At 73.2% G+C, this 57,079-nt stretch carries 48 protein-coding genes and 8 tRNA genes (1 of these 56 cut by a window edge); 40 read left to right on the plus strand and 16 right to left on the minus strand.

From position 1 onward, the window contains the following. The first annotated feature begins 179 nt into the window (after window positions 1-179). The 10 genes from argH to cobA all read left to right on the plus strand — a co-directional run bounded on the left by argH (window position 180) and on the right by cobA (window position 13,966). Complete coding sequence (gene argH / locus ACFY4B_RS06845) at window positions 180-1,604, plus strand: argininosuccinate lyase (RefSeq protein ID WP_387831175.1); 1,425 nt, start codon at window positions 180-182, stop codon at window positions 1,602-1,604. A 164-nt stretch (window positions 1,605-1,768) separates the two neighbouring features. Further along, window positions 1,769-2,026 (plus strand): sigma-70 family RNA polymerase sigma factor, encoded by a 258-nt coding sequence (locus ACFY4B_RS06850; protein WP_053112078.1) that lies wholly within the window; start codon window positions 1,769-1,771, stop codon window positions 2,024-2,026. Window positions 2,027-2,232: 206 nt separating this feature from the next. Further along, a complete protein-coding gene (locus ACFY4B_RS06855; RefSeq protein ID WP_049652066.1) occupies window positions 2,233-2,733 on the plus strand; it encodes a GNAT family N-acetyltransferase in 501 nt (166 codons plus the stop codon). 550 nt (window positions 2,734-3,283) lie between these two features. After that, window positions 3,284-4,309 carry a methionine ABC transporter ATP-binding protein gene (locus tag ACFY4B_RS06860; RefSeq protein WP_049652065.1) on the plus strand — a complete coding sequence of 342 codons (1,026 nt, stop codon included), beginning with the start codon at window positions 3,284-3,286 and terminating at the stop codon, window positions 4,307-4,309. Further along, window positions 4,306-5,034, plus strand: coding sequence for a methionine ABC transporter permease (locus ACFY4B_RS06865; protein ID WP_117487175.1), 729 nt, complete (start codon window positions 4,306-4,308; stop codon window positions 5,032-5,034). Before ACFY4B_RS06860 ends, ACFY4B_RS06865 begins: the two co-directional genes overlap by 4 nt. Window positions 5,035-5,091: 57 nt before the next feature. Further along, complete coding sequence (locus ACFY4B_RS06870) at window positions 5,092-5,922, plus strand: MetQ/NlpA family ABC transporter substrate-binding protein (protein ID WP_387966753.1); 831 nt, start codon at window positions 5,092-5,094, stop codon at window positions 5,920-5,922. Window positions 5,923-6,121: 199 nt separating this feature from the next. Then, on the plus strand, window positions 6,122-6,757 hold the full coding sequence (locus ACFY4B_RS06875; RefSeq protein ID WP_049652062.1) for a GNAT family N-acetyltransferase: 636 nt from the start codon (window positions 6,122-6,124) through the stop codon (window positions 6,755-6,757). A 137-nt stretch (window positions 6,758-6,894) separates the two neighbouring features. After that, window positions 6,895-8,151 carry a precorrin-6y C5,15-methyltransferase (decarboxylating) subunit CbiE gene (gene cbiE / locus ACFY4B_RS06880; RefSeq protein WP_387966755.1) on the plus strand — a complete coding sequence of 419 codons (1,257 nt, stop codon included), beginning with the start codon at window positions 6,895-6,897 and terminating at the stop codon, window positions 8,149-8,151. Between the two features lie 494 nt (window positions 8,152-8,645). Then, on the plus strand, window positions 8,646-12,611 hold the full coding sequence (cobT, locus tag ACFY4B_RS06885) for a nicotinate-nucleotide--dimethylbenzimidazole phosphoribosyltransferase (protein ID WP_387966756.1): 3,966 nt from the start codon (window positions 8,646-8,648) through the stop codon (window positions 12,609-12,611). Window positions 12,612-12,718: 107 nt separating this feature from the next. Further along, the gene (gene cobA / locus ACFY4B_RS06890; protein ID WP_380779124.1) at window positions 12,719-13,966 is read left to right on the plus strand and encodes a uroporphyrinogen-III C-methyltransferase; all 1,248 of its coding nucleotides are present in this window, start codon (window positions 12,719-12,721) and stop codon (window positions 13,964-13,966) included. A 37-nt stretch (window positions 13,967-14,003) separates the two neighbouring features. Here the strand turns inward: cobA and ACFY4B_RS06895 are convergent, their stop codons facing one another. Then, the gene (locus ACFY4B_RS06895) at window positions 14,004-16,745 is read right to left on the minus strand and encodes a SpoIIE family protein phosphatase (RefSeq protein WP_387966757.1); all 2,742 of its coding nucleotides are present in this window, start codon (window positions 16,743-16,745) and stop codon (window positions 14,004-14,006) included. 88 nt (window positions 16,746-16,833) lie between these two features. Here ACFY4B_RS06895 and ACFY4B_RS06900 point away from each other — a divergent pair, with 88 nt between their 5' ends. Next, window positions 16,834-17,640: an RNA methyltransferase gene (locus ACFY4B_RS06900; protein WP_049658657.1), complete on the plus strand. Its 807-nt coding sequence runs from the start codon at window positions 16,834-16,836 to the stop codon at window positions 17,638-17,640. A gap of 502 nt (window positions 17,641-18,142) precedes the next feature. Here the strand turns inward: ACFY4B_RS06900 and ACFY4B_RS06905 are convergent. Next, entirely contained in the window at window positions 18,143-20,098 is a 1,956-nt protein-coding gene (locus tag ACFY4B_RS06905) for a protein kinase (protein ID WP_387966758.1), read from the minus strand. 405 nt (window positions 20,099-20,503) lie between these two features. Between ACFY4B_RS06905 and ACFY4B_RS06910 the strand changes: the two genes are divergently transcribed. Further along, window positions 20,504-20,704 (plus strand): hypothetical protein, encoded by a 201-nt coding sequence (locus tag ACFY4B_RS06910; protein ID WP_049656200.1) that lies wholly within the window; start codon window positions 20,504-20,506, stop codon window positions 20,702-20,704. Window positions 20,705-21,008: 304 nt separating this feature from the next. Here the strand turns inward: ACFY4B_RS06910 and ACFY4B_RS06915 are convergent. The 6 genes from ACFY4B_RS06915 to ACFY4B_RS06940 all read right to left on the minus strand — a co-directional run bounded on the left by ACFY4B_RS06915 (window position 21,009) and on the right by ACFY4B_RS06940 (window position 21,643). Continuing rightward, window positions 21,009-21,080: transfer RNA gene (locus tag ACFY4B_RS06915), tRNA-Val, on the minus strand. 41 nt (window positions 21,081-21,121) lie between these two features. Beyond that, window positions 21,122-21,193: transfer RNA gene (locus ACFY4B_RS06920), tRNA-Val, on the minus strand. 44 nt (window positions 21,194-21,237) lie between these two features. Next, a tRNA-Val gene (locus ACFY4B_RS06925) sits at window positions 21,238-21,309 on the minus strand. 41 nt (window positions 21,310-21,350) lie between these two features. Then, a tRNA-Val gene (locus tag ACFY4B_RS06930) sits at window positions 21,351-21,422 on the minus strand. 34 nt (window positions 21,423-21,456) lie between these two features. Beyond that, a tRNA-Cys gene (locus ACFY4B_RS06935) sits at window positions 21,457-21,530 on the minus strand. 40 nt (window positions 21,531-21,570) lie between these two features. Continuing rightward, window positions 21,571-21,643, minus strand: a tRNA-Gly gene (locus ACFY4B_RS06940). Between the two features lie 321 nt (window positions 21,644-21,964). Here ACFY4B_RS06940 and ACFY4B_RS06945 point away from each other — a divergent pair. From ACFY4B_RS06945 to ACFY4B_RS06955, 3 genes are all read left to right on the plus strand, one after another. Further along, on the plus strand, window positions 21,965-23,050 hold the full coding sequence (locus ACFY4B_RS06945; RefSeq protein WP_375876747.1) for a chorismate-binding protein: 1,086 nt from the start codon (window positions 21,965-21,967) through the stop codon (window positions 23,048-23,050). Window positions 23,051-23,077: 27 nt separating this feature from the next. Next, the gene (locus ACFY4B_RS06950; protein WP_387966759.1) at window positions 23,078-23,908 is read left to right on the plus strand and encodes an aminotransferase class IV; all 831 of its coding nucleotides are present in this window, start codon (window positions 23,078-23,080) and stop codon (window positions 23,906-23,908) included. Between the two features lie 64 nt (window positions 23,909-23,972). Next, window positions 23,973-24,821, plus strand: a complete 849-nt coding sequence (locus tag ACFY4B_RS06955; protein WP_387966760.1) for a GNAT family N-acetyltransferase — start codon at window positions 23,973-23,975, stop codon at window positions 24,819-24,821. A gap of 12 nt (window positions 24,822-24,833) precedes the next feature. On the opposite strand, the gene ACFY4B_RS06960 is transcribed toward ACFY4B_RS06955, so the two are convergent. Further along, window positions 24,834-25,334, minus strand: a complete 501-nt coding sequence (locus tag ACFY4B_RS06960; RefSeq protein WP_387966761.1) for a DsbA family protein — start codon at window positions 25,332-25,334, stop codon at window positions 24,834-24,836. Window positions 25,335-25,444: 110 nt separating this feature from the next. Between ACFY4B_RS06960 and ACFY4B_RS06965 the strand changes: the two genes are divergently transcribed. Beyond that, complete coding sequence (locus tag ACFY4B_RS06965; protein ID WP_117487167.1) at window positions 25,445-25,909, plus strand: hypothetical protein; 465 nt, start codon at window positions 25,445-25,447, stop codon at window positions 25,907-25,909. A gap of 50 nt (window positions 25,910-25,959) precedes the next feature. On the opposite strand, the gene ACFY4B_RS06970 is transcribed toward ACFY4B_RS06965, so the two are convergent. Together ACFY4B_RS06970 and ACFY4B_RS06975 are read right to left on the minus strand one after the other, a co-directional pair. Then, window positions 25,960-26,529 (minus strand): CGNR zinc finger domain-containing protein, encoded by a 570-nt coding sequence (locus ACFY4B_RS06970; RefSeq protein WP_375876751.1) that lies wholly within the window; start codon window positions 26,527-26,529, stop codon window positions 25,960-25,962. A gap of 415 nt (window positions 26,530-26,944) precedes the next feature. Next, window positions 26,945-27,358: an SsgA family sporulation/cell division regulator gene (locus tag ACFY4B_RS06975; RefSeq protein WP_030056266.1), complete on the minus strand. Its 414-nt coding sequence runs from the start codon at window positions 27,356-27,358 to the stop codon at window positions 26,945-26,947. Between the two features lie 614 nt (window positions 27,359-27,972). Here ACFY4B_RS06975 and ACFY4B_RS06980 point away from each other — a divergent pair. Together ACFY4B_RS06980 and ACFY4B_RS06985 are read left to right on the plus strand one after the other, a co-directional pair. Next, window positions 27,973-28,044: transfer RNA gene (locus tag ACFY4B_RS06980), tRNA-Val, on the plus strand. 209 nt (window positions 28,045-28,253) lie between these two features. After that, window positions 28,254-28,325 (plus strand) — tRNA-Val (locus ACFY4B_RS06985). An 81-nt stretch (window positions 28,326-28,406) separates the two neighbouring features. Here the strand turns inward: ACFY4B_RS06985 and ACFY4B_RS06990 are convergent. Further along, window positions 28,407-29,174: an exonuclease domain-containing protein gene (locus ACFY4B_RS06990; RefSeq protein ID WP_074002368.1), complete on the minus strand. Its 768-nt coding sequence runs from the start codon at window positions 29,172-29,174 to the stop codon at window positions 28,407-28,409. Between the two features lie 167 nt (window positions 29,175-29,341). Here ACFY4B_RS06990 and ACFY4B_RS06995 point away from each other — a divergent pair, with 167 nt between their 5' ends. The 4 genes from ACFY4B_RS06995 (at window position 29,342) to ACFY4B_RS07010 (ending at window position 33,867) form a co-directional block, all read left to right on the plus strand. Beyond that, the gene (locus ACFY4B_RS06995; protein ID WP_049651441.1) at window positions 29,342-29,896 is read left to right on the plus strand and encodes a DUF4365 domain-containing protein; all 555 of its coding nucleotides are present in this window, start codon (window positions 29,342-29,344) and stop codon (window positions 29,894-29,896) included. 32 nt (window positions 29,897-29,928) lie between these two features. Further along, window positions 29,929-31,092, plus strand: coding sequence for a hypothetical protein (locus ACFY4B_RS07000; RefSeq protein WP_380737392.1), 1,164 nt, complete (start codon window positions 29,929-29,931; stop codon window positions 31,090-31,092). Between the two features lie 88 nt (window positions 31,093-31,180). Continuing rightward, window positions 31,181-33,160, plus strand: a complete 1,980-nt coding sequence (thrS, locus tag ACFY4B_RS07005; protein ID WP_074002371.1) for a threonine--tRNA ligase — start codon at window positions 31,181-31,183, stop codon at window positions 33,158-33,160. Between the two features lie 146 nt (window positions 33,161-33,306). Beyond that, window positions 33,307-33,867, plus strand: a complete 561-nt coding sequence (locus ACFY4B_RS07010) for an HIT domain-containing protein (RefSeq protein WP_049651438.1) — start codon at window positions 33,307-33,309, stop codon at window positions 33,865-33,867. Window positions 33,868-33,934: 67 nt separating this feature from the next. Here the strand turns inward: ACFY4B_RS07010 and ACFY4B_RS07015 are convergent, their stop codons facing one another. Beyond that, window positions 33,935-35,581 (minus strand): hypothetical protein, encoded by a 1,647-nt coding sequence (locus ACFY4B_RS07015; protein ID WP_079272097.1) that lies wholly within the window; start codon window positions 35,579-35,581, stop codon window positions 33,935-33,937. Between the two features lie 195 nt (window positions 35,582-35,776). Between ACFY4B_RS07015 and ACFY4B_RS07020 the strand changes: the two genes are divergently transcribed. Continuing rightward, entirely contained in the window at window positions 35,777-36,202 is a 426-nt protein-coding gene (locus ACFY4B_RS07020) for a thiol-disulfide oxidoreductase DCC family protein (protein ID WP_387822920.1), read from the plus strand. A 32-nt stretch (window positions 36,203-36,234) separates the two neighbouring features. Here ACFY4B_RS07020 and ACFY4B_RS07025 read toward each other — a convergent pair whose 3' ends face one another. Next, a complete protein-coding gene (locus tag ACFY4B_RS07025) occupies window positions 36,235-38,283 on the minus strand; it encodes an elongation factor G-like protein EF-G2 (RefSeq protein ID WP_387966762.1) in 2,049 nt (682 codons plus the stop codon). A gap of 254 nt (window positions 38,284-38,537) precedes the next feature. Between ACFY4B_RS07025 and pgsA the strand changes: the two genes are divergently transcribed. From pgsA to ACFY4B_RS07105, 16 genes are all read left to right on the plus strand, one after another. Then, window positions 38,538-39,185 (plus strand): phosphatidylinositol phosphate synthase, encoded by a 648-nt coding sequence (gene pgsA, locus ACFY4B_RS07030; RefSeq protein WP_049651434.1) that lies wholly within the window; start codon window positions 38,538-38,540, stop codon window positions 39,183-39,185. Between the two features lie 16 nt (window positions 39,186-39,201). After that, the gene (locus tag ACFY4B_RS07035) at window positions 39,202-40,164 is read left to right on the plus strand and encodes a phosphatidylinositol mannoside acyltransferase (RefSeq protein ID WP_241852867.1); all 963 of its coding nucleotides are present in this window, start codon (window positions 39,202-39,204) and stop codon (window positions 40,162-40,164) included. A gap of 51 nt (window positions 40,165-40,215) precedes the next feature. Next, window positions 40,216-41,400, plus strand: coding sequence for a glycosyltransferase family 4 protein (locus ACFY4B_RS07040; RefSeq protein WP_049651432.1), 1,185 nt, complete (start codon window positions 40,216-40,218; stop codon window positions 41,398-41,400). A gap of 61 nt (window positions 41,401-41,461) precedes the next feature. Next, the gene (locus ACFY4B_RS07045) at window positions 41,462-41,830 is read left to right on the plus strand and encodes a 5-carboxymethyl-2-hydroxymuconate Delta-isomerase (RefSeq protein ID WP_049651431.1); all 369 of its coding nucleotides are present in this window, start codon (window positions 41,462-41,464) and stop codon (window positions 41,828-41,830) included. A gap of 29 nt (window positions 41,831-41,859) precedes the next feature. Then, window positions 41,860-42,405: a membrane protein gene (locus tag ACFY4B_RS07050; protein ID WP_049651430.1), complete on the plus strand. Its 546-nt coding sequence runs from the start codon at window positions 41,860-41,862 to the stop codon at window positions 42,403-42,405. 129 nt (window positions 42,406-42,534) lie between these two features. Continuing rightward, window positions 42,535-43,446 (plus strand): pyridoxal 5'-phosphate synthase lyase subunit PdxS, encoded by a 912-nt coding sequence (pdxS, locus tag ACFY4B_RS07055; protein ID WP_049651429.1) that lies wholly within the window; start codon window positions 42,535-42,537, stop codon window positions 43,444-43,446. Between the two features lie 96 nt (window positions 43,447-43,542). Next, on the plus strand, window positions 43,543-44,160 hold the full coding sequence (gene pdxT, locus ACFY4B_RS07060; protein WP_049651445.1) for a pyridoxal 5'-phosphate synthase glutaminase subunit PdxT: 618 nt from the start codon (window positions 43,543-43,545) through the stop codon (window positions 44,158-44,160). 89 nt (window positions 44,161-44,249) lie between these two features. Then, window positions 44,250-45,008: a YebC/PmpR family DNA-binding transcriptional regulator gene (locus tag ACFY4B_RS07065; protein ID WP_049651428.1), complete on the plus strand. Its 759-nt coding sequence runs from the start codon at window positions 44,250-44,252 to the stop codon at window positions 45,006-45,008. A 152-nt stretch (window positions 45,009-45,160) separates the two neighbouring features. After that, window positions 45,161-45,712 (plus strand): crossover junction endodeoxyribonuclease RuvC, encoded by a 552-nt coding sequence (gene ruvC, locus ACFY4B_RS07070; RefSeq protein ID WP_049651444.1) that lies wholly within the window; start codon window positions 45,161-45,163, stop codon window positions 45,710-45,712. Further along, on the plus strand, window positions 45,709-46,320 hold the full coding sequence (gene ruvA / locus ACFY4B_RS07075) for a Holliday junction branch migration protein RuvA (protein WP_117487159.1): 612 nt from the start codon (window positions 45,709-45,711) through the stop codon (window positions 46,318-46,320). Before ruvC ends, ruvA begins: the two co-directional genes overlap by 4 nt. 53 nt (window positions 46,321-46,373) lie before the next feature. Continuing rightward, on the plus strand, window positions 46,374-47,444 hold the full coding sequence (gene ruvB / locus ACFY4B_RS07080; RefSeq protein WP_259316512.1) for a Holliday junction branch migration DNA helicase RuvB: 1,071 nt from the start codon (window positions 46,374-46,376) through the stop codon (window positions 47,442-47,444). 260 nt (window positions 47,445-47,704) lie between these two features. Then, window positions 47,705-48,112, plus strand: a complete 408-nt coding sequence (gene yajC, locus ACFY4B_RS07085) for a preprotein translocase subunit YajC (RefSeq protein ID WP_053112055.1) — start codon at window positions 47,705-47,707, stop codon at window positions 48,110-48,112. A gap of 147 nt (window positions 48,113-48,259) precedes the next feature. Beyond that, on the plus strand, window positions 48,260-50,047 hold the full coding sequence (gene secD, locus ACFY4B_RS07090; protein WP_259316511.1) for a protein translocase subunit SecD: 1,788 nt from the start codon (window positions 48,260-48,262) through the stop codon (window positions 50,045-50,047). 4 nt (window positions 50,048-50,051) lie between these two features. Then, complete coding sequence (gene secF, locus ACFY4B_RS07095) at window positions 50,052-51,152, plus strand: protein translocase subunit SecF (protein ID WP_049651823.1); 1,101 nt, start codon at window positions 50,052-50,054, stop codon at window positions 51,150-51,152. Window positions 51,153-51,180: 28 nt separating this feature from the next. Then, on the plus strand, window positions 51,181-51,732 hold the full coding sequence (locus tag ACFY4B_RS07100; RefSeq protein WP_049651822.1) for an adenine phosphoribosyltransferase: 552 nt from the start codon (window positions 51,181-51,183) through the stop codon (window positions 51,730-51,732). A 177-nt stretch (window positions 51,733-51,909) separates the two neighbouring features. Further along, window positions 51,910-54,339 (plus strand): bifunctional (p)ppGpp synthetase/guanosine-3',5'-bis(diphosphate) 3'-pyrophosphohydrolase, encoded by a 2,430-nt coding sequence (locus ACFY4B_RS07105; protein WP_181970527.1) that lies wholly within the window; start codon window positions 51,910-51,912, stop codon window positions 54,337-54,339. Window positions 54,340-54,429: 90 nt separating this feature from the next. On the opposite strand, the gene ACFY4B_RS07110 is transcribed toward ACFY4B_RS07105, so the two are convergent. Together ACFY4B_RS07110 and ACFY4B_RS07115 are read right to left on the minus strand one after the other, a co-directional pair. Next, entirely contained in the window at window positions 54,430-55,659 is a 1,230-nt protein-coding gene (locus ACFY4B_RS07110) for a DUF349 domain-containing protein (protein ID WP_049651821.1), read from the minus strand. A gap of 265 nt (window positions 55,660-55,924) precedes the next feature. Then, a complete protein-coding gene (locus ACFY4B_RS07115; protein ID WP_049651820.1) occupies window positions 55,925-56,767 on the minus strand; it encodes a peptidylprolyl isomerase in 843 nt (280 codons plus the stop codon). 249 nt (window positions 56,768-57,016) lie between these two features. On the opposite strand from ACFY4B_RS07115, the gene ACFY4B_RS07120 reads away from it, so the two are divergent. Further along, window positions 57,017-57,079, plus strand: the 5' end (the start) of a protein-coding gene (locus ACFY4B_RS07120) for an MBL fold metallo-hydrolase (protein ID WP_049651819.1). Its footprint extends 645 nt past the window's final position; the window shows 63 of its 708 coding nt (coding positions 1-63); it begins with the start codon at window positions 57,017-57,019; the stop codon falls past the right edge of the window.

Below are 57,079 nucleotides of genomic sequence, written 5' to 3' on the forward strand. Positions count from 1 at the left end.
AGCTTCCTACGCCCCTGCGGCTTCCGCTCCCCGCGGATCTCGAAGTCCATCGCACCCCTTGAGCTGAGGTGTTGCGACGACCGTTAGAACCCAAGGACCGTCCGGCCGGGGTTTTGTGTTTCATACGGCATAGTGCATACTTATGCCACCCACTGCACATGCATGAAGGAGCCACCGCGATGACCGCCGAGCAGTCCTCCGACGTCCGCCTCTGGGGTGCGCGCTTCGCCGACGGCCCGTCCGAGGCGCTGGCCAGGCTCTCGGCCTCGGTCCACTTCGACTGGCGCCTCGCGCCGTACGACATCGCCGGCTCCAAGGCCCACGCCCGGGTCCTGCACAAGGCCGGCCTGCTCTCCGACGAGGAGCTGGCCGGCATGCTGGCCGGCCTGGACGAGCTGCTCGCCGACGTCGAGGCGGGCACCTTCACCGGCACCGTCGCCGACGAGGACGTGCACACCGCCCTGGAGCGCGGCCTGCTGGAGCGCCTCGGCCCCGACCTCGGCGGCAAGCTGCGGGCCGGGCGCTCGCGCAACGACCAGATCGCCACCCTGTTCCGGATGTACCTGCGGGACCACGCGAAGACCATCGGCGGCCTGCTGCTCGACCTCCAGCAGGCCCTGGTCGGCCTCGCCGAGGCGCACCCGGACACCGCGATGCCCGGCCGCACCCACCTCCAGCACGCCCAGCCGGTGCTCTTCGCCCACCACGTCCTCGCGCACGTGCAGGCCCTCGGCCGGGACGCCGAGCGGCTGCGCCAGTGGGACGCCCGCACCGCCGTCTCGCCGTACGGCTCCGGCGCGCTGGCCGGCTCCTCGCTCGGCCTCGACCCGCAGGCCGTCGCCGCCGACCTCGGCTTCGAGGGCGGCTCGGTCGGCAACTCCATCGACGGCACCGCCTCGCGCGACTTCGTCGCCGAGTTCGCCTTCGTGACCGCGATGATCGGCATCAACCTCTCCCGGATCGCGGAGGAGGTGATCATCTGGAACACCAAGGAGTTCGGCTTCATCACGCTGCACGACGCCTTCTCCACCGGCTCCTCGATCATGCCGCAGAAGAAGAACCCGGACATCGCCGAGCTCGCCCGGGGCAAGTCCGGCCGGCTGATCGGTAACCTGACCGGCCTGCTGGCCACCCTCAAGGCGCTGCCGCTCGCCTACAACCGGGACCTCCAGGAGGACAAGGAGCCGGTCTTCGACTCCTGCGACACGCTGGAGGTGCTGCTGCCCGCGTTCACCGGGATGATGGCCACCCTCACCGTGCACCGGGAGCGGCTGGAGGAGCTGGCCCCGGCCGGCTTCTCGCTCGCCACTGACATCGCCGAGTGGCTGGTCAAGCAGGGCGTGCCGTTCCGGGTCGCGCACGAGGTGGCCGGCGCCTGCGTCAAGGTCTGCGAGGCCGAGGGCATCGAGCTGTCCGACCTGACGGACGAGCAGTTCGCCGCGATCTCCGGGCACCTGACGCCCGAGGTGCGCTCGGTGCTCAGCGTCCACGGCGCCATCGCCTCCCGCGACGGGCGCGGCGGAACGGCCCCCTCGGCGGTCGCGGTCCAGCTCGCCGAGGTGAAGGCGGACCTGGCGCGGCAGCAGGAGTGGGCGCGGGGCTGATCCCGGACGGCGGGGCCGGTCCCGGACGAGGGGCCGGGCCCCCGCGACGGGGCCGATCCCCGGCGCGACGGGGGAGGGGCGCGGCGGTCCGACCGGCGCGCCCCTCCCGCGTCCGTGCCCCGGCCCGGGCGTAACCGGCCCCGCCCCGGGCCGTCATGCACGGTGTGTGCACCGCCCTCCCCTTCGCCCCCTCCGCCGAGGACGTCTACCTCGACGAGTGTCGCCGCCGCGCGGTCCGCGAGACCGTCGCCGCCCTGCCCGGCCGCTGTCCGCAGCTGATGGCCGCGCTCGCCGAGGATCCGCCGCCCACCTACCGTGAGCTCTCCGAGCGGCTCGGCATGCCGCGCGGCTCGATCGGCCCCACCCGCTCCCGCTGCCTGGCCTGCCTGCGGATGCTGCTCCACACCGAGCGCTACCCCTGAGCGCAAGCCCGTGCGACCGGGCGGAACGTGTGCGGCACGGGAGGTGACCCTCCTCACGTCCGCCCCCGCGAAGGTTGAGGGAAGCTGACACCCGGGTAGAGCGCTGGCGAACGCAGCCCTTGACGGTGGCGCGATCACTCGGATACTGAGCGTGAGCGCGCCTACCCTCCGCGCGCCGCGCACGACGACTGGGGAGGCCCCTCCACATGGGCATGAGCGTGATCATCTCGGCCGCGGAGGCCGAGGACGCGGAGCAGATCCTCAAGCTCCAGTACCTCGGCTACCAGCCCGAGGCCGAGCTGTACGGCGACTGGGCGATCGAGCCCCTGACGCAGAGCCTGGAGAGCCTGCGTGCCGAACTGTCCGAGCAGCACTTCCTGGTCGCCCGGCTGGGCGACGAGGTGGTCGGCACCGTCCGCGGCCACGTCGGCGCCGACGGCGTCGGCCGGATAGGGCGCCTGGTGGTCCATCCGCGGATGCAGCGCCACGGCCTCGGCGGCCGACTGCTGGACGCGCTGGAGCGCCGCCTGGCCCAGGACGGCCGGGTGAGCGCCTACCGGCTGTTCACCGGCCACCGCAGCCTGGGCAACCTGCGGCTGTACGCTCGGCAGGGGTACCGTCAGACCCGGGTCGAGCAGGTCAGCACCCGGCTGAGCTTCGTCCACCTGGAGAAGGCGGCCGCCGAGCCGCTCGCCGCGACGGCCTGAGCCCGCCGCCCCCGCGCTTTCCCGGCGCCGCCACCATCCGGACCACCGGTGGCGGCGCCGAGCCGTATCCGCGCTGGTCAACGGGGGTGAGTGTCCGCAATGCGGACAGCTTCGGGAAACAATTGGGCAGGAATCAACCCATCTGTTTTACTGGCTCACATGACTGCGACGACGAACTGGACCCCCACCGGCACCCTGCCGGCAGGTGAGCGTGCCATGTGTCGTCGAATGTGTCACTGCTGAGGGCCACCGCCCCCGGCGCCCCGCTGAGGGCGCCTCCTCCTCGCGCCCCGAAGCGAGACTCCGGCGCCGCTCCCGCCCGTGCGAGCGCGCCCCTCCTCCCGGACCCCTCCCTTTGCCGTGCCCGCCGACCCGCGGGCCCGGGTGACTCGTTAGGGCCACGCCGTCGCGCGGCCCGGCCGTCCAGCGGCCACGATCAAGGGGCGGCAGGTCCGGACCCTCCCGGCGCAGCGCCGTAACGCCGCCGCCGGCCGCAAGCCGGTCGGGCGGTCGGACCACGCCGCCCGCCCCCGACCCACGGAAAGCCGCTGTGATCACCACCACGGACCTGACGAAGGTCTACCGTTCCCGAGGCCGCGAGGTGACCGCCCTCGCCGGTGTCGACCTGCACGTCCGCCCGGGCGAGGTCTACGGAGTCGTCGGCACCAGCGGTGCCGGCAAGTCCACCCTCATCCGCTGCGTGAACATGCTGGAGCGCCCGACCTCCGGCACGGTCACCGTGGACGGGGTCGAGCTGACCGCGCTGTCCGGCGGCGAGAACCGGGCCGGCCGCGAACTGCGCGAGGCCCGCCGCCGGATCGGCATGGTCTTCCAGCACTTCAACCTGCTCTCCTCGCGGACGGTGCAGCAGAACGTCGAGCTCCCGCTGGAGATCGTCGGCCTGGACCGCACCGAGCGCCGCCGCAAGGCCGCCGAGCTGCTGGAGCTGGTCGGCCTCGGCGACAAGGCCCGCAGCTACCCCAACCAGCTCTCCGGCGGCCAGAAGCAGCGCGTCGGCATCGCCCGCGCACTGGCCGGCGACCCGAAGGTGCTGCTCTCCGACGAGGCCACCTCGGCGCTCGACCCGGAGACCACCCGCTCGATCCTCAAGCTGCTGCGCGACCTCAACCAGCAGCTGGGCCTCACCGTCCTGCTGATCACCCACGAGATGGACGTCATCAAGTCCGTCTGCGACTCCGCCGCCCTGATGCGCGGCGGCCGGGTGGTGGAGTCCGGCGAGCTGACCGACCTGCTGGCCAAGCCCGGCTCGGAGCTGGCCCGCGAACTGTTCCCGCTCAGCGAGTTCGGCACCGGCCACCCCGGCTCGACCGTGCTGGAGATCACCTTCCAGGGCGACAGCTCGGCCCAGCCGTTCGTCTCCCAGCTCGCCCGCACGTACCAGATCGACATCAACATCCTCGGCGCCGCGGTGGAGACCATCGCCGGCCGGATGGTCGGCCGGATGCGGGTCGAGCTGCCGGGCGGCCACCAGGACAACGTGGTGCCGATCGGCTACCTGCGCGAGCAGGGCCTGCAGGTGGACGTGCTCGGTACGGCGAACGGAGCGGTGGCATGACCTGGGACCAGATGTGGGAGCTGATGTGGCCCGCCACCCAGGAGACCTTCCAGATGGTCGGGGTGTCCGCGCTCGTCACCGTGCTGCTCGGCCTGCCGCTGGGCGTGCTCCTGGTGCTCACCGACAAGGGCGGCCTGCTGGCCAACCGGGCCGTCAACAAGGCCATCGGCTTCGTCGTGAACATCGCCCGTTCGGTGCCGTTCATCATCCTGATGATCGCGCTGATCTCCTTCACCCGCTGGCTGGTCGGCACCTCCATCGGCTGGCAGGCGGCGACCGTGCCGCTGACCATCGGCGCCATCCCGTTCTTCGCCCGCCTGGTCGAGACCTCCGTCCGCGAGGTCGACCGGGGACTGGTCGAGGCGGTCCAGTCGATGGGCGGCAGCACCTGGACGATCGTCCGCAAGACCCTGCTGCCCGAGGCCCTGCCCGGCATCGTGGCCTCGGTCACCACCACGGTCATCACCCTGGTCAGCTACTCCGCGATGGCCGGCACCGTCGGCGGCGGCGGCCTCGGCACCCTCGCCGTCAACTACGGCTACCAGCGCTTCGAGACCGCCTTCATGTGGGTCATCGTGGCCGAGCTGGTGATCATCGTCACCGCCGTCCAGCTGATCGGCGACTTCGCCGTCCGGCGGCTCTCCCACCGCGGCCGCACCGGCGGCCGGACGCGGCTGCTCGGCCGCACCCCGGCGGCTCCCGACAAGGACCTCGCCGCCTCCTAGACCTCCCTCGTCCGACCCCGGACGCGGCTCCCCGTTCCACGCAGAAAGGCACTTTTCGTGCGCAACGCCCTGAAGTTCACCAGCATCCTCGCCACCGCCGGCGTCGCCCTCTCGCTCGCCGCCTGCGGCAGCTCGGGCTCCTCCTCCTCCTCCTCGGACGCGAACGCGCCGCTGAAGGTCGTGGCCAGCCCCACCCCGCACGGCCAGATCCTGAAGTACGTCAAGGACAACCTCGCGGAGAAGGCGGGCCTCAAGCTCGACATCAAGGAGGTCACCGACTACGTGACCCCCAACACGGCGGTGCAGGACGGTTCGGCCGACGCCAACTACTTCCAGCACGTCCCGTACCTGGAGGACTTCAACAAGAAGCACGGCACGAACATCGTGTCGGTCGAGCCCGTGCACCTGGAGCCGCTGGGCCTCTACTCCAAGAAGGTCAAGGCGATCGGCGACCTCGCGGACGGCGCCACCATCGGCCTGCCGAACGACGCCACCAACGAGGGCCGGGCGCTCAAGCTGCTCGCCGACAACAAGCTGATCACCCTCAAGGACGGCGTCACCACCACCGCCACCCCGGCGGACGTGACCGGCAACCCGAAGAACTTCAAGTGGAAGGAGCTGGAGGCCGCCCAGCTGCCCCGCTCCGTCGCCGACCTCGACGCCGCCGTCATCAACGGCAACTACGCGATCGACTCCGGCCTGAAGCCGGCCACCGACGCCCTGGTGCTGGAGAAGGCCGAGGGCAACCCGTACGCCAACATCCTCGCCGTCAAGAAGGGCAAGGAGAACGACCCGCGGGTCAAGAAGCTGGCCGAGCTGCTGCACTCCGACGAGGTCAAGAAGTACATCGACGACACCTTCCAGGGCTCGGTCATCCCGGCCTTCTGATCGTCGTACGGTCATACCTCGTAACGCCCGACCGGGCCCCCACCGCACCGCGACGGGGGCCCGGTCGGGCAGTATGCAGCAGGGACACTCCGACCGACCGCGTTCTGACGTACCGTCGTGCGGGCAGCGCACCGCGTGGCACCCGGGGCACGCCGGAGGCGTACGGTGTTGTGTTCACGACCCGGCGAGGAGAGACGGCATGGCAGCGAGCTTCCCCGAGACCGCCATCAGCACCGAACGGCTGCTGCTGCGACCCCTTGCGGAGGACGACGCCCCCGGCCTGGCCACGATGATGGCCGACGACCTCGTGCTCGCCTGGACGGACCTGCCGCACCCCTTCACCGAGGAGTACGCGGCCGAACTCGCCCGCACCCTCGCCCCCGCCCACCGGGCCGCCGGCCGCGGCATCGTCTTCGCCGTCACCGAGCACCTCACCCAGCGCCTGGTCGGCCTGGTCGAGCTGCGCAACACCGACTGGCGGCTGCGCAGCACCGAGATCTCCTACGTCACCGCCGTCTGGGCGCGCGGCGAGGGCTACGCCCCGGAGGCCGTCCTCGGCGTCGCCCAGTGGCTGTTCGAGGACCGCGGCTTCCTGCGCCTGGAACTGCGCACCGCCGCCGGGAACACCGCCGCCCAGCAGGTCGCCCAGAAGATCGGCGGCATCAGCGAGGGCGTGCTGCGCAGCGCCTGGATAGTCCGCGGGGAGTCCGGCGAGGTGCTTCAGGACAGCCGCAGCGACCTCATCCTGTGGAGCCTGCTCCCGGAGGACCTGGAGTCCCCCGAGCTGCACCGCGAGGGCTGGCACGGCGACCACCGCTACGTGCTGCGCGACTGAGACACGCCGCCTGTTCACCCGGCGCGGACATGTGTGCGAGATGTCGGGCTCCGGCCGACCGCACCCGGTAGCCTCTGGACCGGTGCCGCACGACGGCGGATCGAGCGGCGCACCGAGTCGAGGGAGAACGGCCGCAGATGGCTGACCGGATCACGGTCATCGGGTGGGACGGCACACCGCTGACCGAGGCCGCCGGCGCGGCCCTGGCCGCGGCGACCCTGGTCGCCGGCGCCCCCTACCAACTGAACGCCCTCCCGGTGCCGGAGGCCGCCGAACGGATCGCCCTCGGCAACGTCCGGCAGGCCGCCCGCAGGATCGCCGAGCACCGCGGCGCCGCCGTCGTGGTCGCCGAGGGCGACCCGGGGTTCTTCGGGGTGGTGCGCACCCTGCGCCGCCCCGAGTACGGCCTCGAACTGGAGGTGCTGCCCGCCGTCTCCTCGGTGGCCGCCGCCTTCGCCCGGGCCGGCATGCCCTGGGAGGACGCCCAGGTGGTCAGCGCGCACGGCGGACGGCTGCGCCGCGCGGCCAACATCTGCCGGGCCCACCCCAAGGTCGCGGTGCTCACCGCGCCGGGCGCCGGGCCCGCCGAACTCGCCCTGATGCTGCGCGGGGTGCACCGGACCTTCGTGGTCTGCGAGGCCCTCGGCACCCCCGACGAGGACGTCACCGTCCTCACCTCCGACCGGATCGCCGACCACGTGTGGCGCGACCCCAACGTGGTGCTGGTGATCGGCGGCGGCGCCCGGACGGGGGCGGTGGACGAGGCGGCCGGCTGGCTCGCCGGGCGCCCGGTCGGCTACCCCGGCGTGGAACGCGGCTGGGCGCTCCCCGGTGACGCCTACGCGGGCGCCGGGCGCACGGAAGGCGAGCCGGGCGCACCGGAGGCGCTCCCCGCCCACGTGCGCGCCCTGGTGCTGGCCCGGCTCGGCGCCCGCCCCGGGGACCTGGTCTGGTCGGTCGGCGCCGGCAGCGGCGCCCTCGCGGTGGAGGCGGCCCGGTTCGGCGCCGCCGTCGTCGCGGTCGAGGGCTCCCGCTCGGCCTGCGCCCGGCTGACCGTCAACGCCCGCCGCTACGGCGTCGAGGTGGAGGCGGTGTACGGGAGCGGCCCCGAGGTGCTGGGCGGCCTGCCGGAACCGGACGCGGCGGTGGTGGAGTCCGGCGGCCTCGACGTGGTGCGCGCGGTGCTGGCCCGCCGGCCCGAACGGTTCGTCGCACTGCCCCGGACCCTCACCGAGGCCGAGGAGGTCCACCGGGCGATCGCCGGGGCCGGCTACCGGGCGGACGGCGCGCTGCTCCAGGCAAGCCCGTTGCGGCCGGTGGGGGAGGGCGAGGGGCTGGCGCTGGGAGCGGGCGGAACCGGCGTGCTGGTCCTCTGGGGTGAGCAGATCGTGTGAAGGCCGTGGGCCCGTCCGGGGCCCGCGCCGGGATCGTCCGGTGGCGCCGACGGTGATCCAGGTCGCATCCGGACACCGATTCGAGAGGTGACCGCGCGGTGCCGGTAGTGTGACGTCCTGGGCGACTGCAAGGGTAGGCGACCCACCCGATTCAGTCGGTTTGTCACCTTTTTGACGCGGTGCAATCCGGTTCCGCTCGAAGTGTGGGCAATTCGACGGGCCTCGTGCCGGACCTGGAGAATGCCGTAGGGTCCGGTGCGGTCGTGCCGGTTGCTCCGGGTTGTCGTTGTTTCAGACGATGCGCCGCCCCCTACGGGCGGTGCGCCGGACCGGGGTGCCGCAGCGCGCCGGATGGACTTGGGCCGCAGCGCCACGGCGCGGCGGCCGCGTGTGGTTAGGGGCGGGCCGGTGCTGGTTCGGCCCGTGCGGATGGGCGCTGCGATCGGTGATCGTGTCGCCGAGGGCGCGGCAGCGGCCTGGAAGGAGCTTTGACAATGACCGATGGCGGCCACGTTCCGGGCGAGGGAATGCCGGAGCACCTGCACGGCGGGCCGGGCCCGCTCGGCGGACCGGAGGGCGTCGCGGGCGTTGCACCCCTCCAGGGCGTCGCGACGGACGGCGGGGCGATCCCCAACCCGGCGGCCCCGATCGGCGGTGTCCCCGGCGCGGTGCCCCCGGGTGCGGGCGGCATCCCGCCGCAGGGCCAGTACGGCTACGGCGTTCCCGGCGTGCCGCAGCCCGGCCAGCCCGGCGAGGGCTGGGGCGTCGACCAGGGCGCCCCGCGCCCGGCCTTCCACTTCCTCGACCAGCCCGACACGCCGGACGGCCTGGACGACGAGGACGACGTGCTGCTGATGCCCGGTCCGCAGGGCTCCTGGGGCGAGCCGCTCGCGGCCGTCCCGGCCGAGCAGGTGCCGCTCGCGCCGCAGCACGACGGCACGCCGGTCGAGCCGTCCTGGCCGCCGGTGGACCCGCCGGTGCTCGGCGCCGAGCACGGCGTCCAGCAGCACCCCGTCCAGCAGGCGCAGCAGCCGATGACGCAGGCTCAGCAGCCGCGCCGGCCGCTGCACGCCGGTCCGCCGATCCCGGACCCGTCGCTGATGACCGGCCAGGTGCCGGTCCGCTCGCTGGCCGACCGCGGCCCCTCGCAGGGCGGCACGCCGGCGCACGGCATCCCGGTGGTCGGCCGCCCGCCGATGGCCGAGGCCGCGGCTCCGGCCGTCGCGCCGCAGGCCGTCCCGGCCGCTCCGGCGGCCCCGGTCGTGGAGGGGCAGCAGCTGCCGCAGGCGCAGGACTTCCCGCAGGCCCAGCAGGTCCAGCAGGCTCCGCAGGCCCACGGGGCCCAGCAGGTGCCGCTGGGCGTGCCGCCGGTCGAGACCGTGCTGGCCGTCGAGACGGTCGGGGCGATCGAGGTGATCGAGGTCGTCGAGACGCCGGAGGCCGTCCAGGCCGTCCCGGCGCAGCCCGTGCAGGACGTGACGGTTCCCCAGGCCCCGCAGGCCCCTCAGGCCGGCGAGGCCGTGGAGACCGCCGTCGCGGCCGCGCCGCAGGCTCCCGTGGCCGAGCCGGCTCCGGCCGAGGCCGCCCAGCCGGTGGCCGAGGCGGGTGACACACCCGTCGCCGAGCCCGTGGCCGCCGAGACCGCCGTCGCCCCCGCCGCTCCTGAGGCCGTCGCCGCCGAGGGCGCTGCCGCCGACGGCGCCGCCGTGCTGGCCGAGCAGCCCGAGGCCGCGGCCCCGGCCGGTCAGCCGCGCCGGATCTCCGCCTTCCTCGCCGCGCCCACCCCGCACGGCCTGCCCAAGGTCGGGGCGGCCGGGCAGGCTCCGGTGGTCGAGGAGACGGCCCCGCAGCAGCCCGCGCCCATAGCGGCCGCCGACGCGCCGCAGGCCGTCGAGGTCGTCGAGGCTGCTCACGTCGCCGAGGCCGTGGCGAGCGCCGAGTCCGCCCCGGTTGCCGAAGCCGCTGAGGTCGCCGAGGCCGCGCAGCAGGCTGAGGTCCCGGCCGAGGCCGTGTCGGAGGCCGTCGCCGAGCCGGTGGCGGAGACCGCCGCGGGCACCGGTGAGATGCCCTCCGGCCAGGCCGTCACCGAGCCCGCCGCCGAGGGCGAGCAGCCGCAGCAGCAGGCCGAGGTCCCGGCCGAGGCCGTCGCCGAGCCGGTCGCGGAGCAGCCCGTGGAGGCGCCGGCGGAGGCCGACGCCGCCGCAGCTGTCGAGCCGGCCGCCGAGGCTCCGGTCGAGGCCGCCCCCGAGGCGGAGGCGGCACAGCCCGCCGAAGCCGTCGAGGAGCCCGCCGCCGAGGCCGCCGAGGTTGCCGCGCCCGCCGAGGCCGTCGCCGAGCAGCCCGTCGCCGCCGCTCCGGAGTCCGAGGCCCCCGCGGAGTCGGCCGCCGAGCAGGCGCAGGCCCCGGCCGAGCCCGAGGCCGCCGCTGAGCAGCCCGTCGCCGCGGAGGAGCCCGCCGTCGAGGCCGAGCCCGTCCAGGAGCCCGCCGCCGAGGCCCCCGCCGAAGCCGCCGAGCAGCCCGCCGCCGGGACCGTCGAGACCGTCGAGACCGGCGAGGTCACCGAGGTCGCCGAAGCCGGCGAGGCCACGGAGCCCGCCGAAGCCGCCGAGGCCACCGAGGAGCAGCCCGTGGCCGAGGAGCAGCCCGCCGCCGAGGCCGCCGAGGAGCAGCCGGAGCCGCAGCCCGAGGAGCCCGCCGAGCCGCGCGGCCCGGCCGCCCCCGGCTACGACGAGGCCGGCCGCGAGGCCGTCCACCAGGTGATCCGCGAGCGCCGCGACGTGCGCAACGGCTTCCGCCCGGACCCGATCCCGCACGAGGTGCTGATCCGCGTCCTGGAGGCCGCCCACACCGCGCCCAGCGTCGGCTACTCGCAGCCCTGGGACTTCGTGGTGATCCGCTCGGCGAAGACCCGCAGGCGGATGCACGCCCTGGCCGAGCGCCAGCGCGAGGCGTTCGCGGACTCGTTGCCCAAGGGCCGGGCCAAGCAGTTCAAGGAAATCAAGATCGAGGCCATCCTCGACACCCCGGTCAACATCGTGGTGACCGCCGACCGCACCCGCGGCGGCCGGCACACCCTGGGCCGGCACACCCAGCCGCAGATGGCCCCGTACTCGGCCGCCCTGGCCGTCGAGAACCTCTGGCTGGCCGCCCGCGCCGAGGGCCTGGGCGTCGGCTGGGTGAGCTTCTTCGACGACGAGGAGCTGGTCCGCGAGCTCGGCCTGCCCGAGCACCTGGAGGTCGTCGCCTACCTGTGCGTCGGCTTCGTCGACGAGTTCCCGGACGAGCCCGAGCTGGAGCAGCAGGGCTGGGCCAAGAAGCGCCCGCTGTCCTGGGTCGTCCACGAGGAGCAGTACGGCAACCGCGCGCTGCCCGGCGAGGAGCCGCAGAGCCTGCTCGCCGACACCCTGCGCGGCATCCGCCCGCTGGACGCCAAGGCGCTCGGCGAGGCCTGGGACCGGCAGAAGCGGATGACCAAGCCGGCCGGCTCGCTCGGCATGCTGGAGATCATCTCCGCCCAGCTGTGCGGCCTGTCCCGCAAGTGCCCGCCGCCGCTCCCGGAGCCCGCCTGCGTGGCGATCTTCGCCGGCGACCACGGCGTGCACGCCCAGGGCGTCAGCCCCTGGCCGCAGGAGGTGACCGCCCAGATGGTCGGAAACTTCCTGGCCGGCGGAGCGGTGATCAACTCCTTCGCCAAGCAGATCGGCACCGAGGTCTGCGTCGTCGACGTCGGCGTCGCCGCCGAACTGCCGGACGCCGTCCAGCAGGGCCGCGCCACCGGTTTGCTGCCGCGCAAGGTCCGCCCCGGCACCGCCGACATGACCCAGGGCCCGGCGATGACCCGCGAGGAGGCCCTCAAGGCCATCGAGGTCGGCATCGAGACCGCCCGCGACCTGGTCGCGGCGGGCAACAAGGCACTGGTCACCGGCGACATGGGGATCGCCAACACCACCGCCTCGGCCGCCCTGATCTCGGTGTTCACCGGCCTCGACCCGGCCGAGGTCACCGGCCGCGGCACCGGCATCGACGACGAGACCCACGCCCGCAAGGTCGAGGTCATCCGCGCCGCGCTGGCCCTGCACCAGCCCGACCCGAGCGACCCGATCGGCGTCCTCGCCGCCGTCGGCGGCCTGGAGCACGCCGCCCTGGCCGGCTTCCTGCTGGGCGCCGCCTCGCTGCGCACCCCGGTGATCCTGGACGGCGTCATCGCCGGTTCCGCCGCGCTGGCCGCCAAGGCCATCGCCCCCGAGGTGCTGGCCGCCTGCATCGCCGGCCACCGCTCCGCCGAGCCCGGCCACCAGGCCGCGCTGGCGAAGCTCGGCCTGCGCCCGCTGATCGACCTGGACCTGCGGCTGGGCGAGGGCACCGGTGCCCTGCTGGCCCTGCCGCTGGTGCAGAGCGCGGCCCGGGCGATGCACGATGTAGCGACCTTCGACTCCGCCGGGGTCACCGAGAAGGCCTGACGCACCCCGTCACCGCTCCGCGGTCCGGCCCGAGGGCGCGCCGGACCGCGGAGCGGTGACGTGCCGTACCGTCCCCACACCCTCATCCCCGATCAGGAGCACCGCCGATGACCGCGCCCACCCCGCACCCGAGCACCGAGGGCCGTACCCCCTACCCGGTGGGCCTGCTGCTGGCCGGCCGCCGCGTCGTCGTGGTCGGCGGCGGCCAGGTCGCCCAGCGGCGGCTGCCCGCCCTGATCGCCTCCGGCGCCGACCTGCACCTGGTGGCGCCCGCCACCACCCCGGCCGTCCAGGCCATGGCCGACGCCGGCGAGCTCACCTGGCACGCCCGCCCGTACCGGGACGGCGACCTCGCCGACACCTGGTACGCCCTGGTGGCCACCGACGACCCGGCCGTCAACGCGGCGGTCAGCGCCGAGGCCGAGCGCGAGCGGGTGTTCTGCTCCCGCAGCGACGACGCCGCCGCGGCCACCGCCTGGACCCCGGCCAGCGGCCGCGACGCGGGCGCCACCGTGGCCGTCCTCACCGGCGACCCGCGCCACTCCGCCGCCCTGCGCGACGCCATCGTGGACGGCCTGCGGGACGGCTCGCTGGCCGCCCGTCAGTACCGCTCGCACGGGGCCGGCGTGGCCCTGGTCGGCGGCGGCCCCGGCGACCCGGACCTGATCACCGTGCGCGGCCGCAGGCTGCTCGCCGACGCCGACGTGGTCGTCACCGACCGCCTCGCCCCGCGCGAGCTGCTCGCCGAACTGCCCGAGCACGTCGAGGTGATCGACGCCTCCAAGATCCCGTACGGCCGGTTCATGGCCCAGGAGGCGATCAACCGCACCCTGGTCGAGCACGCCAAGGCCGGCAAGTTCGTGGTCCGGCTCAAGGGCGGCGACCCGTACGTCTTCGGCCGCGGCGGCGAGGAGCTGCTGGCCTGCGCGGAGGCCGGGCTGCCGGTCACCGTGGTGCCCGGGATCTCCAGCTCGATCAGCGTCCCCGCCGCGGCCGGCGTGCCCGTCACCCACCGCGGCATGACCCACGAGTTCACCGTCATCTCCGGCCACGTCGGCCCGGACGACGAGCGCTCGCTCACCAACTGGGAGGCCGCCGCGCGGATGAGCGGCACCCTGGTGCTGCTGATGGCCGTGGACAAGATCGGCGCGATCGCCGCCCGGCTGGTCGAGTACGGCCGGCCGGCGGACACCCCCGTCGCGATCGTCCAGGAGGGCACCACCGCCGCCCAGCGCCGGGTGGACGCCACCCTCGGAACCGTCGCCGCGGTGGTCGAGGCCGAGGGGGTCAAGCCCCCGGCGGTCATCGTCATCGGCGACGTCGTCAACGTGCTGGCGGCCGCCTTCCAGCGGTAGGCCCGCGGGGGAGTGGGAAGTCGGCCCGGCCGACTTCCTACTCCAGCGGCTGCTCCGTCCAGATGACCTTCCCGGTCGCCGTGTAACGCGTCCCCCAGCGGTCCGCGAACTGCGCGACCAGGAACAGCCCGCGCCCGCCCTCGTCCTCGGTCGCCGCGTACCGCAGGTGCGGCGAGGTGCTGCTGCCGTCCGACACCTCGCAGATCAGCGAACGGTCCCGCAGCAGCCGCACCCGGATCGGCCCGGAGCCGTACCGGATCGCGTTGGTCACCAGCTCGCTCAGGATCAGCTCGGTGACGAACGCCGCCTCCGCCAGCCCCCAGGCCGTCAGCCGCTCCGCCACCGCGGCCCGGACCTCGCGCACCGCCGCCGGGTCGGAGGGCACCTCCCACTGCGCCACCTGCTCCGGCGCCAGCACCCTGGTCCGCGCCACCAGTAGCGCGATGTCGTCCTGCGGGTGCTCCGGCAGCATCGCCCCGAGCACGTCCGCGCAGGTCTGCTCGGGCGTGCGCGGCGGCCCGGCCAGCGCCGCCCGCAACAGCTCCAGCCCCTCGTCGATGTCCCGCTGCCGGTCCTCCACCAGCCCGTCCGTGTACAGCACCAGCCGGCTGCCCTCGGCCAGCTCCAGCTCGGCGGTCTCGAACGGCAGCACCCCCAGCCCCAGCGGCGGCCCGGTCGGCAGCTCCGGGAACACCACCCGGCCCTGCGGGTCCACCACCGCCGGCGGCGGGTGCCCGGCGGTGGCCAGCGTGCAGCGCCGCGACACCGGGTCGTAGATCGCGTACAGGCAGGTCGCCCCGGCCACCCCGGCGCGCTCCCCGCCCGCCGCCTCGTCCTGGTCGATCCGGCTCACCAGCTCGTCCAGGTGCCCCAGCAGCTCGTCCGGCGGCAGGTCCAGGGTCGAGAAGTTGTGGATCGCCGTCCGCAGCCGGCCCATCGTCGCCGCCGCGTGCAGCCCCTGCCCCACCACGTCCCCGACCACCAGCGCCACCCGCGCGCCCGGCAGCGGGATCACGTCGAACCAGTCCCCGCCCACCCCGGCCTGGGCCGGCAGGTAACGGTGCGCCACGTCCAGCGCCGTCTGCTCCGGCAGCTTGCGCGGCAGCAGGCTGTGCTGGAGCGTCACCGCCATCGCGTGCTCCCGGGTGTAGCGGCGGGCGTTGTCGATGCACACCGCCGCGTGCGCCACCAGCTCCTCGGCCAGCGCCAGGTCCTCCGCCTCGAACGGCTCCGCCCGCTGCGCCCGCCAGAACCGGGCCACCCCCAGCAGCACCCCGCGCGCCCGCAGCGGCACCCGCACCAGCGAGTGCACCCCGTACGCCAGCACCCGCGCCGACCGCTCCGGGTCCTGCTCCCGCCACCGGCCGGCCTCCGCCAGCCGCGGCTCGATGGCCGGCTCCCCGCTGTGCAGCGCCCCGGCCAGCGGGGTCTCGGGCACCACGTCCAGCACCGTGCCGACCGGGTAGAACGGCGCGTCGTCCCGTACGCCCGTCACCGCCGTACGGCGCATCCGCCCCAGCGAGGGGCCCGGCGGCGGCTCCTCGCCCGTCAGCACCTGGTCCGCCAGGTCCACCGTGACGAAGTCCGCGAACCGCGGCACCGTGACCTGCGCCAGCTCCTCCGCCGTCCGCGTCACGTCCAGCGTGCTGCCCACCGTCACCCCGGCGTCGTACAGCAGCCGCAGCCGCCGCTGCGCGCCCTCCGCCCGGCCGGACAGCGCCGCCAGCTCAGTGGAGTCGCGCAGCGTGGCGACCCGGCCGGGCGGGCCGCCCGGCTGGTCGATCAGCCGGACGTTCACCGCCAGCAGCCGCTCCCCGGACAGCACCACCTCGTCGGTCACCGGGCGCTCGGCGGTCAGCAGGTCCAGCGGCCGCTGCTCCAGGCCCAGCCCGGCCACCGGGCGGCCCTCGGCGTCCGGCGGCAGGTCCAGCAGGCGGCGCGCCTCGTCGTTGCAGAGCAGCAGCCGGCCGTCCCCGCCGAGGATCATCACGCCCTCGCGCACCGCGTGCAGCACCGCCGCGTGGTGCTCGTACATCCTGGTCATCTCGACCGGGCCCAGCCCGTGCGTCTGGCGCCGCAGCCTGCGGCTGACCAGCGCCGTCCCGAGCGTGGCCAGCCCCACCGCGGCCGCCGCCGCGCCCAGCACCACCGGAAGCTGGCGCTCGCTGGCGCTGCTGACGCTCTTCAGCGTCACGCCCGCCGAGACCAGCCCGACCACCGAACCGTCCGGTGCGTACACCGGGACCACCGCCTGCACCAGCGAGCCGAGCGTGCCCGAGACGCGCTGGGTCACCACCTGCCCGTGCAGCGCGGGCTCGTAGGTGCCGACGAACTTCCGGCCGATCAGCGCCGGGTTCGGGTGGGTGTAGCGGATGCCCTGGTTGTTCAGCACGACGATGAAGTCCACGCCCGCGGCGACCCTCGCGGACTGCGCCCTCGGCTGCAGGACGGCCGTCGGGTCGGGGGAGCGCAGCGCGTCGACGATGCCCGGCGAACTGGCGAAGGTCTGCGCCACCGCCACCGAACGGTTGCGCGCCTCGTGCTCGGCGTCGTTGCGCGACTGCACCACCAGCGCCACCGCGGCCGCCACCACCAGCAGCAGCACGACCAGGATCTGGAGCGCGAACACCTGCCCCGCCACCGACCGGTGCCACACGGGCCACCGCGGCTTCGCGTGCGGCAGCTGCGGCCGACCGTGTGGGCGCCCACCGGGGGAGCCGGCGGAGCCAGTGGCGCCAGAGGCCGACGGAGCCCAGGATCGGCCCGGATTTCGGGCCATACGGTCATATTTGCACTACGGCCAGCCGGGGACCACCCGCCCCCTCCGCCGTTTGGCCTTCCCCGCCCGGGCTTGGCAAGATCGCAGGGTGTCCGAACCCCGCACCATCACCGACCCGGCCGACCCCCGCCTCGCCGACTACACCGGCCTCACCGACGTCGAGCTGCGCCGCCGCCGCGAACCCGCCGAGGGCCTCTTCATCGCCGAGGGGGAGAAGGTCATCCGCCGCGCCCTCGCCGCCGGCTACCGGATGCGGTCGATGCTGCTCACCTCCAAGTGGCTGGAGGTGATGGGCGACGTCATCGCCGAGGCCGACGCCCCCGTCCACGTGGTCGAGCCCGCCCTCGCCGAAGCCGTCACCGGCTACCACGTGCACCGCGGCGCCCTCGCCTCGATGGAGCGCAAGCCCCTTCCGGACGCCGCCGAGGTGCTCGCCGGCGCCCGCCGGGTCGCCGTCCTGGAGGGCCTGGTCGACCACACCAACCTCGGCGCCATCTTCCGCAGCGCCGCCGCCCTCGGCATGGACGCCGTCCTGCTCTCGCCCGACTGCGCCGACCCGCTCTACCGGCGCGCCGTCAAGGTCTCCATGGGCGCGGTCTTCGCCGTCCCGTACGCCCGCCTCGACCCCTGGCCCGCCGCCCTCGACACCGTCCGCGAGGCCGGCTTCACCCTGCTAGCCCTCACCCCCGCCGACACCGCCGTCGACCTCCACACCCTCGCCCCGCACAGCCTCCCCAAGGCCGCCCTCATGCTCGGCGCCGAGGGCGACGGCCTCACCCCCCGCGCCATCGCCGCCGCCCACCACCCCGTCCGCATCCCGATGGCCCACGGCATCGACTCCCTCAACGTCGGCGCCGCCGCCGCCGTCGCCTTCTACGCCGTCACCACCCCCTGACCCCCTCACCGGCGCGCGAGAAGTCGCCCCACCCGACTTCCCGCGCGCTGCCCGCCTCCTGATACCGCAGCCACGGCCCCATCCCCGAAAGTCGGCCCGCCCGACTTTTCGCGCGCGCCACCCCTCGCTGAGGCCCCCGATCGGCCTGCCGACCCGCTGGGCTCCCTGAAACCGCCCTGCACCGGAAGTCGGCCTGCCCGACTTCTCGCGCCTGCCAACTCTTGCCAGGGCCACCTGCCGGGCACCCGGCCACAGCGAGACCGGGGGACCACCCGACACCGGACGTCGGCCCGCCCGACTTCTCACGCGTACTGGCTTCGCTGAGGCCGCTATCCCGCCTGCCGGCCCGCAGCGCCCTTCCGGGACCGCCCTGCACCGAAAGTCGGCCTGCCCGACTTTTCGTGCCATGCCCCGCCTGCGCACGCCTTCGCAGCGGCCGCCGCACAACCGGAGGTCGGCTGGCCCGACTTCCGGTGCAAGGCCGGGAGTCGGCCCGGAGGCTTCAGCTAGTGGGGGAGGTGGGCGGGGCCGGGGCGGCGGCGGGGGGCGGGGTGGTGGCGGCGCCGGTCCAGGATTCGTCGAGGGTGCCGTCGGGGCGGACGGCGTAGCGGGTGGAGGTGACGGTGCCGGTGGCGGCCGCGCGTTCCTCGCGGACGACCGTGCTGCCGTCCAGTCGCCAGCTGGCCGTCGCCTGCGGGTCCGCCACCGAGGTGCGGGAGGTGGTGGCGGCCGGGGCGTCCCCGGTGAAGGTGTAGAGCTGGACGAGGTCGACCGGGGCCGAGCCCTCCACCCGTCGCAGGACGACCACCGCGGCCGGCAGGCCCTTGTACCGGGCCGGCAGCACCGCGCTCAGCGCGACCTGGGGCCCGGCGCCGACCGAGTGCCCGTTTTGCAGGGCGATGGCCGGCCCGCCGGCCCCGTCGGGGTAGCTGCGGTTGGGCCAGTCCACGGCCGGCAGCGGCGCCTGGGGGGCCGTCAGCCCGCCGTCCGTACCGCCGCGTGCCGCTGCCGGGAGGGGGGTGGTCGAGGCCTGCGGCGCGACGTCCGCCGATGTCCCGGGCACGGCCTGCTCGCCGCCGGAGCCGGTGTTGGTCACCACCGCGGCCGGTGGCCGCACGCTCCGGTTGTCCCGGTTCTCGCACCCCTGGGCCGCCGCGATGGCCAGCGCCACCCCGATGGTCACGGTGACGAAGACGACCAGCCGCTGCCGGAGCAGCCGTTGCCGCGCGGCGCCGGGCCGCCCGCCGGGGGCGGGGGTGTGCTGGCGGTCCCGGGGACGCACCCGCTCGCGGGCGTCGCGGGGGTCACGGGCGTCGCGGGGCCCGGGCCGGGCCGGGGGCGGGGTCTGCGGCCGGTCCGGGCGTGCCCGCAGCGGCCGGGTGACCGGTGTCGGCTCGGGCCGGGGGAGCGGGGCGCCCGGCCCCTGGGGGCGCCGTCCGGCCGCCCCGGCGGCCTGCGCGCCGGGGCGGCCCGCCGCCGCTCGGGCCCGGGCCGCGGCGGGTGGTTCGGGCGAGCGCCCGGGGGCGGGCACGCCCGGCCGGCCGTTCTCCTGCGGGGCCTGGGCCGGGGCGGGGACCGGCGCGGGGCCGCCCCGTCCGGCTCGCGCCGCGCGGGTGGTGCCGGAGGCCCCGGCCGCCGTCCCGCGCGCGGCCAGTTCGCTGAGCCGCTCGTGCAGTGCGGCGGCCCCGGGCCGTTCGGCGGGTTCCTTGGCCAGGCAGGCCCGGATCAGCGGCGCCAGTTGCGGCGGTACGGCGGCGAGGTCGGGTTCCTCGTGGACGACCCGGTACAGCATCACTTCGGAGGACGCCCCGGATCCGAACGGGGTGTCCCCGGTGAGCGCGTAGGCGAGGGTGGCCCCGAAGGCGAAGACGTCGGTGGCGGGGGTGACGGCGGCCCCGCGCACCTGCTCGGGCGCGAGGAAGCCGGGGGAGCCGACGGCGGTGCCGACGTGGGTGAGCGTGCTGGCGCCGCGCGACCACGCGATGCCGAAGTCGATGATCCGCGGGCCCCGGGGCGAGAGCAGGATGTTGGAGGGCTTGAGGTCCCGGTGGACCACTCCGGCCTCGTGCACCTTGACCAGTCCGTCGGCCAGCGCGGCCCCGATCCGGGCGGCCTCGGGCCAGTTCAGCGGTCCTTCGTCGCCGACCCGCTTGTACAGCGAGGGCCCGGGGACGTACGCGGTGGCGAGCCAGGGCCGTTCGGTCTCGATGTCCGAGCCGACCACGCGCGCGGTGCAGCCGCCCCGGATCCGGGAGGCGGCGGCGATCTCGCGGGCGAAGCGGGTGCGGAACTCCTGGTCCTCGGCGAGTTCGGCGCGGATCAGCTTGAGGGCGACGCGCTGTCCGCGGCGGTCGGAGCCGAGGTAGACCACGCCCATGCCGCCGGCGCCCAGTCGCCGGTGCAGGCGGTACGGCCCGACGATGCGGGGGTCCTCACGCCTCAGCCGCATCATCGCCATGTTTCGTTCCCCGTCAGCCGGTGGGTGAGGCCCCGTCGGTTGGGCCATCGTCAGTTCCTGTCTGGCACAGCTTACGGACTGCCCGCTGCGGTGTGCTGATACGCAACACCCGTAGCCACCGTGCGATTGTCGGATCTTGCGCTGACCTGCAGGTCACGGGGCCGTCGGAGGGCCTCTCGGGGTTGCCCCTCAGGGTTCCCCCGGGGGTCGGATGAGCCCGCTGTCCCCCTGCGGTAGTAGGCCTCAAGTCCGATCGTCATCCTCCGGGACGTCCGAGGAACAGTACGACGGCATGACGCCCGGAGGGGCCCCGACCAATAGCGTTGTGCTCAGCGGTGGACGGGGAGCTCGTCCCCCGAGGTAAGCCGTCCACCGCGCCAACTCGACCGGATCAGGAGCCAGGACATGCCACCGCAGCTCACGGGAACCCCCCGCCGCCGTCGGCAGGCCTCCCTCCGGACGGGGTCCGCCGAGCAGCCCACGCGGCACCCCGCGGTGGCGTTGGCCATGGCCCTGCCGTGCGCCGTGCTGCTGGTGCTGCTCTTCGGAGGGTGGGAGCAGATGGCGAACCAGGCCCAGGCCGTCGCCGATCTGATCGCCCGCTGAGCAGGGGAAGAAGAAGGACACCGGCCCCGAGGCCGGTCGAAGACGGGCACCGAACCCCTGGGGACGGGGAGCGGTGCCGCCGGGGAGGCCGCGGCCGCGATGACACGCGGACGGGCGTGGGCGGTGCGCAGAGCGCCCCGGCAGGCGGAGACGCCGCGTACGGACGTCGGTGAGGGCGTCCGTACGCGGCTCTTCTCTTTTCCCGGCGCTTCCCCGCCGGAGGCCCGGCGCCCGGAACCACCCGAACGGGACGACAAAAGGCCGGGGCCGCGACCCTTACGGATCGCGGCCCCGGCCGTTACTGTGCGCGATACTGGGATTGAACCAGTGACCCCTACCGTGTCAAGGTAGTGCTCTCCCGCTGAGCTAATCGCGCCTGATGTGGCGGTCCTGCAGCAAGCCCCGAGGGGCCTGACGTGCGCGATACTGGGATTGAACCAGTGACCCCTACCGTGTCAAGGTAGTGCTCTCCCGCTGAGCTAATCGCGCCTGGTGCGGCGGTGTTGCAGCAGACCCCGGAAGGCCCGTTACTGTGCGCGATACTGGGATTGAACCAGTGACCCCTACCGTGTCAAGGTAGTGCTCTCCCGCTGAGCTAATCGCGCCTGATGTGGCGGTCCTGCAGCAAGCCCCGAGGGGCCTGACGTGCGCGATACTGGGATTGAACCAGTGACCCCTACCGTGTCAAGGTAGTGCTCTCCCGCTGAGCTAATCGCGCGGGGAGGCCTCCCGGAAGAACCGGGAGGACCTCTTGGAGGTGGAGACGGGATTTGAACCCGTGTACACGGCTTTGCAGGCCGTTGCCTCGCCTCTCGGCCACTCCACCAGGCAACACATGAAGAACGATCTTACACTGTTCTCCATCGAGCGGACGACGAGATTCGAACTCGCGACCCTCACCTTGGCAAGGTGATGCTCTACCAACTGAGCCACGTCCGCCTGTCTCCCGGGGGGCTTCACCGCTTTTCTTCGGCTGCGCTCCCTGGCGACGTGTTGAACTCTAGCGGATTCCCGGGCCAGCTAAAAATCCGTTCCCGCAGCATGCCGAGGGGATGGCCGGCGAGTGCCGTCCCGTCAGCCCTCCCGGCCGACCACCGGCCACCACCTGCGCCGCTCCCGGACGATCATCCGCAGGCCACCCGGCGCACACCCGCACGACGCACGCGACTGCTCGTACGCGGGGGCGCGAGCCGGGCCGGGCCCACGCCCCCCGACCTACACTTCAGGCACCGCCCCCCAGCACCACCGCGCAGGAGAACCGTGTCCGGCCACCCCGCCCCCCGCACCCCGCTCGCCCGCTTCGGCGGCCGCCTCGCCACCGGACTGCGCGACGTCACCTCGGACCCGGCCGCCCTGGACTCCGCCGGCTACTGGGCCGTCGCCTACGACTTCGAGGGCCGCCTCACCTGCGCCCGCTTCGACGAGGTCCGCCCCGCCCCCGCCCCGCCCTCCGGCGCCGGCTGGCGCGGACCGGAAGCCGGCGGCTGGCACAGCTCCCTCGACCGCGCCGCCTACACCGCGGGCGTCCGCCGCATCCGCGAGCACATAGCCGCCGGCGAGGTCTACCAGGCCAACCTCTGCCGGGTGCTCTCCGCGCCACTGCCCGACCCGGACCGCAGCGACGTCGACGCCCTCACCGGCCTCCTCGCCCACGGCAACCCCGCCCCCTACGCCGGCACCGTCCGCCTGCCCGACCACGGCGTCGAGATCGCCACCGCCTCGCCCGAGCTCTACCTGCGCCGCACCGGCCGCACCGTCTCCTCCGGCCCGATCAAGGGCACCGGCCGCACCGAGGACGACCTCCTCGACAAGGACCACGCCGAGAACGTGATGATCGTCGACCTGGTCCGCAACGACCTCGGCCGGGTCTGCGGGACCGGCACCGTCACCGTCCCCGACCTCTGCGCCGTCGAGAAGCACCCCGGCCTGGTCCACCTCGTCTCCACCGTCGAGGGCACCCTGCGCGAGGGCGCCGGCTGGCCCGAACTCCTCGCCGCCACCTTCCCGCCCGGCTCCGTCACCGGCGCCCCCAAGTCCAGCGCCCTGCGGATCATCGACGCCCTGGAGACCGCCCCCCGCGGCCCGTACTGCGGCGCCGTCGGCTGGGTCGACGCCGACCGCGGCGAGGCCGAACTCGCCGTCGGCATCCGCACCTTCTGGATCGACCGGACGGACCCCGCCGCACCCGTCCTGCGCTTCGGCACCGGCGCCGGCATCACCTGGGGCTCCGACCCCGAACGCGAATGGGCCGAAACCGAACTGAAGGCAGCCCGCCTGGTCGCGATAGCGTCGGGCGGCGAACCCGGTGGCGAGTCCGGCAGCGGATCCGACCCGACCGGGGCCTGAGCCCCCACCGCCTAGGAGCAGCACCCGATGCACAACCGCACCACGAGCTGGGTCAACGGGGCCCTCGTCGACTCCGCCGACGCGACCGTCTCGGTCCTCGACCACGGCCTCACCACCGGCGACGGCGTCTTCGAGACCCTGAAGACGGTCGACGGCCGGGCCTTCGCGGTCACCCGCCACCTCGACCGGCTCACCCGCTCCGCCCGCGGCCTCGGCCTGGCCGACCCCGACCACGACCTGGTCCGCGAGGCCTGCGCCCAGGTCCTCGCCGCCAACCCCGCACCGCTCGGGCGGCTGCGCATCACCTACACCGGCGGCAACGGCCCGCTCAGCTCCGAGCGCGGCACCACCGGCCCCACCCTGGTCGTCGCCCTCAGCGCGATCGGCCACCGCCCCGACGAGACCGCCGTCGCCGTCGTCCCCTGGCGCCGCAACGAGCACAGCGCCGTCGCCGGCCTCAAGACCACCTCGTACGCCGAGAACGTCGTCGCCCTGGCCGCCGCCCACCGCGCCGGCGCCTCCGAGGCCCTGTTCGCCAACACCGCCGGCCTGCTCTGCGAGGGCACCGGCTCCAACGTCTTCGTGGTCCTCGGCGGCCGCCTGCTCACCCCCGCCCTCGCCTCCGGCTGCCTGGCCGGCATCACCCGGCGACTCGTCATCGACTGGTGCGGCGCCGAGGAGGCCGACCTCCCGCTCACCGCCCTCCAGGACGCCGAGGAGGTCTTCCTGACCTCCACCACCCGCGACGTCCAGGCCGTCACCCGGGTCGACGACCGCGAACTGCCCGGCATCGGCCCCGTCACCGCCAAGGCCATGGCCGTCTTCGCCGAGCGCAGCGGCGACGACCTCGACCCGTGATCCCCGGCCGGGGAGCAGGCCGACCGCGTGGATAACCTCCCCCGCAACGGGAAGGGACCAGCACATGACCACCACGCTGCGCCCCGAGGGCCCGGAGACACCCACCGCGGCTGGCGGCCGCACCAGACGCTGGCTGATCCTCTCGAACGGCCGCCCGGTCGGCGCGGTGCGCACCACCGCCGACCCGCAGGGCGGTCAACTCTTCGGGAGAATATCCGAGTTGGAAGTCACCGAGGGCCGCGGCCGGGGCCGCGGCACCTTCGGCGGGCTGGCCGCCGAGGAGGTGCTGCGCACCTGGGGCTGCACCCGGGTCGACGTCGCCGTCCCGGAGTCGGCCGCGGCGGCCCGGGGGCTCGCCGCGACCCTCGGCTACACCGAGCGGGCCCTGGCCATGTCCAAGCCGCTGGTCGACGCCCCCGAGCTGCCCGCCGGGCTGAGCGCGCGCCCCTTCGACGACCCGGCCGAACTCCGGGCCTGGTACGAGGAGTCCGCGGACGACTACGTCCGCATGATGGTCGGTTCCGGACTCACCGAGGAACAGGCCCGCGCCCGCATGGCCGCCGGGCCGCAGAGCCCGCCCACGCCGGACCCGGAGGCCCCCGGCATGGTCGTGCGCCGCCTGTACGGCGCCGACGGCGGGGAGGGCCCGTACGGCCTGCTCTGGCTGCAGCCGCGCCTGCGCGAGCTGCCGGACGGCGAACCGCTCGCCTGGGTGATGAAGGTCGAGGTGTCCCCGGCCCATCAGGGCCAGGGACACGGACGCACACTGATGCTGCTCGCCGAACGCGAGTGCCTGGCCGCCGGGGTGCGGCACCTCGGCCTCAACGTCTTCGCCGGCAACGAGGTCGCCATCCGGCTCTACACCTCGCTCGGCTACCGGGTCACCGAGCGCGTCTACGGCAAGCAACTGTGACCGGTCGTGCGGTCAGGAGGACTTCGCCGCCTCGAGGACGGCCACGATCCGCTCGCGCAGCCCGTCCTGGCTCTGCCCGCCGTCGAGGCGCTTCCCGCCGATCACGTACGTCGGCGTGCCCGTGACCCCGATCGCCTTGCCCTCGGCCTGGTCGGCGTCGACGGTCAGCATGTGCCGGCCGTCGACCAGCGCGGTGTCGACCTCCTCGACGTCGGCCCCGACCTCCCGGGCCACCTCCAGCAGCACCTGCTGCCCGCGCGCGTCCAGCTCCTCGGTGCGGGCCAGCAGGGCCTCCACGAAGGGCCAGCCCAGCCCCTGCGCGAACGCCTCCTCGGCCGCCTCCGCGGCGGCGTAGGCGTGCTTGTGCTTCTCCAACGGGAAGTGCCGCACCTCCAGCGGCAGCGCGTCGCCGTACTGCGCGCGCAGCGCCCGTACGTCGTCCAGCGCGGTGTGGCAGTCCGGGCACTGGAGGTCGCACCAGAACTCGAGGCGGGGGAGGGAACCATCGATCATTCCCTCAGTGTTCCACTAGTGGGCGCCCGCTCCGGCCGGAGGTGCGCCCGAGGGCGGACCGAGAGGAAGGCACCGATGACCAGGACGACCGGACACGAAGGAGCGGCCCCGTGCTGAGCGCGGCGATCAGCTTCATCCTCACGGCGGGCGGAGTGGCCTTCGCGGGGCTGCGGGCCTACCGGCGGCGCTTCCTGTCGGCGACCCGCTGGTTCGCGGTGGCGCTGCTGCCCGCCGGGCTCTACCTCACCGGCCTGTTCCCGTTGGCGAGCACGATCGCCCGGGAGTTCGCCGACTGGGCGACCAGGCTGGTCTTCGACCCGCGGGTCTGGACCGGCATCGCCCTGCTCGGCGTCTCCGCGGTCCTGCTGGTCACCACCCGCTGGGTGGGCCGCCGGGGCGGTACGGCGGTGGAGAGCGCCCCGGAGCGCCCGGCCGCGGCCGGCCCGGCGCCCGAGCGCCCGGCGGTGGCGGCGCCGGCCCCCAAGGCCGCGAAGAAGCCGGCCGCGGGCAAGCGGGAGGACGGCCTCGGCGACTTCGCCGACATCGAGGAGATCCTCCGCAAGCGCGGGATCTGAGCGGGACGGGTGGATCCGGCGGACCAGGCGGACCGAGCGGACCCGGGCGGTCAGGCGGAGGGAACGGCCTCCGCCGACCGCTGCCGCGCCCGGTAGGCGGCGACGTGCAGCCGGTTGCCGCAGGTACGGCTGTCGCAGTAGCGCCGCGAGCGGTTCCGGGAGAGGTCCACGAAGACCCGCGCGCAGTCCGGCGCCTCGCAGCGGCGCAGCCGCTCCCGCTCGCCCGCCATGAGGATGAAGGCCAGCGCCATGCCGAGCTCGGCCGCCAGGTGGTCGCCGAGCGCGGCGTGCGGCGCGAAGTAGTGGATGTGCCAGTCGTGGCCGTCGTGGTTGGTCAGCCGGGGCGTCGTCCCGGCGGCCGCGACCATCGAGTTGACCAGCTCGGCGGCCTCCGCGGTGGACTCCGTCGCGAACACCTCGCGCAGCCGGGTGCGCAGCTCGTGCACCCGCCGCAGGTCGTCCTCGGTCAGCGAGTCGATCTCGCTGATCTCCTGGCGGACCACGAAGGCGTCCAGTGCGGCGATGTCCGGCAGTCGCTCGGCGCCGCACACCTCGGGCGCGGTGTTGAGCAGCTCCACGAGGAGGCTCAGCGCGCACTCGGTGTCATGGGTGATCAGCACGTTGGGGGCTCCTCGCGCAGGGGGACTCCGATACCCCGCGTCCGCGGTTACCCCAGACCATACCGGGCCTCGTACCGGTAGGGCGGTGCCTTCTTTCGAAGATGTGTGCGCAGTCCGGCAAGGCGTCCGAAACCGGACACCGCCCGGCCGGACGGCCCCCGGGGCACCGTCCGTAGGGCCGCCGGAAGACGTCGGCGCCCGGCACCGAGGCCGGCCACCCGTGAGGATGACCGGCCTCGGTGCCGGGCGCCTGCGGTGCTGGGGCCCGCTCCGGGGGAGCGGGACCGCCTCACCGGCCCCGAGACCGCGTCGTGCGCGGCTGAGTCCGCTGCCGTGCCCCCGAGTAGGACGGCTGCGATGGCGGCAGGCGGTATGGCCCCGCCGACAGCGGGGCGTGACCGCCCTCCGGACGGGGTCAGCTTTCGGCGAGGATGTGGGACAGCTCCCGGTCGAGGTCGAAGTGACGGTGTTCGGTGCCGGGGGGCACCGCGGCGTCCGTCCGCTTGAGGAACGACTCAAGCGCTCGGGCCGGGGCCTCCAGCAGGGCTTCTCCTTCCGGAGAGCTCAGTGCGATGCAGACCACCCCTTGCCCGTGACTACGGGACGGCCACACCCGGACGTCGCCGGTACCGGTGGGTCGGTGCAGCCCCTCCGCGAGGAGATCTCGGGCGAACACCCACTCCACGGTCTCGTCGGCGCCCGTGTGGAACGTGGCGTGCACGGCGTAGGGGTCGGCGGTGTCATAGCGCAGGCCCGCGGGGACGGGCAGTGAGGACTCGCTGGACACGATGAGGCGCAGGTGCAGCTCGCAGCTGACCGTGGTGTTCATAAGCGCCATGGCCTTTCGCTCAGTGTGCGCTCGGGGAATCGCACGTCGGCGAACGGACCATCCCACCCCCAAGACCGATGTAAACCCCTCTGTCCCGATTCGGGCGCGAGTCGTACCCCTTACGGCGCATTGCGGAATCGCCCCGCAGCGGCCGGGCCGGGCATTACCCGGGCGCTACTTGGTTAGTTTCCTGGCATGACTGTGCGAAACGACAAGAGGCGCGGGAACACGGGAACGGGTGAAGCGGCTGTGGCGGTTGACGCAGTCGTCGACGGCGGACGGGCGACCGGTTGACGGGCCCCGGCCGGCGTCCGCCGCACCCCGTCCGGCGGGTGGTGATCTCCCTGACCGGCCCCGCGCGGTGCGCTCGGACCGGTCGCGCCGCCGCCCGGCTGGTGATCTTCCTGGGGGCGGGGGCCCGACCGACCGGGCCCGGCCCCGCACCGGATCCGCCGCGAGGTCACGGAGGCCGCCCGGCGGGCCGTGACCCGCGGGTGCGCCGCCGCGAACCGGGGCGGCCGGACGGGAGCCCAGGGGGCGACCGGGAGCGGGGTCGCGGGCGGGGAGGGTGGTCGGAGCACCCTCCGGGATGCGGTAATGTTTTCTCTGCACCCGGGCGATTAGCTCAGCGGGAGAGCACTTCGTTCACACCGAAGGGGTCACTGGTTCGATCCCAGTATCGCCCACCGGAATGCACAGTGATACGTGAGGCCCAGCCGATTATCGGCTGGGCCTCACGTGTATTTCCGGAATCCGCCCGAAGAGCCGTCGGTAATCGCCTGAGGCACAGTCATCTTCCGCGTGGGGCGCGAGTTCTGCGGAGGTGTCGGCAGTACCCGGAACGGGCGAGTTGTACGACCGGCCCCGAATGGTGCTACAGTTCTTCTCGTTGCCCGGGCGATTAGCTCAGCGGGAGAGCACTTCGTTCACACCGAAGGGGTCACTGGTTCGATCCCAGTATCGCCCACCCGGACAGCACGCAGGCCCTGACCAGGAAACAGGTCAGGGCCTGCGGCGCGTTCAGGCCCGGGATACCGGGGCCGCCCGTCTACGCCGCCGCCTCGCAGCCGTGCTCCGGCTCCAGCCGGCGCCCGCAGCCGCACCGGGCCGGCCGCAGCGGCCAGGACAGGTCCACCCGCTCCGCCTTCCCCGAGCGGTCGAACCAGTTCTGCAGCCCCCGCGCCTGCGCCGCGTGCCAGACCGCCTGCCGCAGGTGCAGCTCCGCCGCCGACAGCCCGCCCAGCGCCGCCGGGTAGCGGGCGCCGATCCGCCGGGTCAGCGCCAGCGCCGCCGCCGCGTCCGCCGCCGCGTCGTGCGCCCCGGCCAGCTCCACGCCGTAGTGGGCGCACAGGTCGGTCAGCGTCCGGCGGCCCTTGCGGTAGCGGTCCACGTGCTTGTCCAGCACTCGCGGATCCAGCACCACCAGCCCGGCCGCCGCCGGCCCCCCGGCCAGCGTCAGCCCGTGATGACGGCGCAGCTCCCGGTCCAGCAGCGTCAGGTCGTAGGGCGCGTTCATCACCACCACCGGATGCCCGGCCAGCGCCTCGGCCGCCAGCGCGTGGGCGACCTCCGCCACCACCGCGCGGGCCGGACGCCCGTGGGCGCGCACCCGCTCGTCGGTGATGCCGTGCACCGCGCGGGCGCCGTCCGGGATCGGAACCCCCGGATCGGCGAGCCAGGTGGTGGTCCGCGCCGGTGCGCCCGGCGCGAGCTGGACGACCAGGGCGGCGGAGACGATCCGGTCGTTCTCCACGTCCACGCCGGTCGTCTCGGTGTCGAAGGAGGCGAGCGGGCCGGTGTACCAGTGCTGCTGCATGACTGCCCCTCAGACGAGCGTTGCGCCCGGTTGATACCCGGTTCTGACGCCCCTTCAACCCGTTTGGCCCAAGCCCGACCGGGGATCCTGCCCATGACTGTCCCGATCGAATCGACCGACCCGTCCGGACACCGGGACGGGCCCGAGCCGGGGGAGGCCACGGGGCGATGGCACTGACCCAGCCGCAGCCCGAGGAGGCGGCGGCCGCACCGCGGGGGAACCTCGCGGTCACCGCCTGCATGGAGACGTTGCAGGTCGGCTACCTGCACGCGGTCGCCGCCGCGGCCGGCTGCTCGCTCTCCCAGCCGTTCCCGGACAACGGCATCGACTGGCACGTCAGCCACGGCTCCCGGGCGCACGAGGTGGACGACGAGGTCACCGTCAAGATCCAGCTCAAGGCCACCCAGCAGGTCGCGCCCGACCCGGCCGGACCGTTCTTCAGCTTCACCCTGGACAACGACCACCTGCGCAAGCTCGCCCGGCCCCGGGTCGCCGTACCGCGGATCCTGGTCGTGATGCTGCTCCCGCGCCGGGTCGACCACTGGCTGCGGGCCCGCCCGGACGCCCTGGAACTGCGGCACTGCTGCTACTGGGTCAACCTGGCCGGCCACCCCGTCACCGGGCAGCGGCGCACCAACGTCCGGGTGCCCACCGACAAGGTCTTCGACGACCGCGCGCTCTGCGACATCATGGCCCGGATCGGCGCGGGCGGCAGCCCGTGACGGCCCGGCCGCGGCAGGGAGGAACCGGACCCATGACACCGCCGTACCCACCGGGCGAGCCGGCCCGGCCCCTGCCCGACCCGGCCGCCGTCGACCCCGCCGTGCTGGCCACCCTGCTCGCCCGGCACGGCTGGGTCCGCCGCGGCGGCCCGGCCGCCCGGTACGGACGCTGGACCCCGCCCGACGAGGAGCCCGGCACCAGCCTGCTCGTCCCGGCCGGGGACGGCTTCGACGACGCCGTCGAACTCCTCACCGACGCCGTCGCCGCGCTCTCCCGCGCCCGCACCCCCTCCGCCCGCTCGATCCTGCTCGCCCTCGCCGTCCCCGGCGACGAACTGCGCTGGCACCGCGAGCCGCCCGGCCCCGCCGGGACCGTCTCCTGGGACGAGGCCGAGCGGCTCAGAGGGGCGGCCCGAGGGATGCTCGCCGCCGGCGCCAAGGCCGCCCGCACCAGGGCCGGCTACTTCGGAGCCCGGCTGGACGGCCTCGCCGGGGACTACCTGGACCGCGTCCTGCTGGTCGAACAGGGCGCCGCCCTCACCGCGTACACCCCCGCCCCCGAGGGCCGCGCCGCCGTCACCACCCTGGTCCGGGCCCTGGAGGCGCTGCGCGACGCGGTCGACTACCGGCGGGTCAGCGGCGGGCCCGAGGCCTTCGGGAACGCCGTCCGGGCCGGGGTCAGCCGCGAGCTCGTCCGGTCCGTCGAGGACCTGGTGCGCGACGCCACCGCCGCCCGGCTCAGCGTCGCCTGGTCACCCGCCGCCGGAACACCGGGCGGCTTCGGCGACCGCCGGATCGACCTCGACTTCTCGCCCGGCGACCTGCCCGCCCTGGCGGAGGCCGCCGACCTGCTGGAACGGACCGAACCCGCCATCGCCGTCACCGTGCTCGGCGTGGTCACCCGCCTCAAGCGCGCCGACCCGGCCGGACCGGGCTCGGTACGGCTCCGGGTACTGACCGGCGCCGACGTCCGGGAGCTCAAGCTCCGCCTGCCCGACCCCGACTACCGGCTCGCCGCCGAGGCCCACCTCGCGGGCCTGCCCGTCCGGGTCTCCGGCCGGCTGGACCGGCACGACGGCTTCCGCCGGCTCGTCCGCCCGCACGGACTGGAGCTCCGCGGCTGGGAGGACGGGGACCGCGAGCGGCTGCTGAAGTCGCTCGGAGAGAAGACGGAGGAAGGGGGAGAAGGGGCGTAGGTGGACGGCAGGGGCGGCGCTCTCGGTACCATCGTCACGCGCAGCGCAGTGTTGCGTCCTCTGAAATCCAGCACGTCAGGAGAGACCGGTGACGGACGTCCGGGTAATCATCAGCCGCGAACCCGATCGGGAAGAGCGCGTGGTGACGACGGGCACCACGGCCGCCGAGCTCTTCGCCGACGACCGCTCGATCATCGCCGCCCGCGTCGGCGGCCAGCTCAAGGACCTCGCCTACGCCGTCCAGGACGGCGACGAGGTCGAGCCGGTCGAGATCGGCAGCAAGGACGGCCTCGACATCCTGCGCCACTCCACCGCGCACGTCATGGCCCAGGCCGTGCAGCAGCTCTACCCCGAGGCCAAGCTCGGCATCGGCCCGCCGGTCAAGGACGGCTTCTACTACGACTTCGACGTCGAGAAGCCCTTCCACCCCGATGACCTCAAGGCCATCGAGAAGCGCATGCAGGAGATCATCAAGCGCGGGCAGAAGTTCTCCCGCCGCGTGGTCACCGACGAGGCCGCCGCCGAGGAGCTGGCCGCCGAGCCGTACAAGCTGGAGCTGATCGGCCTCAAGGGCTCCGCCGCCACCGCCGGCGAGGGCGCCGACGTCGAGGTCGGCGCCGGCGAGCTCACCATCTACGACAACCTGGACGCCAAGACCGGCGACCAGTGCTGGGGCGACCTCTGCCGCGGCCCCCACCTGCCCAGCACCCGCCACATCCCGGCGTTCAAGCTGATGCGCAACGCGGCCGCCTACTGGCGCGGCAGCGAGAAGAACCCGATGCTCCAGCGCATCTACGGGACCGCCTGGCCGACCAAGGACGAGCTCAAGGCCCACCTCGACTTCCTCGTCGAGGCCGAGAAGCGCGACCACCGCAAGCTCGGCAACGAGCTCGACCTCTTCTCCATCCCCGAGGAGATCGGCTCCGGCCTCGCCGTCTTCCACCCCAAGGGCGGCATCATCCGCCGGGCCATGGAGGACTACTCGCGCAAGCGGCACGAGGAGGAGGGCTACGAGTTCGTCTACACCCCGCACGCCACCAAGGGGAAGCTCTTCGAGAAGAGCGGCCACCTCGACTGGTACGCGGACGGTATGTACCCGCCCATGCAGCTCGACGAGGGCGTGGACTACTACCTCAAGCCGATGAACTGCCCGATGCACAACCTGATCTTCGACGCGCGCGGCCGCTCGTACCGTGAACTGCCGCTGCGCCTCTTCGAGTTCGGGACGGTGTACCGCTACGAGAAGTCCGGCGTCGTGCACGGCCTGACCCGTGCCCGCGGCTTCACGCAGGACGACGCGCACATCTACTGCACCCGCGAGCAGATGGCGGAGGAGCTCGACTCCACGCTGACCTTCGTGCTCAACCTGCTCCGCGACTACGGTCTGACCGACTTCTACCTGGAGCTGTCGACCAAGGACCCGGTCAAGTACGTCGGCAGCGACGAGACCTGGGAGGAGGCCACCGCCGTCCTGGCGAGCGTGGCCGAGAAGCAGGGCCTGCCGCTGGTGCCGGACCCGGGCGGCGCGGCCTTCTACGGCCCGAAGATCTCGGTGCAGGCACGGGACGCCATCGGCCGGACGTGGCAAATGTCGACAATTCAGTTGGATTTCAACCTCCCCGAGCGCTTCGACCTGGAGTACACGGCGGCGGACGGCTCGCGTCAGCGGCCGGTCATGATCCACCGGGCGCTGTTCGGCAGCATCGAGCGGTTCTTCGCGGTGCTGCTGGAGCACTACGCCGGCGCCATGCCGCCGTGGCTGGCTCCCGTCACCGTGACCGGCATCCCGATCACCGACGAGCACGTGCCGTACCTGCTGGAGGTCGCGGCCGAGCTCAAGAAGCACGGGATCCGGGTCGAGGTCGACACCTCGGACGACCGCATGCAGAAGAAAATCCGCAACGCACAGAAGACCAAGACGCCGTTCATGCTGATCGCGGGCAACGACGATGTCGAGGCGGGTGCGGTGTCCTTCCGCTACCGCAACGGCGAGCAGAAGAACGGCGTGCCCCGTGACGAGGCCATCGCCGAGATCGTTGATGCTGTGGCGCGTCGTATCCAGGTGTGAGGTGGGCCCCGCCTGAGCGGGGGTGATCCGAAGATTCGGAACGCGCACCGGAGGAAGGTGCCGTAGGCCCCGCGCTCGCGGGGTTGCGCGGGGCAGGCTCTCGATGAGTCTGCCCCGCGCGGCTTTGCAAGCCCCGTCGGGCGAATATGCTGATCAGCATGACGACTGAGCCGGAACTTCAGCGGGGCGTCGGCGAGCCGGACGGCTTCCGCCGCTTGTGGACGCCTCATCGGATGGCGTACATCCAGGGTGAGAACAAGCCCACCGGCCCGGCTCCGGACGACGGTTGTCCGTTCTGCTCGATCCCGTCGCTGAGCGACGAGGAGGGGCTGGTCATCGCCCGGGGGAGTGCCGTGTTCGCGGTGCTGAACCTGTACCCGTACAACGGCGGGCACCTGATGGTGGTCCCGTACCGGCACGTCGCCGACTACACGGACCTGGACGAGGCCGAGACGGCCGAGCTGGCGGACTTCACCAAGAAGGCGATGACGGCGCTGCGGGCGGCCTCCGGGGCGCACGGGTTCAACATCGGAATGAACCAGGGCGCGGCGGCCGGGGCCGGGATCGCGGCGCACCTGCACCAGCACGTGGTGCCGCGCTGGGGCGGGGACACCAACTTCATGCCGGTGGTCGGCCACACCAAGGTGCTGCCGCAGCTGCTGGCGGACACCCGGAAGATGCTGGCCGAGGTCTGGCCGCAGGGCTGATCCACAGCACGAGCGCAAGAGGGCCCCACCGAAGAGATCCCGGTGGGGCCCTTCCGCGTTCCGCGGGTCAGCCGGCGTTGAAGGTGTCGACGTCGTACGGGCGGGGGCTCTGCGCCTCGGACTTGATGATCGAGGTGCGGTTCTTGAAGAAGCGGTCGGCGTCCAGGTCGTGCTCCTCCAGGAACTCCAGGGTGGCCGCGTGGACGGCGGCGAGCACCGGGACGGAGGCGTTCTGGGCGTTGTCGACCATGGAACGGTTCTCCCAGGCCCGGCCGGCCCAGATGTGCCGCAGCCCGAACGGCTCGGGCAGGCCGAGTCCGCCGCCGAGCCAGGTGAGCAGCCCGGGCATCCGGTAGAACGGGGCGCGGACGGCCTGGCGGACGACCTCGTCGTTGTCGATCAGGGGGAGCTTGACGGTGCGCTCCTCCCAGAACTTCACGGTCTTGGCGACCGACTTCTCCTTGTCCTTGGGCTTGTCGAAGAAGACGCCCTTGACCGGGCCGAGCGCGTAGCCGGACACGGTGATGTTGAGGACGTTGGCGAGCAGGGTGACGGTGACGGTGAAGGTGAGGACCAGTTTGCCGTCGTGGGTGATGAACTGGGTGGCGAGGTAGTGCCGGGGGCCGCCGGAGAAGGTCTGCTTGTCGGCGACGCTCTGTACGGCGAAGTCGCGCATCCGGTCGCCGTCCATGTCGGCGTTGCCGGGGCGGCTGATCTCGTCGGCGCCCTCGCCGATGTCGAAGACGACCCACTGCTTGATGGCGACGTTGGGCATGCCGCTGTTGGCGACGTGGCTGACGCCGAGGCCCTTCAGGTGGGAGGAGATCCGGCGGATCAGGTCCCAGGGGTGGAAGGCGCGGAAGTCGACGTGGCCCTCGGCGGGGTGGAGGGTGTCGGCGAGGCGCCATTCGCCCCAGCGGCGGCCGGCGCCGAGGATGCCCTTGGGGCCGGCGTAGTGGTGGATGTTGGTCTCCTGCTCGGCGTCCAGGCGGCCGAGCTTGTCGCGCAGGTCGGCGGCCTTCTTGTCGAGGTCGTCCCGGGGGACGGCCTTGGCGACGGTGGCGGCGACGGCGCTGCCCTCGACCAGGGCCTGCCAGCGGCTGCGCAGGTCCTTGGCGGAGCGCTCGACGATCCGGCGGGCGAGGTACCAGCCGATGACCGGCGCGAGCATGGTGACGCGCAGGTAGACGCCGATGAAGCCGGTGGCCGGCGGGCGCAGGGCGAGCAGGACGGCGAGGGCGGCGGCCGCGGCGAGCACGATGCCGCCGTAGACGGCCGCGTTCTTCGGGTTGTCCCGCTTGAGCCAGGCGCGGAGCTGGAAGGCGCCGAGCCAGACGAGGGTGCCGGGGAGGAAGAGCACGCCGGTGGCGATGGAGACGGTGCTGAGCTGCCGGTCGCGGGTGTTGCGCAGTTCCTCGGCGGCCAGGCAGTGCTCGACGACCTGGCGGGTGTCGACCCCGAAGGCCGGGACGAGGGGTTTGCGGGCGCCGCCCAGGGCGCGGGAGACCAGCGCCTTGCTGAAGGCCTCGCCGAGGTTGGGGCGGAAGAGCGCGAAGCGGCCCTTCTTCGCGGTGGCGTCGGTGACGGCGCCGACGAAGCCCTGGATCTCGCCGTCGCGGTAGGCGGTCGAGGAGAGTCCCTGGGTGATGGCGGTCTGCGGCCCGGTGTCGGTCCGGGGTATCTGCGCACCCGGGGTCATGTCGAGTGTGGTCACGGTGGCGTCCCCTCCTCCCCTTGTCAGCGGCAGGTTACCGTGCCGTGGCACCCCCGCGCGGATGATCGTCTGAAGTACCGTCACCGGAGGCCTGAGGGGCATGATGCCCAGCTTCGGGCGGGTCGATGCCCGCCGTGGGAGGGATGGGGGCGGTGGGGCAGGATGGGTGGTGGGAGTGACGAAAGGGGCGCGGCCGTGAAGGATCCGGTGCTGGTCTTCGACGGGGACTGTTCGTTCTGCTCGTCCTGCGTGCGCTGGGCGGAGCGGTACCTGCGGCAGACGCTGGCGTCGGGGGGCTGGGAGGCGGTGCCGTTCCAGTTCGCGGACCTGGCGGGGCTGGACGGGCGTGCGGGCGGGCGGGGCGAGGTGTCGGCGGAGCGGGCGGAGCGCGAGGTGCTCTGGGTGACGCCGGCCGGCCGGGTGTACGGGGGCGCGCAGGGGGTTGCGCGGCTGCTGATGCGCTCCGGCGGGGCGTGGGCATATCTGGGCGCGGTGTTGACGGCGGCGCCGGTGCGGCCGCTGGCGGGGGTGGTCTACCGCTGGGTGGCGCGCAACCGGCACCGGATGCCGGGGGGTACGGCGGCGTGCGCGCTGCCGGCCCGGAAGCCCGTCCGGCCGTAGACCCGTCCGGCCGTGGTCGGGCGCGGGGCCGCTCAGTCGGTGTAGCGCTCGGCCAGGGCGGCGGGCATCGGCTCGTGGCGCAGGTAGGCGCGGGAGAACTCGGCGGTGCCGTGGGTGAGCGAGCGCAGGTCGACCGGGTAGCGGACGAGTTCGAGTTCGGGGACCTCGGCGCGCAGCAGGGTGAGGCCGGTGCCGCCGGTCTCGCTGCCGAGGACGCGGCCGCGGCGGGCGGAGAGGTCGCCGAGGACGGCGCCGAGGTAGTCGTCGGGGAGCAGGACGCTGACGGCGGCGACGGGTTCGAGCAGGCGGATGACGGCGTGCTCGGCGGCGTCGCGCAGGGCGAGGGCGGCGGCGTTCTGGAAGGACGCGTCGGAGGAGTCGACGGAGTGCGCCTTGCCGTCGGTGAGGGTGACCCGGACGTCGACGAGCGGGTGGCCGGTGGCGACGCCTTTGGCGAGCTGGGCGCGGACGCCCTTCTCGACGGAGGGGATGAAGTGCTTGGGGACGGCGCCGCCGACGACGTGCTCCTGGAACTCGAAGCCGGAGCCGGCCGGGAGCGGTTCGACCTCCAGGTCGCAGATGGCGTACTGGCCGTGGCCGCCGGACTGCTTGACCAGGCGGCCGTGGCCGACGGCGGCGGTGCCGAAGGTCTCGCGCAGGGCGACCTTGGGCTCGACGGTGTCGACGTGGACGCCGTGGCGGGTGCGGAGGCGGTCGAGGACGACCTCGGCGTGGGCCTCGCCGGTGCACCAGAGGACGAGCTGGTGGGTGTCGGGGTTCTGTTCGAGGCGTAGGGCCGGGTCCTCGGCGGTGAGGCGGGCGAGGGCCTGGGAGAGCTTGTCGTCGTCGGCCTTGCTGTGGGCTTCGACGGCGATCGGGAGCAGCGGTTCGGGGAGGGTCCAGCCGTCGAGTTCGACGGGGTGGCCGGGGTCGTGGACGGTGTCTCCGGCGCGGGCGGTGGTGAGTTTGGCGGCGCAGACGAGGTCGCCGGCGACGGCGTGCGGGACGGGGCGCTGGAGTTTGCCGAAGGGGCTGGTGAGGGCGGTGACGCGTTCGTCGCCGTTCTGGTCGGCGGTGTGGGCGGTGCCGGTGAGGTGGATCCGGGTGTCGGGGCGCAGGGTGCCGGCGTAGAGGCGCAGCAGGCTGATCCGGCCGACGTAGGCGTCGCCGGTGACGCGGACGACCTGGGCGGCGAGCGGGGCGTCGGGGTCGCAGGCGGGGGCGGGGCGGGTGCGTTCGGTGGGGTCGGGGAAGGTGTGGGCGATGAGGTCGAGGAGTTCGGCGGCGCCGAGGCCGTTCTCGCTGGTGGGGACGGCGGGGTGGAGGGTGCAGGAGAGGACTTCGCGGCGCAGGCCGGCTTCGAGGGAGTCGGTGTCGAGGGGGTCGCCGGAGAGGTAGCGCTCCATGAGGGTGTCGTCCTGGCCGGAGATGGCCTCGACGAGGCTGTCGTGGGCGGGGGCGGTGTCGGGGAGGGGGTCGGTGTCGCCGTAGGTGTCGCCGGTGAGGAGGTCGACGCTGCCGTCGGGGTGTCCGTCGTGGAGGACGGGCAGGAAGAGCGGGCGGAGGGTGTCCGGGCCGAGGTCGAAGGCGTCGTGGCAGGCGGTGAGGATGTCGTCGAAGCCGGTGTGGGCGAGGTCGAGTTTGGCGACGGCGATGGCGCGGGGGATGCCTTCGGCGGCGCATTCGCGCCACAGGGCGCGGGTGGGGGCGGTGACCGGGTCGGTGGCGGAGACGACGAAGACGGCGGCGTCGGCGGCGTGCAGGGCGGCGCGCAGGTCGGCGGTGAAGTCGGGGTGGCCGGGCGGGTCGATCAGGTTGATCTTGACGCCCTTCCATTCGAGCGGGAGGAGCGCGAGCTGGACGGAGCGCTGCTGCTGGTGCTCGATGTCCTCGTGGTCGGAGACGGTGGTGCCGTCGGTGACGCGGCCGGCCCGGCCGGTGGCGCCGGAGGCGAGGGCGAGGGATTCGGCGAGGGTGGTCTTGCCCACACCGCTGGGGCCGATGAGGACGACGTTGCGCAGGTCCTTCGGGCCGTTGACGGGGGGTGCCTGGCCGGCTCGTGCCGTGCTGCGGTCGGGCATCGGGGTCTCCTCCCGTGGCGCCGAGGCTGTCTTTGGCAGTCTAGGGTCGGGTTCTGCGGGGCGCGTGTCGTAGGGGCCGGTCGGTGACGGTCCGTGTGTGGGTGGTGGCGGGGGCGCCGACCCGGCGGTGCGTGCGCCGGAGCGTGTCTCCGGCGTGGCTACGATGGGTGGGCCGGACGGGCTGATCCGCCCGGCCGTCTGCCGCGCGTTCCGCGCCAGGCGGTATCTGGGAGATCGGAGCGGCTGGGAAGGCCATGCTCAACAAATACGCGCGTGCCTTCTTCACACGTGTCCTGACCCCGTTCGCCGCGTTCCTGATCCGCCTCGGTGTGAGTCCGGACGCCGTGACGCTGATCGGTACCGCCGGTTCGGTGGCCGGTGCGCTGGTGTTCTTCCCGCGCGGGGAGTTCTTCTGGGGCACCATCACGATCACGCTGTTCATCTTCTCGGACCTGGTCGACGGGAACATGGCCCGCCAGTTGGGCCGGACCTCGAAGTGGGGGGCGTTCCTGGACTCCACCCTGGACCGGGTCGCGGACGCGGCGATCTTCGGTGGTCTGGCGATGTGGTACGCGGGCAAGGGTGACGACAACCTGCTCTGCGCGGTGGCGATCTTCTGCCTGGCGAGCGGTCTGGTGGTGTCGTACACGAAGGCGCGGGCGGAGAGCCAGGGTCTGCCGTGCGACGTGTCGGGGCTGGTGGAGCGGGCCGAGCGGCTGGTGGCCAGCCTGGTGGCGGCCGGGGTCGCGGGTCTGCACACGTTCGGTGTGCCGTACGTGGAGTGGCTGCTGCCGGTGGCGCTGTGGCTGGTGGCGGCGGGCAGCCTGGTGACGGTGTTCCAGCGCATGCTGACCGTGCGCCGGGAGGCGTTCGAGGCCGACCGAGCGGCGGCCGGGAGCTGATGGGGGGCGTCCTGCGGTGACGGACCGACTGGTGTACTGGGCGTACGCGCTGGGGTGGGGGCTGCTGAAGCACCTGCCGGAGCGGGTGGCTGCGGGGCTGTTCGACCGGCTGGCGGACTACGCGTGGCGCAAGCGCGGCAAGCGGGTGCTCCAGTTGGAGGCGAACCTGCGCCGGGTCCGTCCGGGCTTGGACGAGGCCGCGATGCGGGAGCTGTCGCGGGCCGGGATGCGCTCGTACCTGCGGTACTGGATGGAGTCGTTCCGGCTGCCGGTGTGGAGCCGGGAGCGGGTGGCCCGGGATGTCCAGGTGGACGGCTTCGAGCACCTGCGGGAGACGCTGGAGGCCGGTCGGGGCGCGGTGATAGCGCTGCCGCACATGGGCAACTGGGACCTCGCGGGGACCTGGGTGGCGCAGCAGGGCTACCCGTTCACCACGGTCGCGGAGCGGTTGAAGCCGGAGCGGCTGTTCGACCGGTTCGTGGAGTTCCGGGAGGGCCAGGGCATGGAGGTCCTGGCGCTGACCGGCGGTTCGGTGAACGTGATCGGGACGTTGGCGCGGCGGCTGCGCGAGGGCCGGCTGGTCTGCCTGGTGGGGGACCGGGACCTGTCGGAGGCGGGTATCGGGGTGACGTTCTTCGGTGAGGAGACCCGGATGCCGGCCGGTCCGGCGGCGCTGTGCCAGCGGACCGGGGCGGCGCTGATGCCGGTGACGCTCTGGTACGACGGTCCGGTGCTGCGGGGCCGGATCCACCCGGAGGTGCCGGTGCCCGAGGAGGGCGACCGCAAGGAGCGCACCCGGGCGATGACCCAGGCGATGGCGGGGGTGTGGGAGCGGGGCATCCGCGAGCACCCGCAGGACTGGCACATGCTGCAGAGGTTCTGGCTCGCCGACCTTCCGGTCCGTGAGACGGTGAAGGCGGCGCCCGCGGAGCGCGCGGAGGGGGCCCCGGAGCCGGTGGCCGAGGCCTCCGGGTCCTGATCCGTTCCGCCGTCCCGCCCGCACGACCGTCCGAAGGAGCTTGAGGAACCCGTGAAGATCGGCATCGTCTGCCCGTACGACTGGGACGTCCCCGGTGGGGTGCAGTTCCACATCCGGGACCTGGCCGAGCACCTGATCGGTCTGGGGCACGAGGTGTCGGTGCTGGCGCCGGCCGAGGACGACGAGGCGCTGCCGCCGTACGTGGTCCCGGCCGGGCGGGCGGTGGCGGTGCCGTACAACGGGTCGGTGGCGCGGCTGAGCTTCGGCATCCTGTCGGCGGCGCGGGTGCGGCGGTGGCTGCACGACGGCCGCTTCGACATCCTGCACGTGCACGAGCCGGCCGCGCCGAGCCTGTCGATGCTGGCCGCCTGGTCGGCGACCGGGCCGATGGTGGGGACGTTCCACACCTCCAACCCGCGGTCCCGGATGATGATCGCGGCCTCCCCGATCCTCCAGCCGGGGCTGGAGAAGATCCGGGCCCGGATCGCGGTGTCGGAGTACGCCCGGCGCACCCTGGTGGAGCACCTGGGCGGGGACGCGGTGGTGATCCCCAACGGCGTGGACGTGGGCTTCTTCGCGGAGGCCGAGCCGGACGAGCGCTGGACGGGCGGTGCGGCGAAGGGGGAGCCGGGCACGATCGGCTTCATCGGCCGGATCAACGAGCCGCGCAAGGGCCTGCCGACGCTGCTGGCGGCGCTGCCGAGGATCCTGGCGGAGCGGCCGGGGGTGCGGCTGCTGGTGGCGGGCAAGGGCGACGAGGAGGAGGCGGTCGCGGGCCTGGCGCCGGAGGTGCGCCGGCAGGTGGAGTTCCTCGGCATGGTGAGCGACCGGGACAAGGCCCGGCTGCTGCGCAGCGTGGACCTGTACGTGGCGCCGAACACCGGGGGCGAGAGCTTCGGGATCATCCTGGTCGAGGCGATGTCCGCGGGTGCGCCGGTGCTGGCGAGCGACCTGGACGCGTTCAAGCAGGTGCTGGACGGCGGGGACGCGGGCGAGCTGTTCCCGGTGGAGGACGCGGACGCGCTGGCCCGTACGGCGCTGCGGCTGCTGGGTGATCCGGCGCGGCTGGAGGAGCTGCGGGAGGCGGCTTCGCGGCACGTGCGGCGGTTCGACTGGTCGACGGTCGGCGCGGACATCCTGGCGGTGTACGAGACGGTGACGGCGGGCCAGGCGGCGGTGGTCGAGGAGGACGTGCGCAGCGGTCGGCGCGGCCGGTTCGGGCTGGCCCGGGACTGATCCCCGGGGCCGGTGGGGTTAGGGTCGGGCGTCCGTACCACTGCGATCCACGGGGGCGACGATGCCGCAGATCTCCGTCGACTACTCGGCCGACCTGGCCGGAACCTTCGACCGCCGGGGCCTCGGCCTGGCGATCAACCGGCTGGCCGAGGCGACGATCGACGCGAAGCCGGAGTCCTGCAAGACGGTGTTCCGGCAGAGCGAGCTGCTGGTGGTCGGCACCAGCGGGGCGGCCGGGGACACCCAGGTGTTCGTGGAGTTCCAGATCTTCCCGGGCCGTTCGCCGGAGGCGAAGGCGGCGCTGAGCGAGGGCGTGCTGGCGCTGCTGGCGCGGTTCGTCCGGCCGAGGCCGGGCACCCGGCTGTTCACGGCGGTGAACATCGCGGACATCGACCGGGAGAGCTACCGGAACGCGACCGCCCGGGGCTGAACCGGTGACACCGGGTAACGTAGCGGCCCGTGACTACCTGGATCTGGGCCGGCGTGGCCGTGGTGCTGTTCGGCATGTACCTGAGTTGGACGGCCGGTCGGTTGGACCGGCTGCACGCCCGGATCGACGCGGCGCGGGCGGCGCTGGACGCGCAGCTGGTGCGCCGGGCCTCGGTGGCGATGGAGCTGGCGACGTCCTCGCTGCTGGATCCGGCGGCCTCGCTGCTGCTGCTGGACGCGGCGCACGCGGCCCGGCAGGCCGATGACGAGCAGCGCGAGGTGGCGGAGAGCCAGTTGAGCCTGGCGCTGCGGGCGGTGTTCGAGGAGCCGGAGCAGATGGCGGCGCTGGTGGCGGAGCCGGGTGGCGAGGACGCGGTTCGTGAGCTGACGGCCGCGGTGCGGCGGGTGCCGATGGCCCGCCGGTTCCACAACGACGCGGTGCGGGCGGCGCGGGCGGTGCGCGAGCACCGGCTGGTGCGGTACTTCCGGTTGGCGGGGAAGGCGCCGTTCCCGTTGGCGTTCGAGATGGACGATGCACCGCCGCCCGCTCTCACGCCCGAAGGGGCGCCTGCTTAAGGTGTCCCCCGGATACGGCCCGTTTGTCGTGTCCCGTCGTCCTGGCTGGACTTGGTGGCGCATGAGTGGGCCATCCGGTCTGCCTACCATAGGGCGATAGCACTGATTCATCTTCGAGTGAGGTCTCACGTGTCCACGACCCCCACCACCGCAGACCAGCCGCAGATCGGCACCGCCCGGGTCAAGCGCGGCATGGCCGAGCAGCTCAAGGGCGGTGTGATCATGGACGTGGTCAACGCCGAGCAGGCCAAGATTGCCGAGGACGCCGGCGCCGTGGCCGTCATGGCCCTGGAGCGGGTCCCGGCCGACATCCGCAAGGACGGCGGCGTGGCCCGCATGTCCGACCCCAACATGATCGAGGAGATCATCGAGGCGGTCTCCATCCCGGTGATGGCCAAGTCCCGCATCGGCCACTTCGTCGAGGCCCAGGTGCTCCAGTCGCTGGGCGTCGACTACATCGACGAGTCCGAGGTGCTGACCCCGGCCGACGAGGTCAACCACTCGGACAAGTGGGCCTTCACCACCCCCTTCGTCTGCGGCGCCACCAACCTGGGCGAGGCCCTGCGCCGCATCGCCGAGGGCGCGGCCATGATCCGCTCGAAGGGCGAGGCCGGCACCGGCAACGTCGTCGAGGCCGTCCGCCACCTGCGCCAGATCAAGAACGAGATCGGCAAGCTGCGCGCGCTGGACAACAACGAGCTGTTCGCCGCCGCCAAGGAGCTGCGCGCCCCGTACGAGCTGGTCAAGGAGGTCGCCGAGCTCGGCAAGCTGCCGGTCGTGCTGTTCTCCGCCGGTGGCGTGGCCACCCCGGCCGACGCCGCGCTGATGCGCCAGCTGGGTGCCGAGGGCGTCTTCGTCGGCTCCGGCATCTTCAAGTCGGGCGACCCGGCCAAGCGTGCCGCCGCGATCGTGAAGGCCACCACCTTCTTCGACGACCCGAAGGTCATCGCGGACGCCTCCCGCAACCTGGGCGAGGCCATGGTCGGCATCAACTGCGACACCCTGCCGGAGACCGAGCGCTACGCCAACCGCGGCTGGTAACCACCCGCAGTTTCCGAGCCGGCCCGCCGCAGCGCCTCGGCGCGCGGCGGGCCGCGCCACGTAGTCCGTCGTAACGATCGATAGAGGTTGAAGACCGTGAGCACTCCTGTCATCGGCGTCCTCGCCCTCCAGGGCGACGTCCGCGAGCACCTGGTGGCGCTGGCCGAGGCCGACGCGCTCGCCCGTCCGGTGCGCCGCGCCGAGGAGCTGGCCGAGGTCGACGCGCTGGTGATCCCCGGCGGCGAGTCCACCACCATGTCCAAGCTGGCGCTGCTGTTCGGCGTGATGGAGCCGCTGCGCGAGCGGGTCGCCGACGGGATGCCGGTCTACGGCACCTGCGCGGGCATGATCATGCTGGCGGACAAGATCCTGGACGGCCGCGACGACCAGCAGACCGTCGGCGGCATCGACATGACGGTGCGCCGCAACGCCTTCGGCCGCCAGAACGAGTCCTTCGAGTCCGGGATCGAGTTCGCGGGCCTGGACGACGCGCCGGTGCACGGCGTCTTCATCCGCGCCCCCTGGGTCGAGGGGGTCGGCGCGGGCGTCAAGGTGCTGGCCGAGCTGCCCGCCGCGGACGGCCCGGAGAGCCGGATCGTCGCCGTGCGCCAGGGCAACCTGCTGGCCACCTCCTTCCACCCGGAGCTGACCGGCGACCACCGGGTCCACGCGTACTTCGTGCGGATGGTCGAGGAGCACCTCGCCGGTCGGTAGACCGCCGCCCACCGTGTGCGCCCCACCGCCGGCGACACCGGTAAGATCTCATCTGTTCATTTCCCTTTGGCGACGTAAAGGAGCTGGCGATGTCCGGCCACTCTAAGTGGGCTACCACCAAGCACAAGAAGGCCGTGATCGACGCCAAGCGCGGCAAGCTCTTCGCCAAGATGATCAAGAACATCGAGGTGGCGGCGCGCACCGGCGGACCCGACCCGGCGGGCAACCCGACCCTCTACGACGCCATCCAGAAGGCGAAGAAGAGCTCGGTCCCGATCGACAACATCAACCGCGCCGTCAAGCGCGGTGGCGGTCTGGAGGCCGGCGGCGCCGACTACCAGACCATCATGTACGAGGGCTACGGCCCGAACGGTGTCGCGGTCCTGATCGAGTGCCTCACCGACAACCGCAACCGCGCCGCCTCCGACGTGCGCGTCGCGATGACCCGCAACGGCGGCTCGATGGCCGACCCGGGCTCGGTCTCGTACCTGTTCACCCGCAAGGGTGTCGTCATCGTCCCCAAGGCCGACGGCGTGGACGAGGACAAGCTGTTCGAGGTCGTCCTGGACCAGGAGCCGGAGGAGATCAACGACCTCGGCGACTCGTTCGAGATCGTCTCCGAGGCCTCGAAGATGGTCGCCGTGCGCACCGCGCTGGTCGACGCCGGCGTCGACTACGACTCGGCCGAGGCCAACTTCCTCCCCAGCATGCAGGTCGAGCTGGACGTCGACGGCGCCCGCAAGATCCTGAAGCTGATCGACGCGCTCGAGGACAGCGACGACGTGCAGAACGTCTTCGCCAACTTCGACATCTCCGACGAGGTCGGCGCGCAGCTCGACGCCGAGTGATCACCGCCCAGTGATCGTCGGTGGGTGACCGGTCCCACTGCCCGGCCCGGTGGTCCCTGGACCACCGGGCCGGTGTCGTCGGCGGGGTTGTCGGACCCGGGCGGTAGCCTGCGGAGGTCCTTCGTGGCGAGTGGCAGGGAGACGGGCGAGTGGTGCGGGTACTGGGCGTGGACCCGGGGCTGACCAGGTGCGGGGTCGGCGTGGTCGAGGGCGCGCCGGGCCGGCCGCTGCGGATGGCCGGGGTCGGTGTGGTGCGCACCCCCGCCGAGGCGGAGATCGGGGAGCGGCTGCTCCAGGTCGAGCAGGGCATCGAGGCCTGGCTGGACGAGCACCGGCCCGACCTGGTCGCCGTCGAGCGGGTCTTCGCCCAGCACAACGTCCGCACCGTGATGGGCACCGCCCAGGCCAGCGCCGTCGCGATGCTCTGCGCCACCCGGCGCGGCATCCCCGTCACCCTGCACACCCCCAGCGAGGTCAAGGCCGCCGTCACCGGCTCCGGCCGGGCCGACAAGGCGCAGGTCACCGCCATGGTGCAGCGCCTGCTGCGGCTGGACGCGCCGCCCAAGCCCGCCGACGCCGCCGACGCGCTGGCGCTGGCCATCTGCCACATCTGGCGCGGCGGGGCGACCAACCGGCTGGAGGCCGCCGTCCGGGCCGCCCGCGCCACCTCCCGCTCCACTCCTCCGAAAGGCACCGTCCGATGATCGCCTTCGTGCAAGGGCCCGTGGCGGCCGTCTCCTCCGGGATCGCGGTGGTCGAGGTCGGCGGGGTCGGCATGGCCGTGCAGTGCACCCCGAACACCCTGGCCGGGCTGCGGCTGGGCGAGCCGGCCCGGCTGGCCACCTCGCTGGTGGTCCGGGAGGACTCGCTGACCCTGTTCGGCTTCGCGGACGACGACGAGCGCGCCGTGTTCGAGATCCTCCAGGCCGCGCCCGGCGTCGGCCCCAAGCTGGCGCAGGCGATCCTGGGCGTGCACAGCCCCGACGCGCTGCGCGCCGCGATCGCGGGCGGCGACGAGAAGGCGCTGGTCGCGGTGCCGGGCATCGGCAAGGCCAAGGCGGCCAAGCTGCTGCTGGAGTACAAGGACAAGCTCGGCGCCCCGCACGGGGCGGTGCCCGCGCAGAAGCCGATCGCGAGCGGCCCGGCGCCGTGGAGCGAGCAGCTGCACTCCGCGCTGACCGGCCTCGGCTACGCCCCGCGCGAGGCGGACGAGGCGGTCGCGGCCGTCACCCCGGAGGCCGAGGCGCAGGCGGTGACGGACGTCGGCGCCCTGCTCAGGCTCGCCCTGCGCGGCCTCAACCGCGCCCGCTGACCAACTGACGATCTGTCCTTTTGTCGACACCGGAGACTCTGGAGCCCGCGACGATGTACGACCCGGAACCCACCGACCGGCTGGTCACGGCCGCCGCCGACGGTGAGGACCAGGCGGTGGAGGCGGCGCTGCGCCCCAAGCTGCTGGACGAGTTCATCGGCCAGGAGCGGGTGCGCGAGCAGCTGTCGCTGGTGCTCCAGGCCGCCCGCCAGCGCGGCAGCGCGCCCGACCACGTGCTGCTGAGCGGCCCGCCCGGGCTCGGCAAGACCACCCTGTCCATGATCATCGCCGCCGAGCTGGGCGCCCCGATCCGGATCACCTCCGGCCCGGCCATCCAGCACGCGGGGGACCTCGCGGCGATCCTCTCCTCGCTCACCGAGGGCGAGGTGCTCTTCCTCGACGAGATCCACCGGATGTCCCGGCCGGCCGAGGAGATGCTCTACATGGCGATGGAGGACTTCCGGGTCGACGTGATCGTCGGCAAGGGCCCGGGCGCCACCGCCATCCCGCTGGAGCTGCCGCCCTTCACCCTGGTCGGCGCCACCACCCGGGCCGGCCTGCTGCCGCCCCCGCTGCGCGACCGCTTCGGCTTCACCGGGCACATGGAGTTCTACGCCCCGGCCGAGCTCCAGCGGGTGGTGCACCGCTCGGCCGCGCTGCTGGACGTGGAGATAGACCCGGCCGGCGCGGCCGAGATCGCCGGGCGCTCGCGCGGCACCCCGCGGATCGCCAACCGGCTGCTGCGCCGGGTCCGCGACTACGCCCAGGTCCGGCACGACGGCGTGGTCGACGCCGGGATCGCCGCCCAGGCGCTGGAGGTCTACGAGGTGGACGCCCGCGGGCTGGACCGGCTGGACCGCGCGGTGCTGGACGCGCTGTTGCGGCTGTTCGGCGGCGGTCCGGTCGGTTTGTCGACACTGGCGGTCGCCGTGGGTGAGGAGTCGGAGACGGTCGAGGAGGTCGCCGAGCCCTTCCTGGTCCGCGAGGGCCTGCTCGCCCGCACCCCGCGCGGCCGGATCGCCACCGCGGCCGCCTGGCAGCACCTCGGCCTGACCCCGCCGGTCCAGACCACCCGCGGGCGTGTTCCGGCGCAGTCGGAGCTGTTCCCCGCCGACGAAAGTTGACCGCCATCGGCTGAACGGGTGAGTCGGGCCGGTCGGTTCCCGGCCGGTGCTCCCGTGGTGGCGCACGGGGGAGCCGGGAGTGGCGTCCGGGGAAACTGTGCAGGCGGAGGGTCGCCACTTTCGGCGGCATGATGCGATGCTTGGCGTTGTCCGATCGATTCGGGGTCGCCTAGACTCCGCCGGACCGCCCCTCTCACCTGACGGGCCGACCAATACCACACAGGCCGCCGGCCGGCGGCCCGTAAAGGACCCTGGCTGCAGTGAACCTCATCATCCTTCTCCTCCCGATCATCGCGATCGTGCTCATGTTCCGGTCGCAGAAGAAGCGCCAGTCGCAGATGCAGCAGATGCAGACGGCGCTGGAGCCGGGGGCCGGTGTGCGCACCATCGGCGGTCTGTACGCCCAGGTGAAGGCGGTCAACGACGAGACCGTCGAGCTGGAGATCGCGCCCGGCGTGGTCACCCACTTCACCAAGAGCGCCATCGCGGCCGTCCTGGACCCCCAGGAGTACGACGCGATCATCAACGGCCGCCCCGCCGATGACGAGCTGCCCGAGCCGGAGGCCGAGGAGGCCGACGCCGAGCCGGTCGAGGACAAGCCGCTGTCGCTCTCCAAGGACAGCGCCGAGAAGGGCGACGTCGAGGGCGGGGCTCCCGCGAGCAAGTAGTACGGACGGGCAACCCGCCCGGCCGCGCGGCACAGTGCCGCGAGCCCACAGGACCTCAGGGCCGCAGAACCGCCGGACCCCTGTCCCGCCACGAGCCGGACGGGGGTCCGGTCGGGGAAGTGGCATGGACAGGGAGAAACGAGCAAGGTGGCAACACCCAAGTCGCGCCCGCGCGACGGCTACCCAGGGCGGGCGCTGGCCCTCATCCTGGTCGTCACCGTCGGACTGGTCGCCCTCATGTTCGGGACGGGCACCACCAAGCCCCGGCTCGGGATCGATCTCGCCGGTGGCACCAGCATCACGCTGACCGCGAAGTCGACCGACCCCAAGGCGATCACCAAGTCCAACATGGACATCGCCACCGGGATCATCGAGCGCCGCGTCAACGGTATGGGTGTCTCCGAGGCGGAGGTCCAGACCCAGGGCGACAACACGATCATCGTGAACATCCCCAAGGGCGGGAACCAGCAGAACGCGGCGGACCAGGTGGGTACCACCGCCAAGCTGTTCTTCCGTCCGGTCCTGGCCGTGGCGCCCAGCGGCGTCACCGCCCCGGCTCCCACGGGCACCCCGTCCGCCGCCGCCACCGGCACCCCGGGCGCGACCCCGCCCGCCGCCACGACCGGCACCCCGTCCCCGGGCGCGAGCGCCACCAAGCAGGGCCGCCCCGAGAGCGAGGCGCTGGCCGCCGAGGGCGCCAGCCCGACCGCCGCGGCCACCGGCGCGAGCACCGCGCCCACCGCCCCCGCCACCGGCGCCCCGAGCGCCGCGGCCACCCCGCCGAGCGCCGCCGACCTCAGCGCCGCGATGACCCAGGGCACCGTGCCGCCGGAGCTGAGCGCCGCGTTCGCCGCCCTCGACTGCTCCAAGCCCGAGGTCCGCACCGCCCAGACCGGCCCCGACGACAAGGCCGTCGTCGCCTGCTCGCAGAAGCCCGAGAACGGCTACTACGAGAAGCTCGCCCTCGGCCCCGTCGCCGTGAAGGGCTCGGACGTCTCCAAGGCGCAGCCGACCCTCGACACCCAGACGGGTGCCGGCTGGCAGGTCCAGCTGCAGTTCAACGGCAACGGCACCGACGACTTCACCAAGGTCACCGGCCAGCTCGCCACCCAGGCCCCGCCGAACAACCAGTTCGCGATCGTCCTGGACAACCAGGTCGTCTCGCACCCCGAGGTCAAGAACGCGATCCCCGGCGGCAGCGCCGTGATCACCGGCCGCTTCACCCAGGCCGAGGCGCAGGACCTGTCCAACGTGCTCGGCTACGGCGCCCTGCCGCTGGAGTTCGTCAAGAGCGACATCACCACCGTCTCCCCGGCGCTCGGCAGCGACCAGCTCAAGGCCGGCCTGGTGGCCGGCGCGATCGGCATGCTGCTGGTGGTCGCCTACTCGCTGGTCTACTACCGCGGCCTCGGCCTGGTCTCGATCGCCGGTCTGCTCGTCTCGGCGGCCCTGACCTACTCGATCATGAGCCTGCTCGGCAACGCGATCGGCTTCGCGCTGAACCTGCCGGCGGTCTGCGGTGCGATCGTCGCGATCGGCATCACCGCCGACTCCTTCATCGTGTACTTCGAGCGCATCCGCGACGAGGTCCGCGAGGGCGCCCCGCTGCGCCCGGCGGTCCAGCGGGCCTGGCCGCGCGCCCGGCGCACCATCCTGGTCTCGGACTTCGTGTCCTTCCTCTGTGCCGCCGTCCTCTACGTGGTCTCGGTCGGCAAGGTCCAGGGCTTCGCCTTCACCCTGGGTCTGACCACCGCGCTCGACGTCGTGGTGATCTTCCTCTTCACCAAGCCGCTGATCACGCTGCTGGCCCGCCGCAAGTTCTTCCTGAACGGCCACCCGTGGTCCGGCCTGGACCCGAAGCGACTGGGCGCCCGCCCGCCGCTTCGCAGCAGCCGTCGCCGTAACCCCTCCTCTGCCGCCGTGAAGGAGGCCTGACACCGTGTCACGCTTCTCCAACCTGGGCCACCGGCTCTACCAGGGCGAGGTCAGCTTCGACTTCGTCGGTCGCCGCAAGCTCTGGTACTCCATCTCCGGCGTGATCGTGCTGGTCGCGGCGATCGGCCTGGCCATGGGCCTGCACCTGGGCATCGAGTTCAAGGGCGGCTCGGTCTACACCGTGGCCAAGCCCGGCCTGACGGTCTCCCAGGCGCAGGAAACCGCCGACGGGGTCGTCTCCTCGCACCCGCTGGTGCAGTCGACCGACAACGGCAAGATCCGCATCCAGGTCAGCACCGAGGAGCCGAAGAGCTCCGACGAGATCCGCTCCGAGCTCTCCCAGAAGCTCGGCGTGCCGCTGGACACCGTCGAGGCCCAGGTGATCGGCCCCAGCTGGGGCAAGCAGATCTCCCAGAAGGCGCTCACCGGCCTGGTCGTCTTCATGGTCCTGGTGACGGTCTACCTGGCGATCGCCTTCGAGTGGCGGATGGCGCTGGCCGCGCTGGTCGCCCTCATCCACGACCTCCTGATCACCATCGGCGTGTACGCCCTGGTGGGCTTCGAGGTCACCCCGGGTACGGTGATCGGCTTCCTGACGATCCTCGGTTACTCCCTCTACGACACGGTCGTCGTCTTCGACACCGTGAAGGAGAACACCAAGGGGATCACCAAGCAGAACAAGCTCACCTACAGCGAGGCCGCCAACGCGGGCCTCAACCAGACCCTGGTGCGCTCGCTCAACACCACCGTGGTGGCGCTGCTTCCGGTCGCCGCGCTGCTGTTCATCGGCGGCGGCTTCCTGGGCGCCGGCACCCTGAACGACATCTCGCTCGCGCTGTTCATCGGTCTCGCGGCCGGTGCCTACTCCTCGATCTGCGTCGCCACCCCGCTGCTGGCGCAGCTCAAGGAGGAGCAGCCGGAGATGAAGGCGCTGCGCAAGCGGGTCCTCCAGCACCGGGCCTCGGCCGCCGCCAAGGCGGAGGCCGGGGACGCCGTCACGGCGGACGGGGAGCCGGACGACGAGGAGCAGCCTGCGGGTATGGTCGGACAGCGTGGCCGCTCGGCCGGCACCCGTGCCAAGGGCCGTCCGTCCACCAAGCGCTGAACCCGACCACGAACCCGAGGAACCCACCGTGACCACCGCCGACACCGCACTGGCCGAGCTGCTGAACAGCCGGATCCGGGACGTCCCGGACTACCCGAAGCCGGGTGTGCTGTTCAAGGACATCGCGCCGCTGCTCGCCGACGCCGAGGCCTTCGGCGCCCTCACCCGGGCGCTGGCGGACCGGGCCGCGGAGCTCGGTGCGACCAAGGTCGTGGGCCTGGAGGCGCGCGGCTTCGTGCTGGCGGCCCCGGCGGCCTTCGCGGCCGGGCTCGGCTTCGTGCCGATCCGCAAGCAGGGCAAGCTGCCCGGCGAGGTGTTCCGGCGCTCGTACGAGCTGGAGTACGGCTCGGCGACGCTGGAGGTGCAGTGCGACGCCTTCACGCCCGGTGAGCGGGTTCTGGTGGTGGACGACGTGCTGGCCACCGGTGGCACCATCGGCGCCTCGCTGGACCTGGTGAAGGAGGCCGGGGCCGAGCTGGCGGGCGTCGTGGTGCTGATGGAGCTGGGCTTCCTGGACGGCCGCGAGCGGCTGGCCGGGCACCTGGGCGGCGCTCCGCTGGAGACGCTGGTCACGGTCTGAGGGACTCGTCGGGAGGACGGCGGTCGGGACATCCGACCGCCGTCCTTCCGTTTCCTGGCCCGGCCGGATGAACACCCCGGCGCCCGGCTCGGTACCATGAAGATTCATCCCCTCCCGGTTGTCCCGGACCGTTCGGGCCTCGGCAGGGGTCGGCCCCGGTGCCCCGAGGAGTAGTCCTTGCCCGACGAGGTTGTGCCCACGGCCGAAGCGGCCACCCCCGAAAACCGTCCCACGCCCTCGGGGGCCACCCCGGCACGCCCGGCGCCGACCTCCTCGCGTTCGCTCGGCCCCTCCGGCCGCGGTTCCACCGGCGGCATGCGGGCCCGGCTGGCCCGCCTGGGCGGCCAGCGCTCCAGCGTGCTCAACCCCGTCCTGGAACCGCTGTTCCGCTCGATCCGGGCCAACGACCCCAAGGCCGACCCGGCTCTGCTGCGCGACATCGAGAAGGCGTACGCGGTGGCCGAGAAGTGGCACCGCGGGCAGAAGCGCAAGAGCGGTGACCCGTACATCACCCACCCGCTGGCCGTCGCGACGATCCTGGCCGAGCTCGGCATGGACGCCCCGACGCTGATGGCCGGACTGCTGCACGACACCGTCGAGGACACCGACTACGGCCTGGAGACCCTGCGCAAGGACTTCGGCGACTCGGTGGCCCTGCTGGTGGACGGCGTCACCAAGCTGGACCGGGTCAAGTTCGGCGAGGCCGCGCAGGCCGAGACCGTCCGCAAGATGGTCGTGGCGATGGCCAAGGACCCGCGGGTCCTGGTGATCAAGCTGGCCGACCGCCTGCACAACATGCGCACGATGCGCTACCTCAAGCGGGAGAAGCAGGAGAAGAAGGCCCGCGAGACGCTGGAGATCTACGCCCCGCTGGCGCACCGGCTGGGCATGAACACCATCAAGTGGGAGCTGGAGGACCTCGCCTTCGCGATCCTCTACCCCAAGATGTACGACGAGATCGTCCGGCTGGTCGCCGAGCGCGCCCCCAAGCGGGACGAGTACCTGGCGACCGTCATCGACCAGGTCCAGGGGGACCTGCGGGGCGCCCGGATCACCGCCTCCGTCACCGGCCGGCCGAAGCACTACTACTCGGTCTACCAGAAGATGATCGTCCGGGGCCGGGACTTCGCCGAGATCTACGACCTGGTGGGCATCCGGGTCCTGGTCGACACCGTCCGCGACTGCTACGCGGCGCTGGGCACCATCCACGCGCGGTGGAACCCGGTGCCGGGGCGGTTCAAGGACTACATCGCGATGCCCAAGTTCAACATGTACCAGTCGCTGCACACCACGGTGATCGGCCCCGGGGGCAAGCCGGTCGAGCTGCAGATCCGCACCTTCGACATGCACCGGCGGGCCGAGTACGGCATCGCCGCGCACTGGAAGTACAAGCAGCGCGCGGTGGCCGGGGCCTCCAAGGTCCGCACCGACACCCCGACCCAGGTCCGCAAGGACGACAAGGCCGGCGCCGTCAACGAGATGGCCTGGCTGCGGCAGCTGCTGGACTGGCAGAAGGAGACCGCCGACCCGGGCGAGTTCCTGGAGTCGCTCCGCTTCGACCTGGCCAGCAACGAGGTCTTCGTCTTCACCCCCAAGGGCGACGTGATAGCCCTGCCGGCCGGGGCGACCCCGGTCGACTTCGCCTTCGCGGTGCACACCGAGGTCGGCTACCGGACGATAGGCGCCCGGGTCAACGGGCGGCTGGTGCCGCTGGAGTCGACCCTGGAGAACGGCGACACCGTCGAGGTGTTCACCTCCAAGGCGGAGAACGCCGGCCCGTCCCGGGACTGGCTGGGCTTCGTCAAGTCGCCGCGCGCCCGCAACAAGATCCGCGCCTGGTTCTCCAAGGAGCGCCGCGAGGAGGCGATCGAGCACGGCAAGGAGGCGATCGTCCGGGCGATGCGCAAGCAGGGCCTGCCGATCCAGCGGATCCTGACCGGCGACTCGCTGGTCACCCTGGCCCACGAGATGCGCTACCCCGACATCTCCTCGCTCTACGCCGCGATCGGCGAGGGCCACGTCGCCGCGCCGAACATCGTGCAGAAGCTGGTCCAGGCGCTCGGCGGCGAGGAGGGCGCGACCGAGGACCTGGCGGAGACCGCCACCCCGACCCACGACAACCGGCGCGCGGTGCGCCGCCGGGCCAAGGGCGACCCGGGCGTGATCGTCAAGGGCGTCGAGGACGTCTGGGTCAAGCTCTCCCGCTGCTGCACCCCGGTGCCGGGCGACCCGATCGTCGGCTTCGTGACCCGCGGCAACGGCGTCTCGGTGCACCGCGCCGACTGCGTCAACGTGGAGGCGCTGAACCAGCAGCCGGAGCGCATGATCGACGTCGAGTGGGCGGCCACCCAGTCCTCGGTCTTCCTGGTGGCCATCCAGGTCGAGGCGCTGGACCGCTCCCGGCTGCTCTCGGACGTCACCCGGGTGCTCTCCGACCAGCACGTCAACATCCTGTCGGCGGCGGTGCAGACCTCCCGGGACCGGGTGGCGATGAGCCGCTTCACCTTCGAGATGGGCGACCCGAAGCACCTGGGCCACGTGCTCAAGGCGGTGCGCGGCGTCGAGGGCGTGTACGACGTCTACCGCGTCACCTCCGCCCGCAAGTAGCGGCGGCCCCCGCCGGCAGCACGGCGGGGGAACGCGGAAGGCCCCCGGGAACGGTCCCGGGGGCCTTCGCCGTCCAGCGTGCCGGGGCGATCAGCCGCTGAACTCCTCCTGGCTCTTGTGCGCCTGGTCCAGCAGGGTCCGCACGCCGTCCAGCTCGGACTCCAGCTTGGCGATCCTGGAGGCGTTGCCGGCCGCGCGGGCCTTGTCCAGGTCGGCCTGGATCTTGTCGGCCTTCGCCTGGAACAGGCCCACCATGCCGGCCGCGCGGGCCTTGGCCTCCGGGTTGGAGCGCGACCACTCGGCCTCCTCGGCCTCGCGGATCGCCCGCTCGACCGCGTTCAGCCGGCCGTCCAGCTTCGGACGGACCTCGCGCGGCACGTGCCCGATCGCCTCCCAGCGCTCGTTGACCTCGCGCAGCGCGGCCTTGGCGGCCTTGAGGTCGGTGATCGGCAGGATCGTCTCGGCCTCGGCGGCCAGCGCCTCCTTGAGCTTCTGGTTCTCCACCTGCTCGGCGTCCCGCTCGCTGAACACCGCGGAGCGGGCCTGGAAGAAGACGTCCTGGGCGCCGCGGAACCGCGCCCACAGCTCGTCCTCGATGTCCCGCTGGGCCCGGCCGGCGGCCTTCCAGCGCGCCATCAGGTCGCGGTAGGCGGCCGCGGTGCTGCCCCAGTCCGTGGACGAGGACAGCGCCTCGGCCTCGGACACCAGCGCCTCCTTGGTCTGCCGGGCCTTCTCGCGCTCGGCGTCCAGGGTGGCGAAGTGCGCCTTGCGGTGCTTGGAGAAGACCGAGCGGGCGTGCGAGAAACGGTGCCACAGCTCGTCGTCGCTCTTGCGGTCCAGCCGCGGCAGGCCCTTCCAGGTGTCCACCAGGGCGCGCAGCCGGTCCCCGGCCTCCCGCCACTGGGTCGACTCGGCGAGCTGCTCGGCCTCGGTGACCAGGGCCTCCTTGGCCGCACGGGCCTCGTCCTGGGCCTTGGCGCGGGCGGCCTTGCGCTCCTCGCGCCGGCTCTCGATCTCGCCGGTGAGCGTGTCCAGCCGCTTGGCCAGACCCTCCAGGTCGCCGACCGCGTGCCCCTCGACCACCTGGGCGCGCAGGTGCTCCAGCGCGGCCAGGGCGTCCTTGGCGGCCAGGTCGGTGGTCCGCACCCGCTTCTCCAGCAGGCCGATCTCCACCTCGATGCCCTGGTACTTGCGCTCGAAGTAGGCGAGGGCCTCCTCGGGCGAGCCGGCCTGCCAGGAACCGACGACTCGTTCGCCGTCGGCCGTCCTGACGTAGACCGTGCCCTGCTCGTCCACACGGCCCCACGGGTCGCTGCTCATAGCGCGTCCTCCACATGACGTCGCGCCCGCGCCGGGGCGGCGCGCGTCCGTCGTCCACAGTTGATGTGCGACGGACCGAAAGAGTCCGCCGTCCCCGTCCGCCGTGCCTTGCTGCCGAGGGTGACGGCTAGGCGGGTCCGGGCACCCTATACAACGCCAACATAGGCGACCAGGCCCGGTGCTGTCCGCATCCGGGCCGGGCGATTTCGGTCCGGGGCCGTGCGGGGGCGGCGCGCAGGCCACCCGCCGACGACCCCGGAGTCGGTCAACCCTTCGCCACCGTAACGGAGTTGAAGGTGACGTCGGCCATCGGGTGGCCGTCCGACGAGCCCTCCAGGGTGCCCGCGGCGGCGATCTTCTGCACCACGTCCAGGCCGCCGGTGACCTTGCCGAAGGGGGTGTAGTTCGGGGGCAGCTTGGTGTCCTTGTAGACCAGGAAGAACTGGCTGCCGTTGGTGCCCGGACCGGAGTTGGCCATCGCCACGGTGCCGGCCGGGTAGGTCGCGCCGGTCAGGTTCTCGTCCGCGAACTTGTAACCGGGGCCGCCGGAGCCGCCCGGGACGGTCGCGCTGGCGGTCGGGTCGCCGCACTGCAGCACGAAGATGCCGTCGGTGGTGAGGCGGTGGCACTTGGTGTGGTCGAAGTACTGCTCACCGGCCAGGAAGGCGAAGGAGTTCACGGTGTGCGGGGCCTTGGCCGCGTCCAGCGCGATCGTCACCTTGCCGCAGTTGCTGTCCAGCGTCATGGCGTACGAGCCGCCCGCGTCGATCGTCATGGCCGGCTCGGCCTGCCACTGCTTGCCGTTGGGCGCGCCCGGAGCCGGGGCGGCGCAGCCCTCGACCGGCTTGCGGGTCGGGGCGGACGGCTCCTCGGTACCGGTCGGCGCGGCCTGGGCGCTGTTCGAGGCCTTCTTGTCGCCCTTGTCGTCCGAGCTGAACGCGCCGGTGGCGATCAGGGTGCCACCGCCGGCCAGGACCACGACGGCGAGCGAGGCGCCCAGGATCGTGTTGCGCCGCCTGCGCGCGGCCTGGGCCTCGACCCGGCGCTCCAACTGGCGCTCGTACTTCTCTCGGGCGAGCTGCCGCCGCCGCTGTTCGCTGCTGACCACCGGCCGTGTCTCCTACGGATGTGCGGGAAAAGTGGATGGATTCCGGAGCGGATCATCGCATCCCTCGGCGGCCAAGTGTAGGGACCGGGCCTGTAAGAACCCGGTGAACCTGCCGGGCCGCGGCGCCCCGCCGCCCGTATCTGGTTCGCAACCGGACCCGCGGCGCCGGTAGGCTGCACCTGAATCACCACTGGTGGCATCACCACTGGCAGCCGCCGCAGCCGACCGCCACACACCCGAAGGACGCGCGTGTTCATCGCCGGATTCCCCGCTGGAGCCTGGGGCACCAACTGCTACCTGGTCGCTCCGGCG

It is taken from the genome of Kitasatospora sp. NPDC001261 (assembly GCF_042896795.1).
Classification (GTDB): domain Bacteria; phylum Actinomycetota; class Actinomycetes; order Streptomycetales; family Streptomycetaceae; genus Kitasatospora.

What these genes read in the sequence shown, in the direction of transcription:
- argH (WP_387831175.1), top strand. Translation starts at nt 180, where the DNA reads ATGACCGCCGAGCAGTCCTCCGACGTCCGCCTCTGGGGTGCGCGCTTC.
- ACFY4B_RS06855 (WP_049652066.1), top strand. Translation starts at nt 2,233, where the DNA reads ATGGGCATGAGCGTGATCATCTCGGCCGCGGAGGCCGAGGACGCGGAG.
- ACFY4B_RS06865 (WP_117487175.1), top strand. Translation starts at nt 4,306, where the DNA reads ATGACCTGGGACCAGATGTGGGAGCTGATGTGGCCCGCCACCCAGGAG.
- ACFY4B_RS06875 (WP_049652062.1), top strand. Translation starts at nt 6,122, where the DNA reads ATGGCAGCGAGCTTCCCCGAGACCGCCATCAGCACCGAACGGCTGCTG.
- cbiE (WP_387966755.1), top strand. Translation starts at nt 6,895, where the DNA reads ATGGCTGACCGGATCACGGTCATCGGGTGGGACGGCACACCGCTGACC.
- cobT (WP_387966756.1), top strand. Translation starts at nt 8,646, where the DNA reads ATGACCGATGGCGGCCACGTTCCGGGCGAGGGAATGCCGGAGCACCTG.
- cobA (WP_380779124.1), top strand. Translation starts at nt 12,719, where the DNA reads ATGACCGCGCCCACCCCGCACCCGAGCACCGAGGGCCGTACCCCCTAC.
- ACFY4B_RS06895 (WP_387966757.1), bottom strand. Translation starts at nt 16,745, where the DNA reads ATGGCCCGAAATCCGGGCCGATCCTGGGCTCCGTCGGCCTCTGGCGCC.
- ACFY4B_RS06905 (WP_387966758.1), bottom strand. Translation starts at nt 20,098, where the DNA reads ATGGCGATGATGCGGCTGAGGCGTGAGGACCCCCGCATCGTCGGGCCG.
- ACFY4B_RS06910 (WP_049656200.1), top strand. Translation starts at nt 20,504, where the DNA reads ATGCCACCGCAGCTCACGGGAACCCCCCGCCGCCGTCGGCAGGCCTCC.
- ACFY4B_RS06950 (WP_387966759.1), top strand. Translation starts at nt 23,078, where the DNA reads ATGCACAACCGCACCACGAGCTGGGTCAACGGGGCCCTCGTCGACTCC.
- ACFY4B_RS06955 (WP_387966760.1), top strand. Translation starts at nt 23,973, where the DNA reads ATGACCACCACGCTGCGCCCCGAGGGCCCGGAGACACCCACCGCGGCT.
- ACFY4B_RS06960 (WP_387966761.1), bottom strand. Translation starts at nt 25,334, where the DNA reads ATGATCGATGGTTCCCTCCCCCGCCTCGAGTTCTGGTGCGACCTCCAG.
- ACFY4B_RS06975 (WP_030056266.1), bottom strand. Translation starts at nt 27,358, where the DNA reads ATGAACACCACGGTCAGCTGCGAGCTGCACCTGCGCCTCATCGTGTCC.
- ACFY4B_RS06990 (WP_074002368.1), bottom strand. Translation starts at nt 29,174, where the DNA reads ATGCAGCAGCACTGGTACACCGGCCCGCTCGCCTCCTTCGACACCGAG.
- ACFY4B_RS06995 (WP_049651441.1), top strand. Translation starts at nt 29,342, where the DNA reads ATGGCACTGACCCAGCCGCAGCCCGAGGAGGCGGCGGCCGCACCGCGG.
- ACFY4B_RS07000 (WP_380737392.1), top strand. Translation starts at nt 29,929, where the DNA reads ATGACACCGCCGTACCCACCGGGCGAGCCGGCCCGGCCCCTGCCCGAC.
- ACFY4B_RS07010 (WP_049651438.1), top strand. Translation starts at nt 33,307, where the DNA reads ATGCTGATCAGCATGACGACTGAGCCGGAACTTCAGCGGGGCGTCGGC.
- ACFY4B_RS07025 (WP_387966762.1), bottom strand. Translation starts at nt 38,283, where the DNA reads ATGCCCGACCGCAGCACGGCACGAGCCGGCCAGGCACCCCCCGTCAAC.
- pgsA (WP_049651434.1), top strand. Translation starts at nt 38,538, where the DNA reads ATGCTCAACAAATACGCGCGTGCCTTCTTCACACGTGTCCTGACCCCG.
- ACFY4B_RS07045 (WP_049651431.1), top strand. Translation starts at nt 41,462, where the DNA reads ATGCCGCAGATCTCCGTCGACTACTCGGCCGACCTGGCCGGAACCTTC.
- ACFY4B_RS07065 (WP_049651428.1), top strand. Translation starts at nt 44,250, where the DNA reads ATGTCCGGCCACTCTAAGTGGGCTACCACCAAGCACAAGAAGGCCGTG.
- ruvA (WP_117487159.1), top strand. Translation starts at nt 45,709, where the DNA reads ATGATCGCCTTCGTGCAAGGGCCCGTGGCGGCCGTCTCCTCCGGGATC.
- ruvB (WP_259316512.1), top strand. Translation starts at nt 46,374, where the DNA reads ATGTACGACCCGGAACCCACCGACCGGCTGGTCACGGCCGCCGCCGAC.
- ACFY4B_RS07110 (WP_049651821.1), bottom strand. Translation starts at nt 55,659, where the DNA reads ATGAGCAGCGACCCGTGGGGCCGTGTGGACGAGCAGGGCACGGTCTAC.